This is a genomic window from Aliiroseovarius marinus (assembly GCF_050881025.1).
In the GTDB taxonomy this organism is placed as follows: domain Bacteria; phylum Pseudomonadota; class Alphaproteobacteria; order Rhodobacterales; family Rhodobacteraceae; genus Aliiroseovarius; species Aliiroseovarius marinus_A.
Window position 1 is genome coordinate 1,017,384 of the sequence record NZ_JBNNXQ010000001.1, and the last position, 54,414, is coordinate 1,071,797.

A 54,414-nucleotide genomic window follows, 5' to 3' on the forward strand; every position below is an offset into this window, starting at 1 on the left:
GCTGAATGCGGCTGGATTTTACGTCGCTGATCTGGCCATTTTTGCGGATAAGATAGCCGCGAAAGATGTGCGCCTTATCCGTGATGGCAACAAATTTACGCCCGCCCGCGTCCAGCTCCAAACCCGATATGCCGCCAAATTGCGGGTCGCTGCCGCGCCAACGATATGTGGACACAAGCTCGGCCTCGGATGCGGTTTGCGCTCCAAGATCGACGGTCAGAAGAGCGCAAAGCGCCCCTAACGCGATGAGAGCACGGGTCCGCATTGGTTGGGCAGGTCCTTCAGGGTGAGCGGGCCGCGCGGCTTACGTGGCTTGCTTGGTTTTGCGGGTTTTGGGGCGGGTTTCGGATGCAAAATATCCTGCACCCATTTCTCGGCATCTTTGCAGCCATCACCCGGTGGCGGCGGGGCCTGATTCACGCATCCCTTGACGCCTTTGGGACAGGAAAGGCGCACGTGGAAATGATAGTGATGTCCCCACCACGGGCGAATTTTCCTGAGCCACCGGCGATCTCCTTTGGCAGCTTTGCACATGGCCACCTTTGCACCGGGGAAGACAAAAATGCGCGCGACGCGCTTGTCTTTTGCAGCAGCCTTGAGAATCTCATGGTGCGCGCGGGTCCAGTTTTTGTTCACATAGGCGCCCTTGGCGCGGCGGGTGGAAATGGACGAAATGTTTTCGCGTTCATTCTTGCTGAGGTTCAGGCGTTGGGGCGGCAGCATCCAGATATCGGCGTCCAGTCCGATCTGATGTGACCGGTGACCGGTCAACATCGGCCCGCCACGTGGTTGGCTCAGGTCGCCGACGTAGAGCCCTTTCCAGCCAGGCTGCGCCGCCGCCTTGCGCGACAGTTTTTTCACGAAATCGATCAGTTCCGGATGCCCCCAGTTGCGGTTGCGCGACAGGCGCATTGCTTGCCAGGTCGGGCCGGTCTGAGGCAGTTGTTCGGCCCCGGACAGGCAGCCTTTTGCATAGGACCCGAAAGCGGCGGGTCGTGTGGCTGATCCTGTGCGTGCGGCGCCAAACAATTGCTTGGCAGCGGTTTCTGCCGTGGCCAAATCAGGGCTCATGCTGAAAGCGGCCGTGGCGACCGCAAGGCAGGTGATCCAGTTTCTAACAATTCTCATGACCAATAGACCTCTTAATGCTCACCATCAGGTTTAACCCAGATCAACAGAATAAGTCCCAGCAAAAAGAGCCCGATAAGCGGGGACACGCCGAGCCGCGCACTGCCCGTCATCGTTGTAAACCACGCGATCAAAGCAGGTGCCATAAAGGCGGTGGCACGTCCCGACAGGCCGTAAAGACCGAAGCTTTCCGTTGGCGCGTTGGGGTCTGCATGACGTACCATCATGGATCGGCTGGCGGCCTGCAAGGTGCCGCCCATGCCGCCAATCAGCATGCCGCACCCAAAGAAAATCGCATCGGGCAGGCTGGAATCGGGCGGCAGTGCGATGCCGAAAATGGCCTCGCGTGTCATGTTGATGATCAGAATGCAGACGGCAATCAAAACAAGGATCGCGCCGATAATCACTGGTTTCGGCCCGTGCTTTCCGTCAATCCGGCCGCCCAGCCAACTGAACAATGCCGCGGCCACCCCTGCAATGATCCCGAAGATGCCGATCGAGACGATGGACCAATCCAGAACAAGCCCTGCATAGACTCCACCAAAGCCATAAAGCCCGTTCAGCGCATCGCGATAAAACATTGAGCCGCCCAGATATGAAGCGAGGCTGCGTTTATTGCGAAGCCCGCGGATCGATCTGCCAAGGATGGAAAGTGCGGCAGAGAGGCTGTGTTTCTGGCCCGGGTTGGGAAGGTCTTTGACCCAGAGCGCATAGGGGATCATGAAGACCAGAAACCACAGCGCCACAAAGGGGCCAACCATGCGTGTGCCTTCGCGCATCGCGGGGTCAAGCAGGCCGAAGCCGGGGTCCAAGCCTACCAGAGTTTTCCCGTTGGGTTGCTCGGCGAAGAACACCAGCATGATGGCCAGTGCGATCAAACCGCCGACATAGCCGAAGGCAAAACCGGATCCCGAGATCTCTCCGACCTCGTCTTTGTCGGCCAGACTGGGCAGTTGGGAGTTGGTAAAGACCAGCGCAAATTCGGCCCCAATGAACCCCAGCGCGAACATCACGATCATTGCCCAAAGGTTCGAGCCATCGGGCTGCGTCCACCACAGGGACCCGGCGCCAACCACGTAAAGAAGCGCGAAAAAGGCAACCCATGGGCGCACGCGTCCGGCTGTATCCGCCAAGGCTCCCATGATCGGCGCGCCAAACCCAACGATCAGACCCGCCGCGGCCAAACCCCAGGACCAGACGCTTTGCGCCTTTGCGTCGGCCGCTTCCTCGGTCAAGCCCTGAGCCAGAAAATACTCGGCTCCAACAGCCGCGAAGAAAGGGCCAAAGACGAATGTCAAAAGCAATGTGTGATAAGGTTGGCTGGCCCAATCGAACCAATACCATCCCCAAATACGTTTGCGCGCTGATATGTCTTTCATTTCTGCCCCCTGTTTGAAGTGATCAAACAGGGAAAGGACGACAGGGGCAAGGGGGTCAATGCGCGGGTGGCCAGGGTCGCGTGGCGTCAGCGTCGATCCAGGCTTGCACCCATGCAGGCAATGTTGGCGATGGGTCGGTGGCACCAAGTGCTGCACAGGCGCGATCCGTATCCACGATCCCATTTCGATCGGTCACCGCGGCACGATAGATGATCTGATTGGCGCACTCATCTCCCAGCCACATGCTCTGTTCCACATAAAAGAACCGTGCGTCCCATCCGACAAGTCGGCTGCGCATCTCGAACTTCGCAAATGTGCGAATCCGTTTGCGGTAGCGCACGCTGGCTCCGGCCATGGTCAGCCCCCATCGCTGTTTCAGAAGAACGCGCGATAGCCCCGTGCGCCCGGCCAATGGAATGCGCCCAAGGTCGTAAAGCGTCAGGGTGCGCCCGTTGTTCAGCTCTCGCCACAGGTCGATGTCCCAAGGCCAGCACCGATGATGACTGACATGCGTGCCGGTTATCGGCAAGGGTGTGGCGCGGGCCGTCAGAGCCAGCTCTTTGAACATGCGGACAAACGGATACATGAGAACTCCTATGGGTTGTGCTTCCCCTGCCGCGCCTTAACCACAACGTCAATATGAACCGCGCGTCACCCTTGCCCTTGGGGCACAGGCCGCCTAGATGGAGGAAACGCAGACCAAGGAGCCACCATGCAATCCCTGTTCCAAATCCTGATGCTGATCGTCGATATCGCCTGGTTCATCATGATCGCGCATATCGTCATGTCTTGGTTGATCAACTTTCAGGTGCTCAACCTGCGCCAGCCGATCGTGGCGCAGATCTGGTATGGTCTGAACCGTCTGCTAGAGCCGATTTACACGCGCATTCGCGCCTTCCTGCCTGATATGGGGGGGCTGGATCTGGCGCCGCTCGTGGCCCTGATTGCGCTCTATGCAATTCGGATCATTCTGATCAATAACATCACGGCTTTCTACTAAGCCCTTGTCCATCGCGCAGGGCCGTGGGAATGTGCTGCTCAAACACGAGCAGCACACATATGCCCCGCGATCTGGACCTATTGAAATCCGTTTTCGGCTTTGATGAATTTCGACCCGGTCAGGCCGAGATTGTCGAGGCCGTTTCGGCCGGTGAAAACACACTTGCCATCATGCCGACGGGTGGCGGTAAATCTCTTTGTTTTCAACTGCCTGCCTTGTTGCGCGATGGGGTGACAGTGGTCATTTCACCGCTGATTGCCCTGATGCGCGACCAGGTGCGCGGCTTGCAGGCCGCGGGTGTTCAGGCAGGCGCATTGACCTCGGGCAACACCCAAGAAGAAACCGATGCGGTTTTCCACGCGCTTGAACAAGGTAAATTAAAACTTCTCTACATGGCGCCCGAGCGGCTGGCGTCGGGTGGAACACTGAACCTGCTGCGTCGGATCGGCACCAGTTTGATCGCTGTGGACGAGGCGCATTGCGTTAGCCAGTGGGGTCATGATTTCCGTCCGGACTATTTGCGGATCGGAGAGTTGCGGCGTGCGCTGAATGTGCCTCTGGCTGCGTTCACCGCAACAGCCGATGAAGAAACCCGCGTCGAGATTGTCGAGAAACTGTTCGACGGGCAGGCTCCGTGTGCTTTCCTTCACGGGTTCGACCGTCCGAACATCCACCTCGCGTTTGCTGCGAAGATGAACCCGCGTCAGCAAATTCTATCCTTCTCAGCTGCCCGAAAGGGTCAATCCGGTATCGTTTATTCCGCCACACGTGCGCGCACCGAAACGCTCGCAAATGCCCTGCGGGAGGCTGGCCATGCGGCGGTGCATTACCACGGCGGGATGGAAGCCGAAGACCGTCGCGAAGTCGAGCGGAGGTTCCAGCAGGAAGATGGCCTGATTGTTGTGGCCACCGTGGCCTTCGGGATGGGGGTGGACAAGCCCGATATCCGATGGGTCGCCCATTCCGACCTGCCCAAATCCATCGAGGCCTACTATCAGGAAATCGGTCGAGCGGGGCGGGATGGTGCGCCAGCCGACACTTTGACGCTTTTCGGGTCCGATGATATCCGCCTTAGGCGTGCTCAGATCGACGAAGGGCTTGCTCCACCTGAACGGCGGGCGGCGGACCATGGGCGGTTGAACGCGCTATTGGGTTTGGCCGAAGCGCATGGTTGCCGTCGCCAGCAGCTTCTGGCCTATTTTGGTGAAAAAGCTGCGCCCTGCGGCAACTGCGACCTGTGCTCAACACCGCCCGATCTGTTTGACGGCACCGTTGACGTGATGAAGGCGCTTTCGGCGGCGCTACGCACTGATGAAAGCTTTGGCTCGGGCCATCTGATCGACATTTTGCGCGGGAATGTGACCGACCGGGTGCGCGACCGGGGCCATGACGGCCTGCCGACTTTCGGGGTGGGGAAAGACCACAGCAAACCCATGTGGCAGGCCATTTTCCGGCAGATGCTGGGGCTTGACCTTGTGCGCCCCGACCCCGATCGGCATGGCGCGTTGCGGATCACGGAAAAAGCGCATCCCGTATTGCGGGGCGAGCAACAGGTTACGCTTCGGCGCGACACGTTGAAACCAGCCCGTCGACCCGCCGCGAAAATGCTTGTTTCAGAAGAAGATGCGCCGCTTCTGTCTGCGCTGAAAGCCAAACGTCGGGCGCTTTCCGAGGCAGCACGCGTGCCGGCATATGTGGTGTTCACCGACAAAACCCTCATTGAAATGGCGGAAAAACGGCCGGCAAATCTGGACGAAATGGCGATGATCGGCGGGATCGGCGCGAAGAAACTGGAAAGCTATGGGCAGGCGTTTCTAGAGGTGATTGTCGGTGCGCGACAAGACATGCATCCGACCCGCCGCAAACTTGCAGGCCGGTCGGCAGGTGGACTTTACGATCGGCTCGAAGCGTCCGCCGCTGCGCTGATACGTGGGGAAGATGGCACAGGGAAATATCTGACTGTGCCGCCCCGTATTTTGCGTCTGATTGCAGAACGCCGTCCCACCAGCCTATCGGATATGGCGCGGATATCCGGCATGGGGGATGCAAAGGCCGAGCGGTTCGGCCCGGCCTTTCTTGATATTCTGAACGAAGGGGAATGAGATGCTTGTGATTGTCTCTCCGGCCAAACGGCTTGATGAAACACCGGCGCTGAATGGGGCGGGGACGTCACCGATTTTTCTGGACCAGGCTGAGATACTGGCTGAAACCGCACGCGGGGTCGGTGCCACAGGGCTTGAAAAACTCATGCATATTTCACCCAAACTGGGCGCGTTGAACGCAGAGCGGTTTGAAAGGTTTGGCAGCGGAGAAGGTGAAAAGCCGGCGATTGAAATGTTCGCGGGTGACACATATGCGGGTCTTGATGCCTCCAGTTTCGACGCGGATACACGCCGTTATGCGCAAGATCATCTGTGCCTTTTATCAGGGCTTTACGGGCTGTTGCGGCCTGGGGACCAGATCGCACCGCATCGGCTAGAGATGGGCACGCGAATGGCTAACCCGCGCGGCAAGAACCTGTACGAGTTTTGGGGCGACCGGATTGCCGAGGCGGTGAATGCGCGCGCGCGGGAGACTGAAAGTCAGGCTTTGGTCAACTGTGCCTCAAACGAATATTTCAGCGCGGTTTCCCCCACGGCCCTAGGGGTCAGGGTGATCACACCCCAGTTTCTGGATTTGAAGAATGGCACACCGAAGGTGGTGAGCTTTTTTGCCAAGAAAGCACGTGGTTCCATGGCGCGGTTTATTGTGCAAAACCGGCTGCGCGATGTTGAGGCCCTGAAAGATTTTGACTTGGGCGGCTACCAGTTTCAACCAGAGCGTAGTGAAGGTGACACGCTGGTGTTTCTGCGCGACGCGGCGTAATCACGATTCAGGCAACGGACAGCGGGCAGCTTTGGGGCAGTTGGTGAGGATCTCGTCAAAAATGGCGGGCTTCTTGAGCGGCTTTGTCAAATGCTCGTCCAAACCGTGCGACATGATTTCTTCGGCATCCCCAGTCATCGCATGGGCCGTCAGGGCGACAATGCGTGTTCGATCCAGACCGGTTTCCTTTTCATAAGCGCGGATTCTGCGGGTGGCTTCTTTCCCATCGACTTCGGGCATTGAGATGTCCATGAAGACAAGGTCGGGATCAAAGCTCTTGAACAGGTCGATCGCTTCCTGTCCGTTGTTGGCAAACTGCAATTCTATATCCAGTGTTTTGACCAGTTTTGAGAAGACCAACTGGTTGGTTTTATTGTCCTCTGCGGCCAGCACGCGCATGGCGCGCGCGTTGATTGACTGTTCTTCAGTTGGCTGGTCCGGAGCGCTCGGTTCGCCGGATGCGCAAATGGATTCCACTTGATCGCGGAACTGGTTGACGGCTTCAAAGAAGGCGCTGCGAAGAACCGGGGTGTGAAGGACGTGAATATCTGGTGCGCTGATTTCGTTGCTGATTGTCTGGGCAGAATGTGGCGGACAGAGGATGAACACCAGTGGGGTAACCGCGTCGGATTTTGAAGTGGCTTCAACTTGTTCCTGCTGAAGGCATCTCCAACCCTTTTCATCCGTGAAAATCGCAAGAGGTTTGGTCGCGGGCAGGGTATCAGATAGATCACTTAACTCTGTCTGGAAACCCAGTGAGGACAGGCGCTTCTCTAAGATCGTACGGTCAAGGCCGGGTTCCATGAACAGCTGAACGGGGCCGCGTTTTTCCGGCAGCGACGGTGGCGTGATATGCTCTTCCACAGGCAAGGTGATATGGAAGCCGAAGCTTGACCCAACGCCTTCCTGACTGTCCACCCAGATTTCGCCCTTCATCAGCTCGACGATCTGCTTGGTGATGGCCAGCCCCAGCCCGGTGCCTTCGAATTTACGATTGCGTTCGTCTTCGACCTGGTTGAACTCACCAAAGATGTGAGCCTGCATTTCATCTGGGATGCCAATCCCGGTATCTTCGACTGTGATGTGAACGCGTTGTTGATCATCTTCGCCTACCGGCAGCCCAATGGCACGAATGATGACGTGACCCTCGTGGGTGAACTTGAGGGCATTCCCAATCAGGTTGGTGAGCACCTGCCGAATGCGCGCGGCATCTCCCATGAATTTTGACGGCATAAGGATGTCGAGGTCGACGCAGAGTTTAACGCCTTTTTCCTGCGCCGAAGGTTGAAGCAGCGTCACAACTTCAAGAAGGATCGCTTCAAGGTCGAACGGTTCAGGATGAAGCGAAAGCTTGGCGGCTTCGATCTTTGAATAGTCCAGAACATCATTGATGATCGACAAAAGCGCCTCTCCGGAGGTGCGGATCGTGTCTACGTAAAGCCGTTGCTCGTCATCCAGATCGCCTTCGGCCATCAGTTCGGCCATCGAGACCACACCGTTCATCGGTGTACGAATCTCGTGGCTCATATTGGCAAGGAAAGCGGATTTGGCGCGACTGGCGGCCTCTGCCCGGAACCGGGCGTCTTTCAATTCTGTCTGATAGTTGATGGTTTCGGTGATGTTCAGCCCAAGGCTAACCATGTCGCCATCACGCGAGCGGCGGTCGACAAGTTTGATATAGGTGCCATCCCAAAGGCGAATGACATGAGGGTCACGCCGAGGTGCACGCCAGCGCGAAAGCATCATGTCGCGCCAGGCAAGAGGACGCAGGTCGCCAATATCCACGATACCTTCTTCGGTCGCGATATTCAGGATTTCCGTATAGTGGATGCCGGGCGCCACACATTGAAGCCCGTCAAACGGTTCCAGATACGCCGTGTTGGCGGCGATCATCCTGTCGGTCTGATCGAAGACCGCAAACCCATCTTCTATGGTTTCCAGCGAATCCCACAGGCGCCGCTTGGCGATCACGACCTCTTTGTTGGCCTTTTCCAGGTCGGCGCGAACCTGGGTGTTCTCACCCTTGATTTCCTCGACCACTTCGCGGGTCTCGATGATCTCGTCCGAAAGCGAGAGAGCATGTTTGGACAGCACGCGGTTCGCGTCCGACAGCTCGGCCTGTTTTTGGGCCAAAAGCCGTTCGGCGGCCATTCTGGCGCGCCTTTCCTGGGCAAGAATATCTTCGATTTTCATCCCTGGTTCTCCAGTGCATGTGCTGTCGGAAACAGCATCGCGCAACAGGGTGAACAGGAACTTAACGGGAACGAGAAAATTTGAGGCAGATGTGAAAAACCCCAGCGCTGGGCCGGGGTTTCATCAAATCAATCTTCGTCGTCGCCATTGTCTGGCAGGTTGAAGAAACTGTCCGCATCGGGCAGCGCTTCTTCTTTCTCTTCCGGAGCATCCGACAGGGTGAAGGTTTCCAGCCCCTCGATGGCCGAAGGCATCTTTGGCTCGGTGTCCATGACGAGGCTTTGTTCGGTCGATACCAGCTTGCGACGCTCGTCATCCGACATGACGCCGCCTTCTTTGGCCTTCTTGGCCGCCGCCTTCTGAACCGCCTGGTCCAGCTCGCTTTGTTTGCAAAGACCAAGAGCGACCGGGTCAATCGGTTCCATATTCTGGATATTCCAGTGGGTGCGTTCACGGATCGACTGGATCGTGGGTTTTGTGGTGCCGACAAGTTTCGAGATCTGGCTGTCGGCCAGTTCCGGGTGGAACTTGACCAGCCAGAGGATCGAGTTTGGACGGTCCTGACGTTTGGACAGCGGTGTGTAACGCGGTCCGCGGCGTTTCTCTTCACCGGTGGCAGCCGCATAGAACTTTTGCTTCAGCTTGTGCAGCGGGTTGTTTTCGGCTTTCTCGATTTCTTCCGCATCAAGCTGGTTGTTGGCGACAGGATCAAAACCCTTCACCCCCGTGGCCACATCACCATCAGCGATGCCCTGAACCTCCAGTTCGTGCAGGCCACAGAAATCTGCGATCTGCTTGAAGCTCATCGTTGTGTTGTCCACCAGCCAGACAGCCGTGGCTTTCGACATGATCAGTTTGCTCATCTGAACACTCCTTACGAATTTGGCCCGGATACAACTTTCCCGCGCCCTGGCTGGGCTGTCTGGCGTCTTTGGGACTTTCCAGACCGGTTTCCGTTGTCGGGGAACTTGAGGCCTATATAAGGGAGAGGTGTCAAATTGGGAAGGGCAAATGCGTAAACTGGTATTGGGTGGCATGATGTGGCTGCTGGCGGCAACCGGCCTGTGGGCTGATGGCGAGGCTGCGGGTGATTTTGACTACTATGTTTTGGCGCTGAGCTGGTCGCCCAATTGGTGCGCGATCGAAGGTGATGCACGGGGATCAGAACAATGCGGTGCAGAGCGTGATCTGGGCTGGGTCGTTCACGGGTTGTGGCCGCAATACGAAGACGGCTGGCCCAGCTATTGCCGCAACTCGGCGCGCCCGCCGTCGCGCGGAATGACCAATGCACAGGCGGATATTTTCGGCGCTGGCGGGGCTGCGTGGTATCAATGGAAGAAACACGGCACCTGCGCGGGGCTGGAGGCCGAAGACTACTTTGCGTTGGCCCGCCTAGCCTATGAGCGCGTGAACCGCCCCGAAGTGCTGCGCAAGCTGAAAGACCCGGTGCGCCTGCCCGCCAAGCTGATCGAAGAAGCCTTCCTGCAGGCCAATCCCGAGTGGGAGCCGGATATGCTGACCATCACCTGTCGCGGAGACCGCATTCAGGAAGCGCGCCTGTGCCTGACTCGCGACCTTGAGCCGCGCATCTGCGCACGCGACGTGCGCCGGGATTGCTCGGCCACAAAGGCGCTTCTTGATCCTGTGAGGTAACCATGTCCCTGTTGAAACGCTTCTTTTCAGCCCTCTCCCCCGACCCGAAAGAGGTCGAGGCCGAAACTCGAAAATGGTGGGTGACCTGCAAAACCTGCGGCCACAGCAAGAACCTGTGGGAGGTCGGCGGTGTGCGTTACAAGGCGACAGGCACCAAAGCCAGCCGGGGGTTTTGTTCAAAATGCGGGCAGAAACGTTGGCTGAAGATTCACAAGAGGGACGAGGTCTGAGAAACAAGCTGCTACAGCCTTATACGGCTGCCACTATGAGAAGTGCTATAGGCTTCACCGCAAACATCCTGAGTAGTCAGGATCGTCGGCAGATATTGGCACCCTAAGAACTTTGATTGCGCGATCGTTCAGATATACCATGTGCGGGTGCCGGACAGCATCATGCAGGTCTGTTTCGTTCGCGGATACAGACAATCGTACCGTGTTGTTGTCCAGCCAAGTGATGCCGATCCCATTTGATGATCCAGCATTTGCGCTGTGAAGATTGCCGCCACCGGAGCCTCCACCCGATATGCGACATTGAAAAAGGGCTTGCGTTGTCGGAGTTTCCCCCGGGAAAAGACTGGTGGTGTAGAAAGCATAGCATACACCATCTGGAGATAGGTGTTTTGGGCCATCACAATGGCTTCCTACCGTTGGGTGGGCGAGCATTTGCCAGACGGCGAAAGCTGCGGTGGCTAGCAGAAACAGAATCGACCACTTGCCATTCATTTTTTCTCAAACCTCCAACACGATCTTCCCAATATGCGTGCTGGTTTCCATGCGGGCGTGCGCCTTGGCGGCGTCTTCCAGCGCGAAGGTCTGGTCCATCACCGGGGAAATGCGGCCGGCATCCAGCAAGGGCCAGACCTTCGCGGCCAGTTCCTCGGCGATGCGGGCTTTGGCAAGGTCGGATTGCGGGCGCAGGGTGGATCCGGTGACGGTCAGGCGTTTGGCCATGATCATCGCGAAGTTGATCTCGGCCTTGGGACCGGACAGGAAGGCGATGTGGACCATGCGGCCATCGGGGGCCAGTGACTTGATGTTGCGCGCGATATAGTCGCCGCCCACCATGTCGAGCACCAGGTTCGGGCCGCCTTCGGACCTCATCACCTCGACGAAATCCTCGGTCTTGTAGTTGATCGCCCGTTCTGCGCCCAAGTCGCGACAAACCGCGCATTTCTCGTCAGACCCGGCGGTGGTGAAGACCCGCGCGCCAAAGGCACTGGCCAGTTGGATCGCCGTGGTGCCGATGCCGGAACTGCCGCCGTGCACCAAGAACCGCTCGCCTGCTTGCAGCCCGCCGCGCATGAACACGTTGGACCAGACGGTGAAGAAGGTTTCGGGCAGGCAGGCGGCTTCTTTCATGCCCATGCCATTGGGCACGCGCAGCGCGTGGGCCGCCGGGGTTGTGACATATTCCGCATAGCCACCGCCGGGCAGAAGCGCGCAGACCTTGTCGCCCACGGCCCACTGCGTGACACCATCGCCCACGGCCACAACCTCGCCCGAGGCTTCAAGACCGGGCAGGGGGCTGGCGCTGGGGGGCGGGGCATAGCTGCCGGCGCGTTGCAGCGCATCGGGGCGGTTCACACCGGCAAAGGCCACCTTGATCAGGATGTCACCGGGGCCGGGGGTCGGCACGGGCTGTTCGCTCAGCTCAAGAACCTCGGGACCACCGGGTTGGGTGATCTCGATCGCGCGCATGGTTTTGGTCATTCACTGTCTCCTGACGGGTCTTCGGGCGTCCAGCGCCCCGGATATTGAGGGTTCGGCGCGCCCGGCGCGCGGATCGTATCAAGGATCTTGCCCGGCCCGGACATGAACGCCTTGTAAAGCGCCGATCCGCGCGCCTGCCCCTTGATCTTTTCGATCTGCATCACGTCGTCGATGCGGCGGTCCAGAAAGGCCCATGTGGCCTCGTTGCCTTCGCTATCGTCACCCAGCCAAAAGAGCACAACCGAGGAATAGACCGCCGAAAGCGTGGCGCGTTTCGTATACCAGTTCAGATCGGTCGAGCTGTCGCCCAGCGTCTCCCAGATCAGCCCGCAGGTGGTCCACAGCGCCGCGGCCCCGTCGCCCGCATTTTGCGGCAGCGCAAAGAACGCCATGCCCTTGCGCACCAGTTCCTTATCCGCAACCTCCAGCCGGTAACGCACGCCCGCCGCGATCCGATCGCGAAAGCGCATCTCGTCCAGATCAGCCGCGTTCAGGCGGTCCACCATCTGTCCGTCGCCCCAGCGGTGATAGGCCAACGCCAAATCCAATGCGCCACGGGGAAAAATCGCGCGGGCCTGGGCTTCGGTCATGTCGCAATCCTGAGCGGCGGCAGTGAGCGTGGCCTCGCTCCAGCCGTCAAAGGGGACATGGCTGATCGCGGCGTCGAGTAATCTGTCTTTATCTGTCATGGGGCATTACCTCGCATCTGAGGGCGAACTGGACAAGAGCGCATGCGCCTGCTACATGGGCGCTTCCTGCAATTCTGCAAACTCTAACTTAGAAAGGTGGTGACAACCACATGCAGGTTTCGGTTCGCGATAACAACGTAGACCAGGCGCTTCGTGCGCTGAAGAAGAAACTTCAGCGTGAAGGTGTCTTCCGCGAGATGAAGCTTCGGCAACATTTCGAGAAGCCCTCCGAGAAGAAAGCGCGCGAGAAGGCTGAAGCGATTCGCCGTCAGCGCAAGCTGGCTCGGAAAAAAGCGCAACGTGAAGGTCTTTTGTAAGATCTGATCATTGTTCGGTGGGTGGGTTGTCAACCGCCCGCCAAAACGACCCCCGTAGGCTTCCGCTTCCGGGGGTTTGTTTTTTCTGGGGTGTCGCTATGGTCATCTTATGACGTATCGAGTGACCGTAATCGCCAGTTATCCCCGCAATGCAGATACCGTCTTTGCCGAGGCCTGCGAGTTTTCCGAGCTGGTCGAGGCGATGAAAGGCATTGCATCATATGACGGGCTGCCCGATGGCCCGGCCCAAGAGGGTCAGACCTATATTGTCGACGTGACATTGTTCGGCGTGATCAAAAACCCCGGTCACAAGATGATGGTCGAACGTTTGGACCGACAGGCCCGCATTCTTCAAAGCCGCGAAAGCAACCCATCCGTTCGTCGTTGGGATCACGAATTGTCGGTGCAACCCGATGGGGCAGAGGGGCAGGGCGCTCTCTGGACTGATACGGTTGAGATCGATGCCCCCCGCAATGCATGGTTCACCGCCCAGTTTGCACGGTTCGTTTATACACGACGCCACAAGAAACGGGGTGCCGCGCATCTGACGTCCAAGGTTGAGCGGATCTGACGATCAGCGTGCGCGCCATGCGTCCAGAATATAGCGGCTGGTCATCAGGTCCAGATGCGCACCACCGCCGTTCTTATAAAGCGTGATGTCGTCAGGCTGGCGGGTAAAAACTCCCGTGGCATGATCATAAAGATCGCCCGCCACATCATCGCGGTTGATCACGCCGCGTGCCAGCGGGTCTTTGAATTCACCGATGTGATCCAGAACCGTATCGCGGCTGTCCATGAACAGCCGCGCACGGGTCAGGGCCACGTCATCAACCTCGCGCATGTCGGGGCGATAGGCGCCGATCAGGTCCAGATGCTGGCCGGGTTTCAGCCACTCACCCTTGATGATCGGGTCCGTCGTCATGGTGGCCGATGTGATGATATCGGCTTGCGCCACGCCCTCTTCCAACGAGGTGATGGCAGTGGTCTTGTCGCAATCGTCGGCAAAGCGCTGGGCGGCCTCAGGGCTTCGGTTCCAGATCAGGTACCGCGCGGCAGGGAAGAGCGCGCTATAGGCTTCGCGCAGGTTGCGCCCGACAGTGCCCGCGCCGACGATCAGGATCAGTTTGCTGTCGGGTCGCGCCAACAGCCGCGCGCCCAGCACGCTGTCACCGGCCGTCTTCCACTTGGTCACCAGATGGAAATCCACGATGGCCTCAAGCCCCCCGGTGGTGTCATCGTAAAGGTTCACCGCGCCATGGATCATAGGCTCGCCCCGCCCCGGATTGCCGGGCATGATATTGGCTGTCTTGACCGCACTGCCCAGCCCGTCAATCCAGGCAGAGCGGGTCAGCATCGTGTCCTCACCGCGATACAGGAATGTATCGCCAATTTCGGCTTTGGGTTTCAGATGTCCGTCCAGAAGTGCATCGGTCAGGGCGCGCCAATCAAGCCTATCATTGGCGTCAAACGGGATCATGTCCGGGGTCACAGGTCGGTCTCCTTGATCAATCCGCGCGCGATCAGATCATCGGCCCAATGGCGCGGGTCTGTAAAGTGATGGGTTTGCCAGCCACGGGCGCTGGCGGTGTTGATATTGTCGATACGGTCATCTGCAAAAAGCAGCCTTTTGGGGGAAATCCCACAATCTGCCTCGACCATGGCATAGATATCTGGGCTTGGCTTGGTCACCCCCATATGGCCGGAAATATAAAGCCGGTCAAACTCGTCAAAGAACGCATGGGCATCGCGGGTGATCGCAAAACTGCCGCGCCCGATATTGGACAGCACAAAAACCGAAATGCCGTGGGCTTTGAGTGCGCGCATGGTGGCAACAGACAGGTCGATTACCGGGCTGGCCAGATCCAGCCAGCGATCATGCCACCAACGGATTTCCGTGCGAAACTCGGGGTATTTTTCGGCAGTGTCGTAGACGATATCGCGAAAATCCCCGCCACGGTCCACAAGCTCGTTCATGAAGTGCAGGTCAACCGCGTCAAACATCGCCCGCCGCCGTTCTTCGCCGATCCAGCGGTCGTAGTGCTCTTCCGGTTGCCAGCGTAAAAGCACATTGCCAATGTCAAAGATGATGGCTTCAGGGCGGGGCGCAATTGTGTTCATGTGGGGGACGTTAGATCAAAGCTACCCCGATGCAAGCACCCAATTCAGCCCATCGCCGCGCGACCATGATACTCTACCAAAGAGGCAAGATCTTCAGGGGCTGTCGAGGCGGGGATGCAGGCATGTGCATTCGGACTGAGCGCGAAAAGGGATCCATCCGAAAAGAAGCTTGAAGAGGTCACGAACACAACGCGGGCATCAGGGCAGCGAAAGCGCAGAAAATCCGCGAGTGCGACGGATTTGCCATCCAGTTCCGCATTCATCACCACCACGTCAAAACAAGCATCATTCATGATCTGATGCGCACCCTCTGCGGTCAGGGCACAAGACACTTCTGCCCCTTGCCGTGACAAGTGACCCTCCCAGACCTTGGCCAGGTCCGGATTGGCTTCGATGATCAACACCCGCATAAGCGCTCTCCTGCGCAAGTATCGCCCTGAACGTACAACTTGCCTATTCATTTATCTGTGAGCGGTTAAGGGGAAAGGTCGCAAAATATGGTCATTCGTGACGCAGGCGGGCCCTGTCACGCCGGAAAACACGTTGTGTTTCGAAGGGAAATCCGGTTGAACCAGAGCAGATAACGGAGAATGCGATGACCACCTGGATTACGGTGTGCGACACCTGCAAACACGATGATTGGGCTGCGCGTGGGATGGAAAAGACCGACGGTGAAGCCTTGGCGGAACTGATCGAGGCCAATGCGGAAGGCACCGGAATTCGCACCCGCCGTGTGTCCTGCCTGATGGGTTGTGACAACAGCTGCAATGTGGCCATTCAGGCCCCTGGCAAGCTGGCCTATACGTTGGGGCGGTTCGAGGTAAGCGCAGAGGCGGCTCAGGGTATCGTAGACTATGCCAGTGAACATGCCGAAAGCGAGACCGGTCAGGTGCCCTATCGCCAGTGGCCCCAAGCTGTGAAAGGTCATTTTGTCACGCGCCACCCCCCCTTGCCTGACGCCGAATGACCATGCCAAAGCGAGATCACGGAGGCGGTCTGGACGCCGCCATCGCCCGGTTCGGCGGCACCCGTGAGGGCTGGCTGGACCTGTCCACCGGGATCAATCCCGTGCCCTACCCCGTCGGAGATTTCGCATCCGATGCGTGGAGCGCCCTTCCGGATCAAGGGGCGTTTGACCGGCTGGAGGATGCTGCGTGCAAGTTATGGTCTGTGCCCGAAGGGGCTGGCATATTGGCAGCACCAGGTGCATCGGCATTGATTGCGCGTATCCCTTCTCTGCTGCCTGCAGCAGAGGTACAGATCGCGGGGCCAACCTATAACGAACATGCGGCAGGATTTCGGGCGCAGGGTTGGAACGTGGTGGACCACGCGGCCCCCGCCCGTGTTGTGGTGCATCCAAACAACCCCGATGGCCGGACATGGGCTGGTCTGGATGTTGACCGCCCGCTGACCGTCATTGACGAAAGTTTTTGTGACGTGATGCCCGGTGACAGTTTGATTGAATTGGCCACAAAACCCGGCGTGCTGATCTTGAAGAGTTTTGGGAAATTCTGGGGGCTGGCGGGGCTGCGACTTGGGTTTGTGATTGGCGATCCCGAGCTGATTAACCGGCTGCGCGAAGCGATTGGCCCGTGGCAGGTCTCGGGCCCGGCATTGGAGCTGGGCGCGCGGGCGCTGGGCGATCTCGCCTGGGCAGAGGCCACGCGCGCACGGTTGACGCAAGATGCTGCGCGGCTGGATCAGCTGGTGGGCGCTCCGCTGGTGGGCGGCACCTCTCTGTTTCGCCTATATGATGTGAAGGATGCGCGCGCGATGCAGGACAAGCTTGCCCAAGCCCATGTCTGGTCGCGCGTCTTTCCGTATTCAGATGGCTGGCTGCGCCTTGGCCTGCCTCATCCAGACCGCTGGGGTCAGTTGGAGGCCGCGCTATGAGCTGTGTTGGTGTACTGGCGCTGGCGCTGCTTCTGGATGCGCTGTTCGGAGAGCCGGATTGGTTGTGGAAACGCCTGCCCCATCCGGCAGTCCTGATGGGGCGGGCCATTGGTTGGCTGGAGCGTGGTTTTAACGAAGGTGATGGCCGTTTCATGGCAGGTGCCATTGGGGTGACAGTTTTGTCTGCACTTGCAGGGCTGATCGGCTGGATCATCCCGCATTTACCTTTCGGGGGGCTTTGGGAAATCCTCATGGTTGCGGTGCTTCTGGCGCAGAAATCGCTTGCGCAACATGTTCAGGCGGTGGCCGATGCGCTGCGTCAATCCACCGATGAGGGACGGCAGGCTGTTGCGATGATCGTCGGGCGCGATACGGATGGCATGGAAGATGACGCGATTGCTCGCAGTGCAATCGAAAGCGCGGCTGAGAACTTCTCGGATGGGGTGATTGCACCCGCCTTCTGGTTCCTCGTCGCCGGATTGCCCGGCATGATGGTGTACAAGATGATCAACACGGCCGACAGCATGATTGGCTATCGCAACAAGCGTTACGAGCAGTTTGGAAAATTCGCCGCGCGGGTGGATGACGTCATGAACTGGGTGCCCGCGCGGTTGACGGCGGTGATCATGTTGGGGGCAAGCCGGCGGTGGGACGCATGGCGCCTGATCCGCCGTGATGCCCCACTGCACCGATCCCCCAATGCAGGCTGGCCCGAAGCGGCAATGGCCGCCACGTTGAACGTCGCCCTGTCAGGCCCGCGCGCCTATGATGGAGAGATGCGTGAATTTCCCTGGGTGAACGGCGAAGGCGCGCGCAATATTGGCGCCAAAGAGGTCGATCAGGCGGTGGATATGCTGTGGTCTGCCTGGCTTGTCGGGCTTGGCGTTTTGATCCTCTGCGCTATTGTGACCTGACCGCGCCCCAACTCGTTTCGCATGACACGTAAAGGTAAACCTATGAAGTCCTTCTTGCTGCCCGCTTTTGTTGCACTATCGCTGTCCTCGCCCGCTATGGCCGGGCTGGTCCCCTGCGGGGGCAGCTTTGCAAGCTTTACCAAGGCGATGAAGGCCGAGGCCGTGGCCCGTGGACATGACAAAGCGACGTTGGACCGGTTCTTCGCCAGTGCTCGGCAAGACAGCGCCACGCTGAAGGCTGACCGTTCTCAAGGTATATTCCAGCGGCCCTTCGTTGATTTTTCGCGTCGCTTGATCAGCGCGGACCGGATGAACCGCGGCAAATCCAACTTGCAGAAATTCGACAGTGTGTTTGATCGGATGGAAACAGAATACGGTGTCAGTCGCGGCGTTCTGACCGCGTTCTGGGCCTTTGAAACCGACTATGGCGCGTTTCAGGGGGACTTCAACACGCTGAACTCGCTGATGACCCTGTCGCATGATTGTCGTCGCCCGGAGCTGTTTCAGCCGCAGGTTTTCGCCGCACTTGAGCTGTTCGAGAAAGGGGATTTTAACCCTGCAACATCAACGGGTGCCTGGGCCGGAGAGATTGGCATGGTTCAGATGCTGCCCGGTGACATCATCGAGGCTGGCGTGGACGGCAATGGTGATGGCAAGGTGGACCTGCGCCGCACGCCGGCAGACGCGCTTTTGTCCGGGGCAAATATGCTCAAACAACTCGGCTGGCGCGCGGGGGAACCATGGCTGCAAGAGGTGACCGTTCCAAGTGACCTCAATTGGTCACAGACGGGTCTGTCCCATAAGAAATCGGTGGCCGACTGGGTCGCGCTGGGCGTGACGCCGCGCCAGGGTGCGTTTGCGGATGCCGGGCTGGAGGCATCGATTATCCTGCCGCAAGGGCGCAAGGGACCTGCCTTTATCGCCTATCCGAATTTCAAAGTGTATTTCGAATGGAATCAAAGCTTCGTCTACGTCATGACCGCAGCCTATTTTGCCACGCGGCTTGAAGGTGCCCCGGTCTACAACGTGGGCACGCTCGATCCGGCGTTGTCTGGTCAGCAGATGAAGGCGTTGCAGACGAAATTGCAAAAGCACGGACATGACGTAGGCAAGGTGGATGGCATCCTTGGGGCAAAGACCCGTGCCGCCGTTCAGGCGGAACAGGCCCGTCTTGGACTGCCCGCAGATGCATGGCCGACAGCGGCGCTTCTAAACGCGCTGTAACCCGGTAGATACGCTCAGGACAAGGCGCTTTCGAAGCTTTTCAGAACTTGCGTCCAGGCATCAAAAATCTCGTCGAAATCCGTCTGACTGACGCCATCCTGACCGGTGTAGATGTCGTATTCCAGCATCTTGCGGCCATCATCTGCAATATAGGCGCGGCCGTAGCGTTGCTTGGAATTCCAGGTGTTCACGCCCTCAAGCGTCAGCTCATGATCCGCTGTATAGCCCGAGAAGAACTGCAGCGAATTGCAGTTCTGCCCATCCTGACATCCATAGAAGAACAGAACCATCTTGGTGCCGTAATACTGGATTTCAATCTGAGGGTCCCCAACCTTGTCTTTGGACAGTTTCGCGGGGGCGCCCAGGTCCTCGAAATAGGCCAGAACGCTGTCAGGGTCAGAGGCGACTACCTGTTTGTCCGTGTCCTCGGCGAAGGCGTGCCCTGTGAAACCCGTCAATAGAAACGCGGCAGCAATAAATGTGTTTTTCATGGCAAATGTCCCGATTTCGTTTGTCGAACCCTAGGCGCGTTTGTTGGTGCAGTGCAAGCGGTCCGCCTGCGTCACGCCACCATCTGTTCGGCTTTTTTCAGATCAACACTGACCAGCTGGCTAACACCCTGTTCGGCCATCGTGACGCCAAACAGGCGGTCCATGCGCGACATGGTCACCGCGTGGTGGGTGATGATCAGGAACCGCGTGTTTGTGCGGCGTGTCATTTCGTCCAGAAGATCGCAGAACCGGGTGACATTGGCGTCATCCAGCGGCGCGTCGACCTCGTCCAACACACAGATCGGCGCGGGGTTCGCCAGGAAAACGGCAAAAATCAGCGCCAGCGCGGTCAGCGTCTGTTCGCCACCTGACAGAAGGCTGAGTGTCGAGAGCTTCTTGCCCGGCGGCTGGCACATGATTTCCAGACCGGCATCAAGCGGATCGTCACTTTCGACCAGAACCAGCTTGGCTTCACCGCCGCCGAACAGGTGCTTGAAGAGCGTGCCGAAGCTTTCATTGACCTGCTCGAACGCGGTCAGCAGGCGCTCGCGGCCCTCTTTGTTCAGCCCGGCAATGCCCGCGCGCAGCTTCTTGATTGCCTCTTCCAGATCGGTCTTTTCTTTGAGCAGATTGTCATGCTCTTCCTGAACTTCCTTGGCGTCCTCTTCGGCGCGCAGGTTCACGGCCCCAAGCGCATCACGCTGGCGTTTCAACCGGTTCACATCATGCTCGATCTGCTCGGACGACGGCATCTTGTCGGGGTCTGCCTCTAGGCTTTCCAGCAAAGCCTCGGGTGTGGTCTCCATCTCTTCGTTGATGCGTTCGGCGGCCAGCGCCACGGTCTCGCGGGCGGCATCTGCACGGGCTTCGGCGCGGGCGCGGGCCTCGCGGGCCTCGCCTGCGGCCCGTTCGGCATCCCGTTCGGCATTGGCGGCGTCACGTTCGGCGGTCTCGCCGATTGCAAGGCTGTCAGCGGCGGCTTTGCGCCGGGTCTCAGCCTCGGAAATGGCGTCGGCCAGTTCGTCGCGTTTGGCAGCCAGCTCGTCCGGGGCCGCCTGTGCCTCTTTCAGCTCCGCCTCGCTTTCTACCTTGCGCTCGTCCAATTCGGCGATCCGTTTGCCGGCGGTTTCCAAACGATGCTTCCAGCCCGACACTTCCTTGGTGATTTCCTGACTGCGTCGGGTGCGGGCCTCGCCTTCGCGGCGCAGCTCGTCATGGGCCGATCGTTTGGCCATCATCGTCATGCGCGCGGCTTCAACGGCCATCTTGACGTCATCGACCTGCGCACGGGCCGCGTCCAGATCACCCAGATCAGCCACACCCCGTTCGGCCTCGGCCAATCGCTGTCGTGCACCCAACGCTTCTTCCTCGTGGCGCTTCAGCGCAAGGCCAAGGTTTTCCAGCTTGCCCTCGGCAATATTGCGATCGGCTTCGGCACGCGACAGGGCGCGGTTGGCATCAGACACTGCGCGGTCTGCCTCCCGGCGCGCATCCCGCGCCTGTTTGTCCGCTTCGGTCGTTTCCACCAGTCGGGCCTTCAGCGTGTCATGGGCAGCGCGTGCGCCATCTGCGCGGGCCGAGGCCTCTTCCAGATCCTGCTTCAGTTCCTGCAGACGGTTGAGTTGCTCAAGCCGCAGGGCCGCGGTCGAGGGCGCATCTTCCGCACCCGCCCGGAACCCGTCCCAGCGCCACAGGTCCCCCTCAAGCGACACGAGCCGCTGACCGGGTTTCAGATCGGCCTGAAGGCGCGTTGCCTCTTCGGTAGAAACCAAACCGATCTGGCTCATCCGACGGGCCAGAACCGCGGGCACCGTCACGTAGTTGGACAGCGCAGTGACCCCATCGGGCAGCGGTTGCGGTTGTGTGTAGCCGGGCAGTGCCGCCCAACCCGAGGCGGCGTCGCCTTCGATTTCTGGCGCGCGCAGATCGTCGGCCAGTGCAGCCCCCAGCGCTTTTTCATAGCCGGGCTTGACGCGCAGGTTGTCCAGGACCTGCCCACCTTCGGACGCATCACGTTCGACCAGCCGGGCCAGCGCCTGAACCTCTGCGTGCAGTGCGTTCACCTCACCTTCGGCCGAGGAGCGGGCCGCGCGCGCATCAGCTTCGCGCGATTGCGCGTCAGAGCGTGCCTCGTCAGCAGCGATCAATGCGGTTTCGGCATCTTCCGAGGCTTTCGCGGCAGCCGTCTGCGCAGCACCGGCAGCGGTGAAATCTACCGAAGCCTTGTCGACCGCGCCTTTCGCGTCTTCCATGGCCGCGCGTGCGCGCCCAGCTTCGCCTTCGCTTTTCTCCAGCGTCTTGCGGCTGTCATCCAACAGGCGATGCGCGGATTGGTGGCGCGCGGCAAGCCGCGCGACGTCTTCCGTCAGCTGCGTCAGGTCCCCTTCGCGTTCCTGCAAAATCGCCGCACTATCGCGAGCATCCGCGTTGGATACCTCCAGCGCTTCATCGTGCCCCTCAGACGCTTTTGTCAGTTGATCCTGTTCCCAGTTCAGCCGTTCAATCGTCTCGCCCGCGTCCTTGTTCAACCCACTTTCGCGGTCGATGTCCTTGGACAATTGCGTGATGCGGGCGGTCAGCGTGTCGATGCGCGCGCGCGCCTGGTTTTCCTGATCCGACAGCTGGTCTCGCTGTACTTGCAGACGCTGCAGGATCGCGGCGGCAACGGCTTCTTCTTCGCGCAAAGGCGGCAGGCGATCTTCGGCCTCTTGCCGCGCTTTTGTGGCTTGGCGCGCGTCACCTTCCGCACTGGCCGCGGCTTTCACCCGTTCGGTCAGCTGCGCCTGTGCTTCGGCGCGGGCGGCGTCGGCTTCTTTCCAGCGACGATACAAAAGCAGCCCCTCGGCCCTGCGCAGATCATCACCAATGGTGCGATAGCGCGCGGCCTGACGGGCTTGCCGGGCCAGTTGGCCCAGTTGCGACGCCAGCTGTTCGATCACGTCATCGACACGGGCCAGATTGGTCTCGGTGCCCTTGAGCTTCAGCTCGGCCTCGTGGCGGCGTTGATAAAGCCCCGAAATCCCGGCGGCCTCTTCCAGAATGCGGCGGCGCGCCTTGGGCTTGGCATTGATCAGCTCGCTGATCTGGCCTTGCCGCACCAGCGCCGGTGAATGCGCCCCGGTCGAGGCATCGGCGAACAGCATGCTCACGTCACGTGCACGCACATCCTTGGTGTTGACCTTATATGCCGAGCCTGCGTCCCGCGTGATCCGCCGCACGATCTCGAGGTTGTCGCTGTCGTTAAAGCCCGAGGGAGCCAGCCGTTCGCTGTTGTCCAGAAGCAGAGACACTTCGGCGAAATTGCGGGCCGGGCGGGAGGCCGCACCGGCGAAGATCACATCCTCCATCCCGCCGCCGCGCATCGCTGTGGGGCGGTTTTCGCCCATCACCCAGCGAAGGGCTTCAAGCAGGTTTGACTTGCCGCAGCCATTGGGTCCGACCACGCCTGTCAGCCCGTCCGCGATCACCAGATCGGTCGGGTCCACGAAGCTTTTGAAGCCATTCAGTCGGAGTTTAGAAAACCGCAAGCGGTCTGCCCTTTTGTGATTCTTTCAATCTGGTGATTGTTCGGGGGCTTGGCGCGCGAGTCAACGGGCTGCCCCGATATGTGGATAAAACAGGCGGGTTATCCACAAGATATTGAAGCTTTGCTGTGATCAACCTGTGCCGCATGGCGTCATTCAACCCCGCCGGGTCGGTTTCGATCTTGACCCTTTGGGCCCTCACACGGCAAAGAAGTCCAGCATGGTTCCCAATGGGACATGAGGGAATGCAGCGGAGGCGACCCAATCCGGGGTCTGATGCTGCAGCCGCCCCCGCGACTGTAAGCGGAGAGCGCCCGCCTTACGCCACTGACCCAATGGGTCGGGAAGGCGGCGGTGCGCTTCGACCCGCAAAGCCAGGAGACCTGCCATGCACCAACGCAACCACCCGTCGGGGAGACGGGGAGAGGAGACCAAGATGCAAGCAAAGATCCCTGCCACCGTCGTGACCGGCTTTCTGGGTGCGGGCAAGACCACGCTGATCCGCCACATGCTGGACAATGCCAAGGGCAAGCGCATCGCGCTGATCATCAACGAATTTGGCGATCTGGGCGTGGATGGCGATATCCTGAAGGGCTGCGGGGACGAGACCTGCACCGAGGATGACATCATGGAGCTGTCGAACGGCTGCATCTGCTGCACCGTGGCCGAGGATTTCATCCCGACGCTCGAGAAGCTTTTGGACCGCGACACGCCGCCTGATCACATCGTGATTGAAACCTCGGGTCTGGCCTTGCCGCAACCCTTGGTGCGTGCATTCCAATGGCCCGAGATTTCGACCCGCGTGACCGTCGATGGTGTTGTGACCGTTGTGGACGGGAAAGCCGTGTTCGACGGGCAGTTCGCATCAAATCTGGATGCAGTCGAGGCGCAGCGCAAGCTGGACGAGAACCTGGACCACGAAACGCCTCTGTCCGAGCTGTTCAAGGATCAGGTGACCTGTGCGGATATGATCGTCGTGAACAAATCCGACCTGCTGGGTGATGCGCAGGCAGACGAACTTGTGGCGAAACTGACCGGGGATAGCCGCGACGGCGTGCAGGTTGTGCGCTCGACCATGGGCGCGCTGCCTGTTGAGGTTCTGTTGGGGCAGGGCGTGGGCGCCGAGGGTGACATGGACGCCCGTCTGTCGCTGCATGAGAAGGGGCATCATCATCACGATGATCACCACCATGACCATGATGACGATCATCACCATCATGACGACCACCATCATCACCACGATCACGACCATGAGGCGTTTGAAAGCTTTGTCGTCACTTTGGGCGAAGTGGCCGATGCAAAAGGCTTTGCTGAAAAGGTCGCAGACGTGATCCGCGCCAATAACATCCTGCGCCTGAAGGGTTTCGCAGCTGTTGAAGGCAAGCCCATGCGCCTGACACTGCAGGCGGTTGGTCCTCGCGTCGACACCTATTTTGACCAGCCCTTTGGTACCCAACCCCGCGAAACGCGTCTGGTGGTCATTGGACAGTCCGGCATGGACCGCGCCGCGATTGAACGGGCACTGACTGCATGACGATTTCGATTGCCGCAGAAAGCCCCCTGTCGGAGGATGCTCATGCGCTGATCGAAGGGTCTGAGGCGGCGCTCCGTGAGGTCTACTCGGTGGATGAATGTTTCACTTTCACGGCGGCCGAGTTGGATGAGCCATCTGTCACGTTTTTCGTGGCGCGGAGCGACGGGGTGGCGCTGGGCTGTGTGGCGCTGGTGGATTGCGGTGCATACGGTGAGGTAAAGCGACTGTTCGTGCGGACAGAAGCGCGCGGTAAAGCCTTGGCCGTTCGGCTGATGGCAGCGCTTGAGGCGCAGGCCCTCGCCAAAGGTATGCAGGAAATGAAGCTTGAGACAGGCGACAAGTTGGTCGCCGCCGTGTCGCTTTACCGCCGTTTGGGATACCGCGAATGTGGACCATTCGGCGCCTATGAACTACATCCCGCAAGCCTGTTCATGGAGAAAGAACTGTGAGCCGCGTTTACGCTTTCTTGCCCTTCGCGGCGGCAGCTTTCATCCGGGCCAGCAACGCGGCCTTGTCATCCTTGCGGTTCAGCGGGTTCTTCTCGGTTCCGCGTGCGTTGTGCTCGGAATGGCGTGGTTTGCCCTTGGCGGGTTTCGGCGCGCCGGCAGCTTTGTAATCCATGGGTCCACCCTGATCAGGTCATATTTGGCCGGTCCATAACACCTTAACGCAAGGGACGCGACATGCATCTTCTGGCAGCCACTCCGGGCAGCATTGATGACGGGAAAGAACCGGTGGATCTGGGGCAGACGCCCTCGGATCTGGTGTTCATTTCGGCCGCAGATACGGAATTGGCGGGCCTGTCACAGGCGCGCGCTGAAATGGCAGATGCGCCGGGATTGCGTCTGGCCAATATGATGCATCTGGCGCACCCGATGTCGGTCGATCTGCATATCGACAATTGCGCCGCCAAATCCCGGCTGGTGGTGGCCCGCGTTTTGGGCGGCGTCGGCTACTGGAAATACGGGGCCGAGCAATATGCGGCGCATTTGCGCGAGGCGGGTGTGCCCTTGGCGCTGTTGCCGGGGGACGACAAGCCGGATGCGGAACTGCGCGCGCTCTCGACCGTCTCGGACGAGGATTACGATGCGCTTTGGGCCTATCTGGTTGAAGGTGGGCCAGAGAACGCGGTTGGGTTCCTGAACTACACCAAGGCGATGATGGACGGCGGCGACAAGCCCGAAGCCGCGCGGCCTTTGCTGCGTGCGGGTGTCTATTGGCCGGGTGCTGGCGTCGCTGATCTGTCCGCCGCGCAAGAGGCATGGACCGAGGGCGCCCCCGTTGTGCCTGTCGTCTTTTATCGCGCGTTGGTGCAGGGCGCGGGGCTGAACCCGATCAACCGTCTGGTGAAAACGCTGCTCAGACAGGGGTTGAACCCGCTGCCCATCTTTGTGGCATCATTGAAAGACCCGGTATCCGTCGCGACGCTGGAAAGCCTGTTTGCCGAAGCCGCGCCCGATGTGATCCTGAACTGCACGTCTTTCGCGGTTGGATCACCATACGAAGGCGAGGCGTCCAAAGGGGCCTCGAACCCCTTTGAAGCGCCTTGGTGCAACGCCGCACCGGTCTTTCAGGTGGTTCTGGCCGGGTCGAGCGAGGAGGTTTGGGCCGAGGGCCTGACCGGCCTTTCTGCCCGAGATATCGCGATGAACGTGGCGCTGCCCGAGGTGGATGGGCGCATCCTGTCTCGTGCAATTTCCTTCAAAGGCGAGGCGTTTTTTGACGAAGCCACCGAATGCCCCATCGCCACCTATCAGGCGCGCGGTGATCGGGTGCAGTTTGTCGCGGAACTGGCTGCCAATTGGGCGGGTCTGCGTCGGGCTGAGACAGGCGATCGGAAGGTCGCACTGATCATGGCGAACTATCCCAACAAGGATGGCCGGCTTGCCAATGGGGTGGGCTTGGATACGCCAGCTGCCGTGGTGCATGCGCTGGGGCTGTTGGCGGGTCAGGGCTATGCAATTTCTGATGCGCCAGAGGACAGCGACGCCTTGATGCAGGCCGTCATGGCGGGGCCGACCAACTGGCTGACCGACCGGGCCGAGCGCGTGGGTGGCGAACGCCTGTCGCTCGATGTTTATCGCCGCCACTACGACATGCTGCCGTGGGAGATGCGCGAGGCGCTGGAGAGCCGCTGGGGTGCACCAGAGGATGATCCGTTCTTTGCTGATGGCTTCTTTTCGCTGTCGATCCTGACCTATGGCAATGCAGTTGTCGGCGTGCAGCCCGCGCGCGGCTACAACATCGACCCGACCGACACCTACCACTCGCCCGACCTTGTGCCACCACACAACTATCTGGCCTTCTACTTCTGGCTGCGTCACACGTTCGGCGCGCATGCGCTGGTGCATATGGGCAAACACGGAAACCTTGAATGGCTGCCGGGTAAGGCCGTCGCCCTGTCCGAAACCTGCTGGCCCGAGGCCGTGATGGGGCCGATGCCCCATGTCTATCCGTTCATTGTGAACGATCCCGGTGAAGGCACGCAGGCCAAGCGGCGCGCGCAGGCGGTGATCATTGATCACCTGACGCCGCCGCTGACACGGGCCGAGACCTATGGACCGTTGCGTGATCTCGAAGCTTTGGTTGACGAATACTACGAAGCGGCGGGCGTTGATCCACGCCGCATCGAACATCTGCGTCGTGAAATTCTGACACTGACCCAAGCCACAGGGCTGGACGCTGATGTCGGCATGAAGGGCGAGGATGAGGACAGCGATCTGGCCAAGCTCGACGCCTATTTGTGCGATCTGAAAGAAGCGCAGATCCGCGACGGGCTGCATGTGTTTGGGCAGTCGCCAACGGGCGATCTGGAGCGCGACCTTGGCATTGCACTGGTCCGCGTGCCGCGTGGGCAAGGGGAAGGGGGCGATGCGTCCCTGATCCGGGCTTTGGCCATGGATTGCGGCGTGGATATTGATCCGCTCGACTGCGATATGGCGCCTAAATACGAAGGCCCGCGCCACGAGGTGCTGGAAGCAATCGAGGCGGGCAACTGGCGCAGCAATGGCGACACGGTTGAACGGCTGGAGCTGCTGGCGCAAGCGGCGGTGGCGTGGGATGACGTGCCGGATGTGTTCGCTGCGACCAAGCCCGTTTTGGACGCCTATCACGCGAAGGTTTTGCCATCTGTCCGGGCCTGCGGACCGGATGAGGGGGAGGGGCTCCTCACCGCCCTGACCGGGCAGTTCGTCGCCCCTGCGCCATCCGGCGCCCCGACCCGAGGGCGGCTGGATGTGCTGCCGACCGGGCGCAATTTCTTCTCGGTCGACAGTCGCGCGGTGCCGACGCCAACGGCTTGGGCGCTGGGTTGGAAATCAGCCAGCCTCTTGATCGACAAGCATCTGCAAACCCATGGCGATTGGCCGCGCACGATGCTGGTCACGGCCTGGGGCACGGCAAACATGCGCACGGGTGGGGACGACATCGCGCAAGCTCTGGCGCTGATGGGGGTGAAGCCCAAATGGGACAGCGCCAACCGCCGCGTGACCGGGTTCGAGGTAATCCCGGCCAGCGCGCTGGGCCGTCCGCGCGTGGATGTCACATTGCGTATTTCGGGCTTTTTCCGCGACGCCTTCCCGCAGTTGATCGCCTTGGTCGATAGTGCGGCGCGGGCGGTTCAGGCACTGGATGAACCCGACGATGTGAACCCCGCTGCAGCGCGCGTGCGGGCGGGCGAGGGTGCATCACGGGTCTATGGATCGAAACCCGGTGCCTATGGCGCGGGACTTCAGGCGATGATCGACGAACGGCTCTGGGCCGACAAGGCTGATCTGGCTGAGGCCTATCTGGAATGGGGCGGCTATGCCTATGGCGCGGGCCATGAAGGCATGCGCGACCGAGCCGGGTTCGAGGCCCGTTTGGGACAGGTTGAGGCCATTGTGCAGAACCAGGACAACCGCGAACACGACCTTTTGGACAGTGATGACTATTACCAGTTCGAAGGTGGGGCAGCTGCGGCGGTGTCGACCCTTCAGGGCCGCGACCGGCCGATCTATCACAACGATCATTCGCGCCCGGAACGCCCGGTGATCCGTACGCTGGAAGACGAGATTGGGCGCGTCGTGCGCTCGCGCGTCGTGAACCCGAAATGGATCGAGGGTGTCAAGCGTCACGGCTATAAAGGCGCGTTCGAGATTGCCGCAACGGTCGACTATATGTTCGCCTTTGCCGCCACCACCGGCGCGGTGCGTAGCCATCATTTCGATCTGGTCTATGGGGCTTTCATCGAAGACGAAGCGACGCGAGATTTTATCGAAGAACACAACGACCCGGCGCTGAAAGAGATTGCCGAGCGTTTGCGCGAAGCGATTGAGCGTGGGCTATGGACGCCCCGGTCAAACTCTGCGCGGGCGATGTTGGAGCAGATGGTCTGACCCAGGCGGAGTATTTAGTTTAAGTGCCGCAGTCGATTTCGGCGCGCTGAATGGCTTGATCGCCAGATAGCGTGCCTTCGACCACCATGCAGCCTGTGGCTTGTTCAATGGCTTGATGCGCGCGCGCAAGAATCACTGACCCGCGTGGTGTGAGTTCGAAATTGGTGCGATACACTTCGACCCAGTTTTCGCGTTGATGCACAGAAAAAGTTGACCCGTCTACGGTGACCTGACGCGTCGCCGTGTCGGGATGCATGAATTGCGGGCTGGGGCTGTCACAGCCTGTCAGCATAAATATGCCAGACATTACAAGGAACTGGATGGGGCGCATTGCGTGATCTCCTACAATTCCACTGTGCCCTGCCTTGGTTAATGAAAGGTAAACCCACCCCTGCATGTCCTGCGACAACTTGGTCAGGCAGCACGGGTTGCCAACCGTTGCATTCACAACTATACATATTCAGGAAAATGAATATGAATGGAGAGATCCAATGCAAACCTCACGTCCTGCGGATAAGTATTCGCCGCTCTACTTTCTCGCCTCGGTTGGGGCTGGTGGCCTGTCGGTCACCTTCTTCATGTATCTGATGTTCTGGGTGAAACACCCGGGCCAGCCAGTGCCGGTCTTTGAAGACATCATGGCCGCCTTCACAGCCGGGTCATTCGGGCTGAAAGCTGCCATTGCCGTGGCCTGGGCCGGCATCGCGGCGATGGTGTTTCTGAACCTGAAATACCTGACATGGAACCTGAAGAGCTTCTCGGCCTTCCGGAAAACCGATGCCTACACCGCGCTGAAAAACTCCAATGCGGAAACGACAATCCTTGCGATGCCTCTGGCACTTGCCATGAGCGTAAACGGGCTTTTCGTTGCGGGTCTGGTTTTTGTGCCAGGGCTTTGGTCGATTGTTGAGTATCTCTTCCCCTTCGCCATGGCCGCCTTCCTGGCCATCGGTATCCTGGCGCTGAGCTTGATCGGTGATTTTCTGGGGCGCGTTCTGTCCAAAGGCGGCGTGTTCGACGTGACCGCTCACAACAGTTTCGCGCAAATGCTGCCGGCCTTTGCCCTGTCGATGGTTGCCGTTGGATTTGCTGCCCCCGCTGCGATGAGCAGCAATACCATCGTGGTTGGCATCTCGCTTGTTGGGTCGACTTTCTTCGGTATGGCCGCGATTGTTTATGCGGCGCTGGCGCTGTTCACGGCGTTCAACTCGATGTTGCACTACGGCACGGCCAAAGAAGCAGCCCCCACGCTGATGATCGTCATCCCACTGATGACCATTCTGGGCATCATGTTTATGCGTCAGAACCACGGGTTGCATGCGACCTTTGATGTGCACGGGTCCGCGGCTGAAACCATGGTGTTTCTGGCTCGCTTGATCGCCATTCAGGTCCTGTTCGGCCTCTTGGGCCTGACCGTCTTGTCGCGCATCGGCTATTGGAAGAGCTTTGTCTTTGGCAATGAAACATCGCCGGGGTCCTACGCACTGGTTTGCCCCGGAGTTGCCCTGTCGGTTCTCTTGCACTTTTTCCTGAATTCAGGACTGGTGAAAGCGGGTGTGGTCGACAAATTCTCGCTCATGTACTGGGTGATTTCCGCCATCGCGATTGCTTTCCAGTTTGCCATGATCGCCTTGGTTTTGCGCCTGAACAAACAGCACTTCTCGCGCTCACAGACGGCGGCTGTACCGGCTGAATAAACGAAGGTCCTTCGGAAAATAACAAGCGGGCGTTTCGGAAAACCGGGGCGCCCGCTCTTGCATCTGAGGTGCAGTGCTTTCACAGTGGAACGACATTTCAAAGTGAGGCAAGAATGACCGTAGATCCCGACCGCCACGCCACCAAGATGGCCAAGAAGAAAGCCGCCCGTGACAAGATCATGGCGACGAAGACCGATAAAAAGGGTCTGGTCATCGTGCACACGGGCAAGGGTAAGGGCAAAAGCTCGGCCGCCTTCGGGATGATCTTTCGCTGTATTGCCGCTGATATGAAATGCGCCGTGGTGCAGTTCATCAAAGGCGGTATGGATTGTGGCGAGCGTGATCTGATCAACGCCAAATTTTCAGATATCTGCGAGTTCTACACCATGGGCGAGGGTTTTACATGGGAAACCCAGGACCGCACGCGCGACATCGAAATGGCGCAGGCTGCATGGGAGAAATCAAAAGAGCTGATCCGTGATCCGTCCAACAAGATGGTGCTTTTGGATGAGATCAACATCGCCATTCGTTACGACTATGTCGATATCAACGAGGTGGTGAAGTTTCTGGTCGAAGAAAAGCCCGACATGACCCATGTGGTTCTGACCGGGCGCAACGCCTCGGATGACCTGATCGAGATTGCCGATCTGGTGACTGAGATGGAATTGGTGAAGCACCCGTTCCGGTCGGGCATCAAGGCGCAAATTGGGGTCGAATACTGATCCCGAAACGGGAGGAGAAACGATGCCGAAGTTTTACATGGCGTATCACGAGCCGACGGATGTGCCTGATGGCAAGAAGGCCGAGATGCAGGCCGCCTATAAGGCGTGGATCGCCAAATATGCGGATGTGTTCGAGATGCCCGAAACGCCCTTCAAGGCGCAATGGACCGTGGATGGCGATGGCCATCGCGAAGGCTTCAAACAGCCGATGATGGGGTTTTGCGTGATCAACGCACCCGACGCGGACACGGCGTTGGCGATTGCCAGTGAAAACAGCTTTATCCAGATGGGTACGATCCATCTGGCCGAGCTGATGGAGATGCCCAAGGGCTGAAGCTGCGTAGGGGGCGGGGATCAGCCCGCTTCCCCCTGCGCACGCAACTGATCCAGTGTCAGCCCCGGTGTGGCCACCTGTTCGTCAACGACCAGTTCGATCACCGCCAGTTTCCCCGAGGCTTTTGCGCGCTTGAACGCCGCGTTGAAGTCATCGGTCTTCGTGACTGTTTCCCCATGCCCGCCATAGGCGCGTGCGAGATCGGCAAAATCCGGGTTCACAAGGGCCGTGCCCGATACACGTGCGGGATAGGTCTTTTCCTGATGCATGCGGATCGTCCCGTAACGCCCGTTATTCACGATGATGGCGATGGGTTTGGCGCCGTGTTGAATGGCGGTCGACATCTCGTTCAGGGTCATCTGAAACTCGCCGTCCCCAAGCCATGCAATGACGGTGCGGTCGGGGTGCTGCAGGCTGGCAGCCACGGCTGCCGGGAAGCCATAACCCATCGAGCCTGAGGTCGGCGCCAGCTGTGTCCCATATTCCTTGAAGCGGAAATACCGGTGCAGCCATGTGGCGTAGTTCCCGGCGCCGTTGGTCATGATTGTATCGTCCGGCAGCGTTCCCGAAAGTTCGTGCATGATGCGTTCCAACTTGATCGGGCCGGGGGTTTCGACCGGAGTTTGAAACGCGTCATAGGCTGCGCGTCCCTGCTGCGTCCAATCGGCCCACGGTGTCGCGGTCAGCGGGGGCAGTTCACTGATCGCCGCAATCGCCGAGGGGCCGGTCGCCACCACGGTCTGATCCGCATGATAGACGCGCCCCAACTCTTCGGCGCAGGGATAGACATGCACGATCTGCTTGCCGGTGGTGGCCGGGTCCAGCATCTCGTAGCTGCCGGTTACAATGTCGCCCAGACGGCTGCCCAGAACCACCAAGGTGTCGGCCTCGTCAAATATGGTCTTCAGCGCCGGGTTAATGCCAAGACCGAGGTCTCCGATATAGTTCGGGTGGCGATTGTCCACATAGTCCTGACGGCGGAAGGCGGTGGCGACGGGAAGGGCATTGGTGACGGCGAAATCCATCAGCGCAGCGCCCGCTTCAGCCGTCCATCCCGGCCCGCCCGCGATCAAAAGCGGACGCGCTGAGGTCGTGATCGCGGCCATGATGGCATCTGCGTCCGCCCGGCCTACGTGGCCCTTTGTGGCGGGCAGGGCGGGGCGATCAGGCGCATCTGCCATGCTGCTCAGCATGTCTTCGGGCAGGGCGACCACAACGGGTCCCGGCCGCCCGGTGCGTGCCACATGGAAGGCGCGGGCAAGGTATTCCGGCAGGCGTTCGACCTGATCCACTTCACAGGCCCATTTTGCAAGTGGCCCGAAAAAGGCGCGGTAGTCGACTTCCTGAAACGCACCCCGGTCCCGGTGCGCCCGCGCGATCTGACCGACGAATACCACCATCGGCGTTGCATCTTGCATGGCCACGTGAATACCTGCCGACGCATTGGTCGCCCCCGGCCCACGCGTGACGAAACAAACGCCCGGTGTGCCTGTCAGTTTGCCATGTGCCTCGGCCATCATCGCGGCCCCACCTTCCTGGCGGCAAACGATGTTATCGATCCCGCTGTCGTAAAGCCCATCCAGCGCGGCCAGAAAGCTTTCCCCCGGCACGGAGAAGACGCGCGACACGCGCTCGGTCTTTAGGTGATCCACCAGAATTTGTCCGCCGTGGCGCATGGCTGCTCTCCGCTTTGTCTTGACCTCTGGCATGCGCTGCGCCCAAATCAGGCGAACGTGAACACGGAGGTCACTTTGTCCAAACACCAATTGCTTGGCATGTCCGGTTCCCTGCGTAAAGACGCAACGAACCGGTTTCTTTTGCGCAATGCCGCACGGCTTTATGGAGACGCTGATTTCACCGAGGCCGATCTGAACCTGCCGCTTTACGACGGTGATGTGGAGGCCGCTAAGGGCGTGCCAACCAAGGTCGCGCGTCTGGCGGAACAGATCGCCGCTGCAGATGCCGTGATCATATCGACGCCTGAGTACAACAAGATGCTGTCGGGCGTGTTGAAAAACGCTTTGGATTGGGTCAGTCGGGTGAAAGACAATCCATGGCCGGGCAAGCCCGTGGCCGTCATGTCAGCCGCTGCTGGCCGCGCGGGCGGGGATCGGGCGCAGGTGTCTCTGGTGTCGGCAATGACCCCGTTTCAGCCCAAGCTGATCATCGGGCCAGAGGTAGCCGTTGCCGGCAGTGCATCTGAGTTTGATGCGGATGGGGTGCTGGTCAATGATCGCTACGAGGCCAATCTTGCCAAGTTGATGGCGAAGTTGCGGGCGGAGGTCGCTTAAGGGCCACTTACAGGCTGGCTTCGACCCGGAAATCTTCCGGAATTTCGTCACACCCATCCAGCACCAGATCGGCCATCAACTCACCGACACGCGGAGCCATGCCAAAGCCGATTTTAAAGCCGCCATTGGCGATAAAGGCACCATTTCGGGTGGGATGTTGCCCCAACATCGGCGCACGGGATTTGGCGCGCGGGCGCACGCCGGCCCAGCGTTCAATCACCGGCGCATCTGCCAGTACGGGACAGGCGGCGCGGGCGCGGGTGATCACCTCTTCCAATGCTGCGTCACAGCTGGAGGGGTCTTCAAATTCGCGTTCGCTGGTGGACCCGATGGCCACTGTGCCATCCGCATGTGGGATGATGTGCACGGCGTCTGCGAAAAGCTGCGGCATGTGGCGCGCGTCGAAATCCAGCAGAGCACTTTGCCCTTTCACCCCGTTTCCAACGGGTTTGCCCAGTTGATCCGATAGGTCAATCAACCCGCGCCAGCCCGTGGCCCAGACTTCGGTCCCTTGGGGCGTGCCGTCTGTCACGATTTCACCGCCCTTGGCCTTGATGGCGGCAACCAGTGCGGCGCCCGCCCGACGAGGGCTCATCCGGGCAGTCAGCGTGTCGTGGATCAGAAAGTCTGTCGGGCTGGTGGGCGCCCAATCGGGGAAATCTGACGTAGGTCGCACCTGCCAGACTGCCTTGCCCTGCCACAGCGTGGCGGCTTCGGTCGCGCGTGCTCTGGCAAGATCAAGCAACCGGTCATCCGCGATGGGTTGCAAACGCCCGCTGCGGGCATAACCCGGCGATAGGCCTGACACGGCTTCCACATCGGCCCAATAGCTTTCCGCCATGATAAGACTGTCGAACTGAAAGGCTTTCTTGGTGTTCCAGCGTTCCGGCACATGCGGGGCCAGCGCGCCGACCAGCCCGCCGGATGACCCAGATCCCGGCCCGTTCGGATCAATAACCTGTACCTTGGCACCGCGTTTGGCGCAGCTCCATGCAACGGAAAGGCCGAAAACACCTGCGCCGTAGACTGTCACATCAGCGATTGCCATCGGGGCATTCCTTCTTCATGGTCGCGCGGGTTTCGACAAGCGTTCTAGGGCAGATCATGACAAAGCGCCAGACAGTGACGGCAACAGCCAGCATCACGTGGAAAGACAGCGGCGTGCCGGTGGCGGATCGGTTTGACGACCCGTATTTCTCGCTGGAAGACGGGTTGTCCGAGACGCGCCATGTTTTCATCGATGGCAATGACCTGCCAGCACGTTTCCTGCCCGATTTTCATATCGCCGAGCTTGGCTTTGGCACCGGGCTGAACATGCTGGCTGCGTTCCTTGCGTGGCGCGACGCGGGATCGCCTGCAGGTGTTCGTTTCACCTCGTTCGAGGCCTTTCCGATGGAGGCTTCGGACATCGAGCGCGCGTTGCAAGCCTTTCCAGAGGCGCATGCCGTTGCGGGTCCCTTCCTGACGGCATGGAACGAGGGCGCGCGACGGTTTGATCTGGACGGGTTCACGGTTGAGGTGGTCGAAGGCGATGCCCGCGAAACACTTGCCGTTTGGGACGGCAAAGCGGATGCGTGGTTCCTTGACGGCTTCTCGCCCGCCAAGAACCCCGAACTGTGGGGCGAGGCTTTGATGGGTGCGGTTGGCGCGCATACCGCGCCCGATGGCACGTTTGCGACATATACTGCTGCTGGTTTTGTCCGTCGTGCCCTAGACGCCGCCGGTTTCGACGTGGAACGTGTTCCTGGATACGGGCGCAAACGGCATATGAGCCGTGGTCAATTGCGACCCTAAAGCGTTTTGGTTTTGGCCTGAGACAGGACAAAGCCGAAACGCAGAGAGAGATATCAGTGTTGTGGGCGTTTCGCGACAAACTTGAAGTCAAGTTTTCACGAAACGCTTTGAAGGGACGCAATGGAGCGCAATAATCAGATCGGCATTTGGCTGATGGTGGCCACCACCTTCGTCTTTGCGATGCAGGACGGGATTTCGCGCCATCTGGGCGGGGAATACAACGTCTGGATGGTGGTGATGATCCGCTATTGGTTCTTTGCGGCGTTCGTCATCTGGATCACCCGTCGCAATGGTGGCCTGTCACAAGCGCTGCGTCCCGTGCGACTTTGGCTGCAAATCTCTCGAGGGGCGCTGCTTGCATTGGAAATCTGCGTGACCGTGATTTCCTTCACCCTGCTGGGGCTTGTTGAAAGCCACGCGATTTTTGCGGTCTACCCGCTGATGGTTGCCGCCCTGTCCGGGCCGGTGCTGGGCGAGCATGTAGGCTGGCGGCGCTGGGCGGCGATCGGAATCGGGTTCATCGGCATCCTGATCATCCTGCAGCCGGGATCCGGGGTGTTTTCCCCCTATGCCATCATTCCGCTCGTCGGGGCTGCGATGTTCGCGGTCTACGGGCTGATGACCCGGTTGGCGGCCAAAACGGACAGCACCCAGACCAGCTTCTTCTGGACCGGCGTGATAGGCGCCGTTGTCATGACAGCGATTGGGGTATGGTTCTGGCAGCCCATGTCTCAAGGCGATTGGGCGTGGATGGCGCTGCTGTGTTGCACAGGTGTGCTGGGGCATTGGCTCTTGATCAAATGCTACGAATTCGCCGAGGCCAGCACCGTGCAGCCCTTCGCCTATCTGCAGCTCGTCTTTGTCAGCTTCATCGGCGTCCTGGTCTTTGGCGAGACCTTGCACAGCAACGTGGTGATTGGGGCTGTCATCGTCGTGTCGGCGGGTATCTTCACCCTGATCCGCAGTCGCCGCGCTATTTCTTAAGCTCGTTTGACAGGCGCAATGGCTCCACTTTGCCTGTCAGTCGCGCGCGATAGACAGGCAGGCTTTCGGTGACGCGCATCACGTAGTTGCGGGTTTCGCGAAACGGGATGTGCTCGATCCAATCAATGATATCCGTCGACGGCGCACGCACGTCTCCAAATCGCTTGGTCCAGCTGCGCGACCGACCGGGGCCAGCATTGTACCCCACAGAGATCAGCACCGGGTTGCCATCGAAATCCTCGATCAGCTTGGCCAGATATTCTGACCCCAATCGCGTGTTATAGGCCGGGTCTTCGGTCAGGCGCGCCTTGGAGTATTCCATCTCCAACCGCTTTGCCATGTCAGAGGCGGTGCCCGGCATGAGCTGCATCAAACCGCGCGCGCCCACGCCCGAGACGACCGAGGGGTCAAATTCGCTTTCACGCCGGGCAATGGCAAGCTCCAGTGCGCGGGGCACAGTGCGGTTGCCCCGGCCAATGTCGGGCGTGGGGAAATAGGGCCGTGCGATCGTATGGCCCTGACGCGCCGCTTGCTTGGCGATCATGACCTGAAGATGTGGTTCATTCACGCTTTCGGCCCATGCGCCCAACTGCCCCAGTTCTTCACGCGTCAGGCGCTCGGCCAGATGCACGGCGAAGCGTTCGGCCCAATAGAGCTCTCCGGCGGCTTGCAAAAGACGCGCGGCTTCCATCACCGAGCCGCCCCAGAACGAGGCGCCTGTGACATCAGGAAAAGGTTCTGATCCGGTCAGGCGCGGGTCCATCGCAAGGCCTGCTTTTTCTGCCGCCAGAAGCCCATAGAAGCTGGTCTGGTATTCGGCCCCAAACGCGTAGGCGGCCTGGGCGGCAACCTGATCGCCCGCAGCCTCATGGGCGCGGCCCTGCCAATAGCCTGCGCGACCCAGACTGATCGGTGTGTCGACACCCAGTCGAAAGGTCTGGAAGTGCTCTTCGGCTGTGACCGGGTCTTTGAGTTTGCGCAGGGCAATATAGCCCGCCAGCCATTCCAGATCGTTGCGGTCGGCGCCTCCGTCCAGATGGTGAAACGCGGCAAGTCGATAAGCTTGTTCGGATTTGCCTTCGCGCATGGACCAACGTGCCAGAACCCGGCGCCAGCTTGCCCACCGATCGGGCTCGCCAAGGGTCTGCGCGTTTTCAGAGCGCGCCAAAAGCACATCAACCGCGTCCTGATTGCGCCCTTTCGAGGCGCGCCACAAGAACCGTTCGTAGGCAAGGCCGGGATCGTTCGAAAGACTCGACGGCACCGCGCTGATCAGGGCATCGACCCCGTTTTGCTTGCGGCGCAACGCAATGCGGGCAGTTGCCAGTTTTTGCTGATCAGCGCTGACCAATGGCAACAGTCGCGTCGCGCCACGGGTTGCGCCGCGCCACAAAAGCCCATCCAGCCGGTCCCAGTGATAGGGCTTTAGCGTCTCGCCATATCGCGACAGAAACGCCGCCTCTTCTTCGCTGTCCATTGTCATGGACAACCAAGCCAGAATGATCTGCGCGCGGGCCTCTTCTGCTTTGCCGGTGGCCGTCAATGCCTCTGCCAGACGCAGTGCGCCGGTGCCGGTCTGGGGCGGCTGGGTTTCGAAAAAGCCCAGCACCTCTGCCGGGGTATGGCTGTGCGGGATCGTATCTTCGGATCGTTTGCGCAGCAGCTTCAGGCCGGGCCAGTCCGGGCGGCGAGACAGGAACGCGCGCGTGTCGGAAAAGCTGCCTTTGGCTTCCCTTAGCCGGTGCCACTCAAGGATGTCCGAGGCAAGGTCGCCGCCTTTGGCCACCTCTGCCCGTGCGCCATCCCAGTCCCCCGCGCGGGCTTGTTCGATGGCCGATTTGAAGGCCGCAACAGCGCCGGCATCCTGCGCGACGGCCCCGGATATGGACGACACGGCAAGCGACAGCGCGACTGCAACGGCGCGCAAATGGCTCAATTTGATCCTGTTCATAGGCGAAACCTAACTTTGTGGCGCTAACACGCAACACACAAACTTGGCATTTGCGATGAACCCGGCTAGTTTCCGCCGCGTTTGCGGGGCGATTCAGCGCCTGTTCGCGGATGTATTGGAAACACAGACAAAATGGAGCGTGTCATGTTCAAAGGATCTCTTCCTGCCCTGGTTACGCCGTTCAAGGACGGTGCAGTGGATTTCGACGCGCTCAAACACCTTGTAGAGTGGCAGATCGAAGAAGGCTCTTCGGGTCTGGTGCCCGTGGGAACCACCGGCGAAAGCCCCACTTTGACTCATGAAGAGCATGAGGCGGTGATCGAAGCCGTGGTCGACGCCGCTGCTGGTCGCGTGCCAGTGATTGCAGGCGCCGGGTCAAATAACACCGCCGAATCGCTGCGCTTCATGGAGCATGCCAAGCGTGTTGGGGCCGCCGCCGGTCTGGTGGTCACGCCCTATTACAACAAGCCGACCCAGCGCGGGCTGATTGCGCATTATGAAGCGCTGGCCAACGCTGTTGACCTGCCCATCGTGATCTACAACATTCCGGGCCGTTCGGTCGTCGATATGACACCTGAAACCATGGGCGTGCTGGCCAAGCACAAGAATATCGTGGGCGTGAAAGACGCGACGGGCGATCTGGCGCGTGTCAGCTTTCAGCGTATGACCTGTGGCGCGGATTTCGTGCAGCTGTCAGGTGAAGACGCCACCGCGCACGGTTTCAACGCCCAAGGTGGCGTGGGCTGTATCTCGGTTACGGCCAACGTGGCCCCGCGCCTCTGTGCCCAGATGCAGGCGGCAACGCTGGCAGGTGATTTCGGCAAGGCGCTTCAGGTTGCCGATAAGCTGATGCCTTTGCATCAGGCGATCTTCATGGAGCCGGGTCTTTGCGGCGCTAAGTACGGCCTGTCCAAGCTGGGTCGTTGCGGCACCGAGGTGCGCAGCCCGTTGACCGAGATCACGGATGACACCAAGGCTGCAATCGACGCTGCCATGCGTCACGCAGGGCTGATCAACTGATGACAGAACGGCGCGAAGGCGAGCAAACTCTCGCCTTCGATCCTGCCGATAGCGATGGGCCATCTGTGGCATTCATCGGGCGTATCCGCACGCCGTGGCAACCGGGGGACGCGCCGGGAAATGTGGCAGGCGCGCGAAAACGGGTCGCCGAAGAGGGCGGGAGTTTTTTGATCGAGCTGGCGGATGGCTACCAGCCCGGCATCAAAGATTTCACAGTCGGTCAGCACATCATCGTGCTTTATTGGATGGATCAGGCGCGGCGCGATTTGATCGTGCAAACCCCGCGCCATGCAGATGCGCCACGCGGGGTGTTTTCGCTGCGCTCCCCCAATCGGCCCAATCCGATTGCGATGAGCACGGTCGAAATTTTGTCCCTGGAGTTAGAGGCGGGCGTCATAGGCATTGATGCTTTGGACTGTTTTGACGGGACCCCGGTGGTGGATCTGAAGCCATGGATTGCCACGATTGACGCACCGGTTGGCTGAGCAGTCTGGACAGTTCGCGGCGCAGGCCCTACATCCGGCTCATGGCCAAGGCAAAGTCAAAAGAAGAGACCAACTACAAGGTGATCGCTGACAATCGGCGCGCGCGCTATGATTATGCGATCGAGGAAGATATCGAATGTGGTGTCGTCCTGATGGGGTCCGAGGTGAAATCGCTGCGTCAGGGTGGATCGAATATTGCAGAAAGCTATGTCGCCGTGGAAGATGGCGAGCTTTACCTGACCAACGCCTATATCGCGCCGTATAAACAGGCGGTCACATGGGGCCATCTGGAACGGCGCAAACGCAAGTTGCTGGCCTCGAAACGTGAGATTTCCAAGATGTGGAATGCCACCAGCCGCAAGGGCATGACCCTTGTGCCGCTGGTCATGTATTTCAATCACAAGGGTCTGGTGAAGGTGAAAGTGGGCATCGCCAAGGGTAAGAAAGCCCATGACAAGCGTGCGACTGAAGCCAAGCGTGATTGGGGTCGCCAAAAGCAGCGTCTGCTGCGGCACGGCGATTGATCAGGTAATCCCGAAACCTTCATAAGGCAGGAACCGAACGGGCGTGCCCGGTGTGATGTCCATCGCCTCGTCTGGGAGCTCCACGAGCCCCGTGGCCCAGCTCAGACCAGAGATGCGACCGGAACCCTCGGATTTGAACACGTCCACCTGACCGTCTTCGTTTACACGTGCGCGCAGGTACTCGCGGCGGCCTGCTTTCTTTGATTTCTTGAACGCCGCGGGCAGGGTGAATGCCATGGGGGACAACCATGGTCCACCGGCGAGAACCGAAAAGGCCGGGCGTGCGAAGATCAGCGTGGTGACCAATGCGGCCACAGGGTTGCCGGGCAGGCCGAAAACCGGTGTGCCGTTCCATTGGGCCAAGGCCAGCGGGCGCCCCGGTTTGATCGCGATGCGCCAATGGTGCAGCGATCCGGTTTCTTCCAGCAAAGCAGACACGTGGTCTTCGTCGCCCGCCGAGGCGCCGCCAGAGGTCAGGATGACGTCGGCTTGGTTGGCGGCATCGTCAAAGGCGCGTCGCAGCGCGTCGCGGTTGTCAGCCACATGGCCAAGGTCAACGGGGTCGTAGCCCCAGCCTTGCACCAAAGACAGCAGCATTGGGCGGTTGGCGTCGTATGTGCGGGCAGTATCCAGCGTGCTACCCGGTTCCGTCAGCTCGTCACCCGTGGACAAAACGCCCACGCGCAGGCGATTGAAGACCTGCGCCCGTGCCAGACCAAGCGCCGAGAGGAGCGCAACATCAGGTGCGCGCATCTTGTGCCCCATGGGCAGTGCAAGTTTCCCGGCAGCCACATCCTCGCCCGCCGCGCGGGCATTGGCGCCGGGCTTCACACCTGCGGGAAACCGCAGCTGCGCGCCCTCGACCTGCACGTCCTCTTGCAAGACCACGGTATCAACACCCTGCGGCAGAAGCGCACCGGTCAGGATGCGGATCGCATGGCCCTTCGGCACGTTGCCGGTGAACGGGTCCCCAGCAGCTGCGCGCTCGGCAACAAGTGGCAGCGTGATCACGTCGCCCTTTGGCAGGTCCGCATAGGCAAAGGCATAGCCATCCACCGCCGAATTCGCGCCGGGTGGGTTCGACCTTGCGGCCATATGATCTGTGGCAAGGATACGGCCACGCGATTGCGCTGTTGGAATGGCTTCCGTTCCGACCACCGGGGCAAGGCGGGATTTCAGCGTCTCCAGTGCCTCGTCGACCGGCGTCCAGTGCACGCCCGGTGGCAGCGCGAAACAATCGTTTTTCAGGCCGTTGGACTTGCGTGGGGCAAGGCCCGTGGTTTCTGCAATGAACGTGGCAATGGCTTGCGTGTCATCCAGATTGAATACGGGCAGGTTCAGATCGGGCAGAGCCTCGTCACTGGCCACGGCGCGAATGGTGTCGTTCGTGGTGGCGAGCAAAGCCTCGCCGGTGGCGGCGCGATGGGCTTCGATTTTCGGGTGGGGCGCGGATTTGAAACCTTCGACAAGCACGAGGTCGCAGGGTTCAAGCCCCTCAATCAGTGCGGCCAGCTGTGGTTCAGGGTCGTTTCGAAGTTCGTGCAGCGTGGCGATGCGGGACGAAGAGACCAGCACCACTTCTTTCGCGCCAGCAACGCGGTGTCGGTGCGTATCTGTACCCGGTTGTTCCAGATCGACCCCGTGATGGGTGTGTTTCAGCGTCGAAACCCGTAGTCCCTGCGCTGTGAAATGCGCGATCAGGCGCTCCATCAAACCGGTTTTCCCGTTATTTTTCCATCCGGTGACACCAAAAACCTTCATGAAGCCGCCTCCAACAGGGTCTCGGCGCGGGTCAGGTCATCTGGTGTGTTCACATTGAAAAACGGATCATGGGGTGTGGCCGGGAAACTGGCCAGCGCCGCGCCGTGTTTGTCTGTCCATAGCACCACTTTGCGCAGCCCGTCGTTCAGGGCGGCGCGCAGGTCGTCGCGCAGCGCAACGGGCCAGAGGCCAAAGGTGGGTTGGCGCAATGCCCCGCGCTGTGGGTCAAGCGTGGCGGCCAGCGCAATCGGCGTGCCTTCGCGTTGGGCCGCGATCATCAGCCGGTCAACAAGGTCATGTGGAAAAAACGGTGTGTCGGCGGCGGCGGAAACGACATGTGTCGCCCCTGTTTGCGCGGCCCAGTCCATGCCTGCCAATACCCCTGCAAGCGGGCCAGCATAGCCGTCAATACTGTCGGGCAAAACGGGCAGCCCAGTGTCTGCAAATCGAGCGGGGTCGCCATTGGCGTTCAGTGCGATGGCGGCGACTTGTGGGGCAAGGCGCTGGGTCACATGAGACAGAAGCGTGCCGTCACCCAGAGGCAGGCGCCCCTTATCCCCACCGCCCATACGCGTGGCGAGACCTCCGGCCAGAATGATGCCTGCCGGGCGCGTCATTTGCCTGCCTTGCGTTGGTGCTTGCCGCTTTCACGGGCCACATGGGCGGGGTCCATATCGCGGATCAGGCGGTTTTCGCCGGACAGACAGGTAAACCGCTGCCCGCGCATGCGCCCGATCAAGGTCAGGCCCACCTCTTGCGCGATTTCGACGCCCCAAGCCGTAAAGCCAGAGCGCGACACCAACGCGGGAATGCCCATCTGCGCGGTCTTGATCACCATTTCCGAGGTCAGCCGCCCCGTGGTGTACAGGATTTTATCCGTGCCGGACACATTTTCAGACAGCATCCAGCCGGCCACTTTGTCGACCGCATTGTGGCGCCCGACATCCTCCATATAGACCAGAGGGCGGTCTTGGTGACACAGGACGGTGCCGTGAATTGCGCCGGCTTCCAGGTAGAGCGACGGGGTGCGGTTTATCTTGTTGGATAGCGCATAGAGCCATGATGTTTTGACGGTTGTTGATGGCAGTTGCAGCCCGTCCAGACCTTCCATCATGTCCCCGAACACGGTGCCAACGGCACAGCCGGATGTGCGCGTCTTGCGCGCCAGCTTGTCTTCGAAATCCGTTTCCGTGGCGGTGCGCACCACCACTGTGTCGATGTCGTCTTCATACTCGACGCCCGTGATCGTGTCTGCGGCGGACAGCATGCCCTGATTGCGCAAGAAACCCAACGCCAGATACTCGGGATAGTCGCCGATGGTCATGGCGGTGACGATCTCGCGCCGGTTCAGGAAAATGGTCAGGGGGCGTTCTTCGACCACGTTTATCGTGACGGGTTGACCGGTTTCGTCATGGCCTGTCACAGCACGTGTCAACCGCGCCGCGCTGGGGTCGGGCGCGATCAGGTATTTGGAAAGATCAGGGGCGGTGGACAATTGCAACTCCTGCGTCGACGCCGTAAGCGTTGAGGGTAATTTAGGATTTCGACATGACCACGTCCAACCCGAAACGACATTTCCTGCGCGGAACACGCGATGCATTGCCGTTTATTCTGGTGATTATTCCCTTTGCCGCACTTTTCGGCGTGGTTGCGACCGAAGCCGGGCTGAATGTGGCCGAGGTGATGGGCTTTTCCGTTCTGGTCATTGCAGGCGCGGCACAGTTTACGGCCGTGCAGTTGATGACTGAAAATGCACCGACATTGATTGTGATCCTGACGGCACTGGCGGTGAATCTGCGCATGGCGATGTATAGCGCGTCGCTGACCCCCTATCTGGGCAGCGCGCCGATCTGGAAACGCGCCGTGGTGGCCTATCTCATGGTGGATCAGGCCTATGCCTTGTCGCAAATCAAGTTCGAGATGGAGCGCGATCTGACTGTGTCTGAGCGCTTTGCCTACTATGTCGGCACCGTCGCGCCGCTCGCACCTCTCTGGTACGGGGCCAGCTATGTGGGGGCGGTGGCAGGCGCGCAGGTGCCGCCGGAGTTCGCGCTGGATTTCGCCCTGCCGATCACCTTCCTGGCGATGATTGCGCCCGCGTTGCGCACCTTGGCGCATGTGGCCGCGGCGGTGACCTCGGTTCTTGTCGCCTTGCTGATGGCCTGGATGCCCTATGGGTCGGGCCTTCTGGTGGCAGCGATCAGTGCGATGATCGTGGGGGCTCAGGTTGAACTTTACATGGAACGGAGGGCCGTGTGATGGCAGAGGTCAATCACAGCACCGTCTGGCTGGTCATCTTCGCGCTGGCCGTTGGCAGTTTCCTGATCCGCTTCAGCTTTCTGGGCCTGATCGGAGACCGCCCGATGCCAGAATGGGTGCTCAGGCACCTGCGCTATACACCCGTTGCAGTCCTGCCGGGGCTTGTTGCCCCATTGGTGCTGTGGCCGGCTGCAACTGGGGGAATGACGGACCCGGCGCGCCTTGCGGCGGCGCTTGTCACGTTGGCTGTGGGATATTTCAGCCGCAATGTCCTGGCGGCGATCCTGTCAGGCGCCGTCACGCTTTATGCGCTCTTGTATCTGCTGAGTTGATCCGGCGAGGCGTCAGATACCCTTGGTCAGGATCTGCCCATTGTCTTCGGGATCATTGTCACGGAAGGTTTCCGACCGAACACCCGGAAGTTCGCCGAAGCTTTCCATGATTTTCTTGGGGAAATAGGTCTGCGGAATAGACTGGAAGCCGGGCAGGCTGCGCAGAATGGCGCTGACCGACTGGCCACAATGCGCCTTGGGCACAGCGCCATATTGTTTTGCCGCGCGGATGGCCATTTCGGCGACTTGCGGGCTGACCACCAGATCTTGTTTCACCACGTCATACGTCACGCGGGCGTGGTAATCGATGTAGAAATCCACCGCCTTGTCGGTCATGCCATAGTGCAGGTCATGCCGTTCAGGCAGGTTGGGGTGGTGCCATGTGCCGGCGGGATCAAAGATCACCCGCTGCGACCCGTTGATCATCAGGGCCGCATGGGCACCAGACCCCGAGGCCCGCGAAATCACGGTGATCAGGGTCAGGGTCGGGGGACCATCATGCCGGTAAGCCGCTTTTGAAACGGCTTCGTCGCTGGCCCAGACATTGTCTGCTCCGCCACAGGCTGCAAGGCTCAGAACAAGAGCCAGTGCTGCAAACAAGCGCACCATGGTCACCCCTTACGTTTCAGTTGATCGGCTTAAGCGCCCAAAAGCGCCATGATGATCAGAACGACGATGATCGCCACCACTGAACGGACCGAAGCCTTGATAAAGCCTTCATAGGTTTTTTCCTGGGCGCTTGTGTCCATCGTGCCGTGTACGTGATCAGCCATAATGTTCATTCCTGTTCGTTGTCAGCGTTTGGGATCAATTAGCGGATTTTCAGACCGCTGTCACCTTGGTGAGTTGTTGATTTTACCTAAGCGGGTCAATCTTCTTCCAGCTGTGCGGCCAGACGAAAGCCGATCCGGTTGGGTTCGACGTGGTCGGCCTGTTTCGGCAAGGCGCGCAACATGACTGAAAGCTGGCTGACATGCTGGATCAACTGCGTTTTTGATCCCTCGCCATCCGAGCCGTAGAAGGTCAGAACATCCGGATCGAAAAAGCCGATGCCTTCGATGCGCAAGACGCCTGCATCGCCGCCGACAAAGCCCATTGCGATCTCGTGCTCATTGTCGAGCTGTTCCTCAAAATTCTTGATGTAGAGAATCAGTCGCTCATAGGCCCATTGCGCCGGGCTTTTCTGTTCGACGGGTGTTTGGGCCACTTTTTCAGGCAAGGTATGGTCTTCGACCACAACGGGGCCACCCTCGCCGCAGTTTACGGTCTTTCCGCGGGGTTTTCGGGCGGGCTTTTGTTCAGGTTTGTTTGTCATTGGACCACAGTTTTTGACATCAGTTCGCAAGAGTTTGGCACAGGTGGGCAGGGTCGTCACGTCGCGTTCTCGTGAGCGGTGCCAAAAAACAGGGGAATGTCGTTTTTGAGACAGAGCGCCCTGGGGGATGCGGTGACGCTGGAAAAAACAAGGAGCGCACCATGAAAGTTGGATTTGTCGGGTTGGGAAATGTCGGTGGGAAACTGGCCGGCAGCCTGTTGCGAAACGGAATTGACTTGACGGTTCTGGATTTGGACCCGGATTTGATGGCGGAGTTTGTGGCGCGCGGGGCTGCGAAAAGCTCGGGACCGGGCGCGTTGATGCGCGATAGCGATGTTGTGATCACCTGCCTGCCGTCCCCGGCGGCCTGCAATGCAGTGGTCAGCGAAATGTTGGACGAGGTGCGCGACGGCAAGATCTGGCTGGAGATGTCCACCACGGATGAGGCCGAGGTGAAGCGTCTTGGCGCCGAGGTGATTGCGCGTGGTGGGGCGGCGGTGGATTGCCCGGTATCTGGCGGATGCCACCGGGCGGACACGGGCAATATCTCGATCTTTGCCGGCTGTGACCGGGCGACGTTCGAGCGGGTTCTGCCGATCCTGACCGTATTGGGGCGCCGAGTTTTGCATACCGGAGAGCTGGGCAGCGCATCCGTTTTGAAGGTGATGACGAATTATCTGGCGACCGCAAACCTGTTGACGGTGTGCGAGGCGCTGGTGACGATGAAGGCTGCGGGGCTGGACCTGGCCACCACCTATGAGGCGATTAAAATCTCGTCGGGGACGTCTTTTGTGCATGAGACCGAAAGCCAGGTGATCCTGAACGGGTCGCGTGATATTTCCTTCACGATGGACCTTGTGAAAAAGGATATTGGGCTGTTTCAGGACATCGCTGACCGTAGCGGCGTGCCGTTGGAAATCTCGCCTTTGATGATCGAGATTTTCAAAGACGGGATTGAGCGTTTCGGCGAGCGGGCACAGTCAGATGACATCATTCGCCGGCTGGAGGAAGCCACGGGTCTGGACATCACCGCGCCCGGTTTCCCGGCTGAAATGGTGGACGACGAACCCGAAGAGCCGGGATACGAAGTGGTGCCTGCGCGGGCATAGGCAATGGTTTTCATGGTGCTCCCGCCCGTTCGGTCCCTGACGGGTCTCTCGGTTGGGGGTGGCTCATCCTGTGGATGAGCCTTTGGGCGCTCTAGACTGCGCGCCACAGCCATGCGCCGTCGTCGCGACGGGTCCGCGTGGCGCGGCCTTCGTGCAGAAGGTGGTTCAGATGGCCCACCGCTTCGACCAGCGCCAGCCCGTATTCTCCGCCCTTGATCTCGCGTTTGAAGAGCGGAGGGAAACACTCGCCAGCGGTGCGGGGTTCGGACAGAAATGCTTCCAGGCGTTTGAGCGCGCTGTGGTGATTGTCGATCAGCTGGCGCATGCGTGTGGGCAGCCCGGTGAAAGGTAGTTTGTGGCCGGGCAGGACCAGCTGGTCTGGCGTGGCGAATTGTTTGAGCCGTTCGTTGGCCTCGATCCAATCACCCACCGGGTCTGCATCCGGTTCTGTCGCATAGACGCCCAGATTCGGGCTGATCGTGGCAAGAAGCTGATCGCCACCGATCACCAATTCGCCATCCGTGGACCAGAGCGTGGCATGTTCCGGCGCGTGGCCATTGCCGATGTGCACATCCCAATCGCGCCCGCCGAATTGAATGCGGCTGCCTTCCTTGATGCGTTTGAAGCCCAGCGGCATGTCGGCAACGATGTCAGCATAGTTGAAAGGCCGTTCGGTCAGACGTTTTGCAAAGACGTCGCGATCCATGCCCGCCGCGCGCCAATAGGCCAGTGTTTCGTCCACGGGCGCCATCTGTTCGTCCAGCAAAAGCATGCGGGCGAAAAGCCATGCCGTGCGCGTGGTGACCAGTTCGGCGCCGTGATCGCGTTGGAACCACCCGGCCAGTCCCACATGATCGGGGTGGTGGTGCGTGACGATGACGCGCACCACCGGCTTGCCGCCCAAGGGGCCTGCCAGCAGACGCTCCCAGATACGCCGTGTCTTGCCGGTATCAAACCCGGTGTCGACGATGGTCCAGCCACCACCATCTTCGGGGGGGTCTTCGAAGGCAAACACATTCACATGATCCAAAGCCATGGGCAGCGGCAGGCGTGCCCAAAGCACACCCTCGGCCACCTGGATGACCTCGCCCTCGGCCGGGGCGTCGGGAAAGGGAAAGGCGAGTTTCCCGGTTGTCTCGCTGCTCACGATGCCAGGTCTTCTGGGCTGAGTGCATAAAGACCGGCCGCCCCTGCACGCGCTTGCGCAAACTGCGCCACGTGTTCGGGAAGCAGACGGTTGATGTGGAAACGGGCCAGCTCTGTGCGCGGGCCTTTTCCGCCTTCGGCAATGGCGGCTCTCAGGTGCAAATGCGCGCCCAACACGCGGGCAAATCCCATCAGGAAGGGTACGGCGCCAGCGAAGCGGTCTTGCATGTCATCCTGTTCGACCATCCATTCAATGGTTTCACGCAGGTCTTCGGCGGCGGACCAGACGGCTTCGGACATTGTGGGGAACTGTGCGCGGGCCCCTTCGGCCTGCGTTTCGATCTCTTCGAGCAGGCGGAAGGCGGCCTCGCCCCCATCCATCATCTTGCGGCCCACAAGGTCCATCGCCTGAATGCCGTTGGTGCCTTCGTAGATCGCGGTCACGCGCACGTCGCGGCAGTATTGCGCCGCCCCTGTTTCTTCGATGAACCCCATGCCGCCATGGACCTGTACGCCAAGGTGGCTGACCAGAATGCCGGTCTCAGTCCCATAGGCTTTGACGATCGGGGTCAGCAGGGCGGCGCGGGCCTTCCAGCTGTCGTCCCCCGTTGCGGTGGCCATGTCGATCGCTTTTGCCAGCGAAAGTGCCATGGCGCGGGCGGCAAACAATTCGCAGCGCATCTGGGTCAACATGCGGCGCACATCCGCGAAATCGACAATCATGCCGGTGCCGTTCTCGCCCAATGGCGTACGGCCCTGCTTGCGGTCCAGCGCATATTCGAGCGCTTTTTGATAGGCGCCTTCGCCAGCACCCAGACCCTGCACGCCGACACCCAGACGGGCGTTGTTCATCATGGTGAACATGGCGGCCATACCTTTGTGAGGCTCGCCGATCATCCAGCCTTTCGCACCTTCGAAGGACATCACGGCGGTCGGGCTGCCATGCAGGCCCATTTTATGCTCAAGGCTCACCACGCGCAGATCGTTTTTCTCACCCGGATTGCCATCGGCGTCGGGGATCAGCTTGGGCACAAGGAAAAGCGAGATGCCCTTGGTGCCCGGCGCGCCATCGGGCAGGCGTGCCAGCACAAGGTGGCAGACGTTTTCGGTAATGTCGTTGTCACCCCAGCTGATGAAAATCTTCTGGCCGGTCACCGCATAGGTGCCATCACCATTGTCCACAGCCTTGGACGTCAATGCGCCAACATCCGATCCTGCCTGCGCCTCGGTCAGGTTCATCGTGCCAGCCCATTCTCCTGAAATGAGTTTCGGCAGATAGAGGTCTTTGATCTCGTCCGAGGCATGATGCTCCAGCGCTTCGATCTGACCCTGTGTCATCAGGGGGCACAGCTGAAGCGACAGGTTGGCGGCCGACATCATGTCGTTCACGGCGGTTTGAAGGGTAAGGGGCAAGCCCATGCCGCCAAATTCCGGGTCCGCAGCCATACCAATCCAGCCACCTTCAGCAATCGCGGCATAGCTGTCGGCGAAACCCGGCGAGGTACGCACAATGCCGTTTTCCAGAACCGCAGGCGTCAGGTCTCCGTCACGATGCGATGGGGCAAGCTTGTCTTCACACATCTTGCCAGCCTCGGTCAGCACCGCCAAAGCGACGTCATCTGTAGCCTCGGCAAAACGATCCGTTTTCGGCAGGTCGTTGTAGCCAATGACGTGCTCGAACAGGAACTGGAAGTCTTCGGTTGTGGCGCGGTAGGTCATGTTCGATCCTTGGCTTCTGGGCTTTGGCCGGTTAACTGGTCTTTGATGATCCCTTACCGAAGGTCAGGGGAGTGGCAAAGGAAAACGCAGCGTCATGGTCGAGCGCGAGTTGAAAACCGAGCACCTAAAAGCGGATGCGGACGGCATCGCGCGCGCGGCGCAACTGCTGCGTGACGGAGTGCTTGTGTCCTTCCCGACCGAGACGGTTTACGGGCTGGGTGCGGATGCCACGAATGACACCGCTGTGGCGCGGATTTTTGAGGCCAAGGGGCGGCCCCATTTCAATCCGTTGATTGTGCATCTGCCATCGCTTGATGCGGTGGCGCACTATGCCGATCTGACAGGTGTGGCGCGCGATCTTGCCCATGCGTTTTGGCCCGGCCCATTGACCCTTGTGCTGCCCTTGAAGTCGAACGGACCGCTTTCGGCGCTGGTGTCGGCGGGCTTGCCGACCGTGGCCATCCGCGTGCCCGCGCACCCGTTGGCGCAGGCGCTTTTGACCCAGGCAGGCGTACCTGTCGCCGCGCCTTCGGCCAACCCGTCGGGGCGGATCAGCCCGTCAACCGCGCAGCATGTGCTGGATGGGTTATCGGGTCGGATCGAGGCGGTTCTGGATGGTGGCCCATGTGACGTAGGGGTGGAAAGCACGATCCTGGGCATCGAGCCCAGCCCCGTGCTGCTGCGCCCCGGCGGCTTGCCGGTTGAGGCGCTTGAGGCGGCTTTGGGTGGCCCGCTTGCCATCCGCGACGATGGCGCAGCGATCAGCGCGCCGGGTCAGTTGACCTCGCATTACGCCCCCGCGGCACGCGTACGGCTGAACGCAGAAGCCGCACGCCCAGATGAACGGTTGCTTGGCTTTGGGGATGTTGATGCGGATTTGAACCTGTCGCCATCCGGTGATCTGGTCGAGGCGGCGGCAAATCTGTTTGGGTATTTGCACCGGTTGGATGCGGACGGAGAAGCCCCGATTGCCGTGTCTCCAGTACCGGATCACGGGTTGGGGCGGGCGATCAACGACCGTTTGCAGCGCGCCGCCGCGCCGCGTGACTAAAGCGTTTCGAAATCAATAGGTTCCGCGCGTTTTAGACGTTACGCGTTCCCACCTTCAGAGGACAGCAAGAGCGGGTCGATGCCAAGTTTTGCCAATGCAGCCGACCATTTCCCCTCATTGTCCGGGGAAAACACGATGGCCTCTTCAGCGTCGCAGGTGAGCCACGCGTTTTGCAGGATCTCGTCCTCGATCTGACCCGGTGACCATCCCGCGTAACCCAATGCGGCAAGCGCCTCTTTCGGGCCTTCGCCATGGGCCATGGCCTCCAGAATATCGCGTGTCGCGGTCATCGAAAATGCGTCATCCACTTTCAGCGTCGAGGCGTCATTGTCGTATTCACCAGAATGCAGAACAAACCCGCGACCCCCTTCAACGGGACCCCCGAAGAACACCTTTCCGGCCTTGGTGATAGAGCTTGCGTCGATCTCAAGCTGTTTCAGCACGTCGCCCAGCGAAAGATCCGGGGCGGGTTTGTTCACGATCAGACCCATGGCACCTTCAGGTGAATGGGCGCATAGGAAAACCACCGATTTTTCAAAACGAGGGTCGCCCATTCCGGGCATGGCGATCAGGAGCTTACCGCTCAGATCCATCTGCGTGTCGTCTGTGCTGCTCATAGGTTCAGCAAAGCCTTCAATGGACAGAAAGGCAAGGGTGCGTTTCAGAGAAATCCCTGAATTGTGATTTCACATTGATCACGCTGTGCGTATGTATCAGGGCATGAAGATAGCGAAACTCATTCTGTCCGGCTGGATCGGTCTGGCCGCCTGTTTGTCGCCTGCACAGGCGCAAAGCGGCTATCCGCCCGCAATAGAAGATGTCGTGTCCGTAGATGTCCTGCCGGGGTGGCGCACTGAAAACGGCACACATATGGCCGCGATCCGTATCCGGCTGGCCGAGGGGTGGAAAACCTATTGGCGTGCGCCGGGCGAGGCGGGCATCCCCCCCAGCCTGAACTTGCAGGGGTCGCGAAATCTGGCGTCAGTCGCGTTGCACTGGCCGGTGCCCGAGGTGTTCGACACCGCCGGGATGCAAACCATTGGCTATACCGAAGATCTGGTCTTGCCAATGTCGTTGACGCCGCGACAGATGGGTCGGGATATGCAGTTGAAGGGCAAGGTGCATCTTGGTGTCTGCAAAGACGTCTGCATGCCCACCGAGGCAGAGATATCCGTTACCCTGCCGATGGAGGGTGCCGCCGCCAAAAGCCCGATCAAACGGGCTTTGCGGGCACGGCCGGATACCGCAAAAGAAGCGGGTTTGAAAAGCGCTATCTGCACCATTGACCCCATCCGTGATGGGCTGCGCGTGACCGCACGGCTGCGTTTGCCGCGTGTGGGGCGTGCAGAGGTGGTGGTGATCGAGACCGCAAACCGCTCGGTCTGGGTCGAGCCTGTGTCGACCACTCGTCAGGGGGATGTACTGGAAACCGTGGCTGATCTGGTGCCGGCATCCGGGAAACCGTTTATCCTGAACCGCTCAGATTTGCGTCTGACCGTGCTGGCGGCCGGACGCGGTGTCGATATTCGCGGCTGTACCGGCAGCTGATCCGGCTGACGAAAACACTTCGGACTAGATATGTGCCGCAGGTTTGTCCCGAAACGCTTTAGGGTCGCCAATCAAACATTCTTTGCCGCCTTTCCCGTTGCGGGGGGGTGATTCCACGCCTATACGGTATGCGACGAAGCCCATTGGGCCAGAGAGGTTGGCTGTCGAGGATCGACCCAGATAGGGGATCAGACACAGCGTCGTTGATGAAAAGAGGCAGCCTCTTTGCGCCCGCATTTTGCGTGAAAGGATGTCGCATGACCCGTCTTGCCCTTGTTCTTCTTGGCCTTCTGGCCGGTCCTGCCATCGCCCATCCGGGCCATATCGGCGAGATCGCCGGGCATGGGCATCTGGGGGGTATTATTTTGATCGGTCTGGCCGCCGCCATCGGTCTTTGGGCAGCGCTCAAGGGTCGCAAGGATGCCGAAGCCAAGGCAGATGATGCGGACGAGGCAGATGACGAAGAGCTGCAGGAGGCCTGAGGCATGTCGAAAATTGGTGTGATGATCTGCGGGCATGGCTCGCGCAGCCAGGACGCTGTGGATCAGTTCGCAGTCCTAGCTGAAAAACTCCCGGCTTACTTCCCCGACGACTGGATGACCGATTATGGCTATCTGGAGTTCGCCAACCCGGTGATCCGCGACGGCTTGGACCGTCTGCGCGAAGCGGGCTGTGACCGCATTCTGGCCGTGCCGGGCATGCTGTTTGCCGCAATGCACACCAAGAACGACATTCCGACGGTTCTGAACTCCTACGCTGAAAAGCACGGGATCGACGTGACCTATGGCCGCGAATTGGGCGTGGACCCCAAGATGATCGCCGCCGCTGGCGCACGCATTCAGGAAGCCGTCGACGCTGCCAATGCTGACAAAGGCGACGTGCCGCTGGAAGAAACCTGCCTTGTGGTCATCGGCCGTGGTGCCTCGGACCCCGACGCCAACGGCAACGTCGCCAAAGTGGCGCGTCTGCTGCAGGAAGGTATGGGCTTTGGGTGGTTGGAAGTGGGCTATTCCGGCGTGACCTTCCCGCTGGTTGAGCCTTGCCTGAACCACGTGACCAAGCTGGGCTACAAGCGCGTCATCGTCTTCCCGTATTTCCTGTTCTCTGGCATCCTGATCGACCGGATCTATGGCTTCACCGACAAGGTGGCCGCTGAAAACCCGGATATCCATTTCGTCAAAGCCGGATATCTGAACGATCACCCGAAAGTTCTGGAAACCTTCGCTGAGCGTGTGACCGAGCAGCTGGGCGAAATGCGTCCGCCGAACTGCGGCACCTGTGGCTATCGCACGCAGGTTTTGGCGATGGATGGCGGCGAGGCCAAGACAATCCCGGTGGAAACCCGCGAAAAGCACCCCGCCTTCG

58 protein-coding genes and 1 riboswitch (2 of these 59 running past the window's edge) are annotated in these 54,414 nt (G+C 60.0%); of the genes, 30 read left to right on the plus strand and 28 right to left on the minus strand.

Annotated features, from left to right (window positions below):
* From ACRY08_RS04810 to ACRY08_RS04825, 4 genes are all read right to left on the minus strand, one after another.
* Positions 1–265: the start of an esterase-like activity of phytase family protein gene (locus ACRY08_RS04810; RefSeq protein ID WP_432448708.1), read on the minus strand. The gene continues 644 nt to the left of window position 1, outside the view; only the first 265 of its 909 coding nucleotides appear in the window; its start codon is at positions 263–265; its stop codon lies beyond the left edge, outside the window.
* Positions 238–1,071, minus strand: a complete 834-nt coding sequence (gene mepA, locus ACRY08_RS04815) for a penicillin-insensitive murein endopeptidase (protein WP_432448857.1) — start codon at positions 1,069–1,071, stop codon at positions 238–240. The genes ACRY08_RS04810 and mepA overlap by 28 nt, the downstream gene beginning before the upstream one ends.
* 71 nt (positions 1,072–1,142) lie before the next feature.
* Entirely contained in the window at positions 1,143–2,507 is a 1,365-nt protein-coding gene (locus ACRY08_RS04820) for an MFS transporter (protein ID WP_432448709.1), read from the minus strand.
* 55 nt (positions 2,508–2,562) lie between these two features.
* A complete protein-coding gene (locus ACRY08_RS04825; protein WP_432448710.1) occupies positions 2,563–3,093 on the minus strand; it encodes an acyl-CoA thioesterase in 531 nt (176 codons plus the stop codon).
* A gap of 126 nt (positions 3,094–3,219) precedes the next feature.
* Here ACRY08_RS04825 and ACRY08_RS04830 point away from each other — a divergent pair, with 126 nt between their 5' ends.
* From ACRY08_RS04830 to yaaA, 3 genes are read left to right on the plus strand one after another with little or no spacing between them, the layout of a single operon-like run.
* Positions 3,220–3,507, plus strand: a complete 288-nt coding sequence (locus ACRY08_RS04830; RefSeq protein ID WP_432448711.1) for a YggT family protein — start codon at positions 3,220–3,222, stop codon at positions 3,505–3,507.
* 59 nt (positions 3,508–3,566) lie between these two features.
* Positions 3,567–5,609: a DNA helicase RecQ gene (recQ, locus tag ACRY08_RS04835; protein WP_432448712.1), complete on the plus strand. Its 2,043-nt coding sequence runs from the start codon at positions 3,567–3,569 to the stop codon at positions 5,607–5,609.
* A gap of 1 nt (position 5,610) precedes the next feature.
* Complete coding sequence (yaaA, locus tag ACRY08_RS04840) at positions 5,611–6,372, plus strand: peroxide stress protein YaaA (RefSeq protein WP_432448713.1); 762 nt, start codon at positions 5,611–5,613, stop codon at positions 6,370–6,372.
* Here the strand turns inward: yaaA and ACRY08_RS04845 are convergent, their stop codons facing one another.
* Complete coding sequence (locus ACRY08_RS04845; protein WP_432448714.1) at positions 6,373–8,565, minus strand: ATP-binding protein; 2,193 nt, start codon at positions 8,563–8,565, stop codon at positions 6,373–6,375.
* Positions 8,566–8,693: 128 nt separating this feature from the next.
* Complete coding sequence (locus ACRY08_RS04850) at positions 8,694–9,428, minus strand: DUF1013 domain-containing protein (protein ID WP_432448715.1); 735 nt, start codon at positions 9,426–9,428, stop codon at positions 8,694–8,696.
* Between the two features lie 148 nt (positions 9,429–9,576).
* Here ACRY08_RS04850 and ACRY08_RS04855 point away from each other — a divergent pair, with 148 nt between their 5' ends.
* On the plus strand, positions 9,577–10,218 hold the full coding sequence (locus tag ACRY08_RS04855) for a ribonuclease T2 family protein (protein ID WP_432448716.1): 642 nt from the start codon (positions 9,577–9,579) through the stop codon (positions 10,216–10,218).
* A gap of 2 nt (positions 10,219–10,220) precedes the next feature.
* The gene (locus ACRY08_RS04860) at positions 10,221–10,448 is read left to right on the plus strand and encodes a hypothetical protein (protein WP_432448717.1); all 228 of its coding nucleotides are present in this window, start codon (positions 10,221–10,223) and stop codon (positions 10,446–10,448) included.
* A gap of 128 nt (positions 10,449–10,576) precedes the next feature.
* Here ACRY08_RS04860 and ACRY08_RS04865 read toward each other — a convergent pair whose 3' ends face one another.
* The 3 genes from ACRY08_RS04865 to ACRY08_RS04875 form a co-directional block, all read right to left on the minus strand.
* On the minus strand, positions 10,577–10,846 hold the full coding sequence (locus ACRY08_RS04865) for a hypothetical protein (protein WP_432448718.1): 270 nt from the start codon (positions 10,844–10,846) through the stop codon (positions 10,577–10,579).
* A gap of 100 nt (positions 10,847–10,946) precedes the next feature.
* Positions 10,947–11,927, minus strand: coding sequence for an NAD(P)H-quinone oxidoreductase (locus ACRY08_RS04870; protein ID WP_432448719.1), 981 nt, complete (start codon positions 11,925–11,927; stop codon positions 10,947–10,949).
* Entirely contained in the window at positions 11,924–12,616 is a 693-nt protein-coding gene (locus ACRY08_RS04875; RefSeq protein WP_432448720.1) for a COQ9 family protein, read from the minus strand. Before ACRY08_RS04875 ends, ACRY08_RS04870 begins: the two co-directional genes overlap by 4 nt.
* 110 nt (positions 12,617–12,726) lie before the next feature.
* On the opposite strand from ACRY08_RS04875, the gene rpsU reads away from it, so the two are divergent.
* The gene (rpsU, locus tag ACRY08_RS04880) at positions 12,727–12,933 is read left to right on the plus strand and encodes a 30S ribosomal protein S21 (protein WP_018302784.1); all 207 of its coding nucleotides are present in this window, start codon (positions 12,727–12,729) and stop codon (positions 12,931–12,933) included.
* A gap of 109 nt (positions 12,934–13,042) precedes the next feature.
* Positions 13,043–13,504, plus strand: a complete 462-nt coding sequence (locus ACRY08_RS04885; protein ID WP_432448721.1) for a hypothetical protein — start codon at positions 13,043–13,045, stop codon at positions 13,502–13,504.
* A 3-nt stretch (positions 13,505–13,507) separates the two neighbouring features.
* On the opposite strand, the gene ACRY08_RS04890 is transcribed toward ACRY08_RS04885, so the two are convergent.
* From ACRY08_RS04890 to ACRY08_RS04900, 3 genes are read right to left on the minus strand one after another with little or no spacing between them, the layout of a single operon-like run.
* On the minus strand, positions 13,508–14,422 hold the full coding sequence (locus ACRY08_RS04890; protein WP_432448722.1) for an ornithine cyclodeaminase family protein: 915 nt from the start codon (positions 14,420–14,422) through the stop codon (positions 13,508–13,510).
* Complete coding sequence (locus ACRY08_RS04895; protein ID WP_432448723.1) at positions 14,419–15,051, minus strand: HAD family hydrolase; 633 nt, start codon at positions 15,049–15,051, stop codon at positions 14,419–14,421. Before ACRY08_RS04895 ends, ACRY08_RS04890 begins: the two co-directional genes overlap by 4 nt.
* A gap of 44 nt (positions 15,052–15,095) precedes the next feature.
* Positions 15,096–15,461, minus strand: coding sequence for a hypothetical protein (locus ACRY08_RS04900; RefSeq protein ID WP_432448724.1), 366 nt, complete (start codon positions 15,459–15,461; stop codon positions 15,096–15,098).
* Positions 15,462–15,646: 185 nt separating this feature from the next.
* Here ACRY08_RS04900 and ACRY08_RS04905 point away from each other — a divergent pair, with 185 nt between their 5' ends.
* Genes ACRY08_RS04905 through ACRY08_RS04920 form a run of 4 tightly spaced genes read left to right on the plus strand, consistent with a single transcriptional unit; the run spans position 15,647 to position 19,082 of the window.
* Positions 15,647–16,018, plus strand: a complete 372-nt coding sequence (locus ACRY08_RS04905; protein ID WP_432448725.1) for a DUF1636 family protein — start codon at positions 15,647–15,649, stop codon at positions 16,016–16,018.
* Entirely contained in the window at positions 16,015–16,944 is a 930-nt protein-coding gene (locus ACRY08_RS04910; RefSeq protein ID WP_432448726.1) for a threonine-phosphate decarboxylase, read from the plus strand. The genes ACRY08_RS04905 and ACRY08_RS04910 overlap by 4 nt, the downstream gene beginning before the upstream one ends.
* Complete coding sequence (gene cbiB, locus ACRY08_RS04915) at positions 16,941–17,858, plus strand: adenosylcobinamide-phosphate synthase CbiB (protein ID WP_432448727.1); 918 nt, start codon at positions 16,941–16,943, stop codon at positions 17,856–17,858. The genes ACRY08_RS04910 and cbiB overlap by 4 nt, the downstream gene beginning before the upstream one ends.
* A gap of 42 nt (positions 17,859–17,900) precedes the next feature.
* The gene (locus tag ACRY08_RS04920) at positions 17,901–19,082 is read left to right on the plus strand and encodes a lytic murein transglycosylase (RefSeq protein ID WP_432448729.1); all 1,182 of its coding nucleotides are present in this window, start codon (positions 17,901–17,903) and stop codon (positions 19,080–19,082) included.
* A 14-nt stretch (positions 19,083–19,096) separates the two neighbouring features.
* Here ACRY08_RS04920 and ACRY08_RS04925 read toward each other — a convergent pair whose 3' ends face one another.
* Positions 19,097–19,573: a YbjN domain-containing protein gene (locus tag ACRY08_RS04925; protein ID WP_432448730.1), complete on the minus strand. Its 477-nt coding sequence runs from the start codon at positions 19,571–19,573 to the stop codon at positions 19,097–19,099.
* 71 nt (positions 19,574–19,644) lie between these two features.
* On the minus strand, positions 19,645–23,100 hold the full coding sequence (gene smc, locus ACRY08_RS04930; protein ID WP_432448731.1) for a chromosome segregation protein SMC: 3,456 nt from the start codon (positions 23,098–23,100) through the stop codon (positions 19,645–19,647).
* Positions 23,101–23,301: 201 nt separating this feature from the next.
* Positions 23,302–23,502: riboswitch (cobalamin riboswitch) on the plus strand.
* 31 nt (positions 23,503–23,533) lie between these two features.
* On the opposite strand from smc, the gene cobW reads away from it, so the two are divergent.
* Positions 23,534–24,631, plus strand: coding sequence for a cobalamin biosynthesis protein CobW (gene cobW, locus ACRY08_RS04935; RefSeq protein WP_432448732.1), 1,098 nt, complete (start codon positions 23,534–23,536; stop codon positions 24,629–24,631).
* Entirely contained in the window at positions 24,628–25,080 is a 453-nt protein-coding gene (locus ACRY08_RS04940; RefSeq protein ID WP_432448733.1) for a GNAT family N-acetyltransferase, read from the plus strand. The genes cobW and ACRY08_RS04940 overlap by 4 nt, the downstream gene beginning before the upstream one ends.
* A gap of 7 nt (positions 25,081–25,087) precedes the next feature.
* Here the strand turns inward: ACRY08_RS04940 and ACRY08_RS04945 are convergent, their stop codons facing one another.
* Positions 25,088–25,252, minus strand: a complete 165-nt coding sequence (locus ACRY08_RS04945) for a hypothetical protein (RefSeq protein ID WP_432448734.1) — start codon at positions 25,250–25,252, stop codon at positions 25,088–25,090.
* 62 nt (positions 25,253–25,314) lie between these two features.
* Here ACRY08_RS04945 and cobN point away from each other — a divergent pair, with 62 nt between their 5' ends.
* Positions 25,315–29,007: a cobaltochelatase subunit CobN gene (gene cobN, locus ACRY08_RS04950; RefSeq protein ID WP_432448735.1), complete on the plus strand. Its 3,693-nt coding sequence runs from the start codon at positions 25,315–25,317 to the stop codon at positions 29,005–29,007.
* A 19-nt stretch (positions 29,008–29,026) separates the two neighbouring features.
* Here cobN and ACRY08_RS04955 read toward each other — a convergent pair whose 3' ends face one another.
* Positions 29,027–29,338 carry a hypothetical protein gene (locus ACRY08_RS04955; protein ID WP_432448736.1) on the minus strand — a complete coding sequence of 104 codons (312 nt, stop codon included), beginning with the start codon at positions 29,336–29,338 and terminating at the stop codon, positions 29,027–29,029.
* Positions 29,339–29,498: 160 nt separating this feature from the next.
* On the opposite strand from ACRY08_RS04955, the gene ACRY08_RS04960 reads away from it, so the two are divergent.
* From ACRY08_RS04960 to ACRY08_RS04970, 3 genes are all read left to right on the plus strand, one after another.
* Positions 29,499–30,704 (plus strand): TsoY family (seleno)protein, encoded by a 1,206-nt coding sequence (locus ACRY08_RS04960; protein ID WP_432448737.1) that lies wholly within the window; start codon positions 29,499–29,501, stop codon positions 30,702–30,704.
* Between the two features lie 113 nt (positions 30,705–30,817).
* Positions 30,818–31,426, plus strand: coding sequence for a cob(I)yrinic acid a,c-diamide adenosyltransferase (gene cobO, locus ACRY08_RS04965; RefSeq protein ID WP_432448738.1), 609 nt, complete (start codon positions 30,818–30,820; stop codon positions 31,424–31,426).
* Between the two features lie 22 nt (positions 31,427–31,448).
* Positions 31,449–31,760 (plus strand): hypothetical protein, encoded by a 312-nt coding sequence (locus ACRY08_RS04970; RefSeq protein ID WP_432448739.1) that lies wholly within the window; start codon positions 31,449–31,451, stop codon positions 31,758–31,760.
* A 20-nt stretch (positions 31,761–31,780) separates the two neighbouring features.
* On the opposite strand, the gene ACRY08_RS04975 is transcribed toward ACRY08_RS04970, so the two are convergent.
* Complete coding sequence (locus tag ACRY08_RS04975; protein ID WP_432448740.1) at positions 31,781–33,436, minus strand: thiamine pyrophosphate-binding protein; 1,656 nt, start codon at positions 33,434–33,436, stop codon at positions 31,781–31,783.
* Positions 33,437–33,511: 75 nt separating this feature from the next.
* Here ACRY08_RS04975 and ACRY08_RS04980 point away from each other — a divergent pair, with 75 nt between their 5' ends.
* Positions 33,512–34,051 (plus strand): NADPH-dependent FMN reductase, encoded by a 540-nt coding sequence (locus ACRY08_RS04980; protein ID WP_432448741.1) that lies wholly within the window; start codon positions 33,512–33,514, stop codon positions 34,049–34,051.
* A gap of 7 nt (positions 34,052–34,058) precedes the next feature.
* On the opposite strand, the gene ACRY08_RS04985 is transcribed toward ACRY08_RS04980, so the two are convergent.
* On the minus strand, positions 34,059–35,099 hold the full coding sequence (locus ACRY08_RS04985) for an NAD(P)/FAD-dependent oxidoreductase (protein WP_432448742.1): 1,041 nt from the start codon (positions 35,097–35,099) through the stop codon (positions 34,059–34,061).
* A gap of 56 nt (positions 35,100–35,155) precedes the next feature.
* Here ACRY08_RS04985 and mnmD point away from each other — a divergent pair, with 56 nt between their 5' ends.
* Positions 35,156–35,845 carry a tRNA (5-methylaminomethyl-2-thiouridine)(34)-methyltransferase MnmD gene (mnmD, locus tag ACRY08_RS04990; RefSeq protein WP_432448743.1) on the plus strand — a complete coding sequence of 230 codons (690 nt, stop codon included), beginning with the start codon at positions 35,156–35,158 and terminating at the stop codon, positions 35,843–35,845.
* Positions 35,846–35,965: 120 nt separating this feature from the next.
* Entirely contained in the window at positions 35,966–36,829 is an 864-nt protein-coding gene (locus ACRY08_RS04995; RefSeq protein ID WP_432448744.1) for a DMT family transporter, read from the plus strand.
* On the opposite strand, the gene ACRY08_RS05000 is transcribed toward ACRY08_RS04995, so the two are convergent.
* Entirely contained in the window at positions 36,819–38,780 is a 1,962-nt protein-coding gene (locus ACRY08_RS05000) for a lytic transglycosylase domain-containing protein (protein WP_432448745.1), read from the minus strand. The genes ACRY08_RS04995 and ACRY08_RS05000 overlap by 11 nt on opposite strands.
* Positions 38,781–38,924: 144 nt before the next feature.
* On the opposite strand from ACRY08_RS05000, the gene dapA reads away from it, so the two are divergent.
* Genes dapA through smpB form a run of 3 tightly spaced genes read left to right on the plus strand, consistent with a single transcriptional unit; the run spans position 38,925 to position 40,809 of the window.
* Entirely contained in the window at positions 38,925–39,800 is an 876-nt protein-coding gene (dapA, locus tag ACRY08_RS05005) for a 4-hydroxy-tetrahydrodipicolinate synthase (protein WP_432448746.1), read from the plus strand.
* The gene (gene tsaA / locus ACRY08_RS05010) at positions 39,800–40,285 is read left to right on the plus strand and encodes a tRNA (N6-threonylcarbamoyladenosine(37)-N6)-methyltransferase TrmO (RefSeq protein ID WP_432448747.1); all 486 of its coding nucleotides are present in this window, start codon (positions 39,800–39,802) and stop codon (positions 40,283–40,285) included. Before dapA ends, tsaA begins: the two co-directional genes overlap by 1 nt.
* 41 nt (positions 40,286–40,326) lie before the next feature.
* The gene (smpB, locus tag ACRY08_RS05015) at positions 40,327–40,809 is read left to right on the plus strand and encodes an SsrA-binding protein SmpB (protein WP_432448748.1); all 483 of its coding nucleotides are present in this window, start codon (positions 40,327–40,329) and stop codon (positions 40,807–40,809) included.
* Here the strand turns inward: smpB and ACRY08_RS05020 are convergent, their stop codons facing one another.
* From ACRY08_RS05020 to ACRY08_RS05030, 3 genes are read right to left on the minus strand one after another with little or no spacing between them, the layout of a single operon-like run.
* Positions 40,810–42,570: a bifunctional molybdopterin-guanine dinucleotide biosynthesis adaptor protein MobB/molybdopterin molybdotransferase MoeA gene (locus ACRY08_RS05020; protein WP_432448749.1), complete on the minus strand. Its 1,761-nt coding sequence runs from the start codon at positions 42,568–42,570 to the stop codon at positions 40,810–40,812.
* Entirely contained in the window at positions 42,567–43,187 is a 621-nt protein-coding gene (gene mobA, locus ACRY08_RS05025) for a molybdenum cofactor guanylyltransferase MobA (protein ID WP_432448750.1), read from the minus strand. Before mobA ends, ACRY08_RS05020 begins: the two co-directional genes overlap by 4 nt.
* Positions 43,184–44,071 carry a formate dehydrogenase accessory sulfurtransferase FdhD gene (locus ACRY08_RS05030; RefSeq protein WP_432448751.1) on the minus strand — a complete coding sequence of 296 codons (888 nt, stop codon included), beginning with the start codon at positions 44,069–44,071 and terminating at the stop codon, positions 43,184–43,186. The genes mobA and ACRY08_RS05030 overlap by 4 nt, the downstream gene beginning before the upstream one ends.
* Before the next feature lie 47 nt (positions 44,072–44,118).
* Between ACRY08_RS05030 and ACRY08_RS05035 the strand changes: the two genes are divergently transcribed.
* Positions 44,119–44,829 (plus strand): AzlC family ABC transporter permease, encoded by a 711-nt coding sequence (locus ACRY08_RS05035; protein ID WP_432448752.1) that lies wholly within the window; start codon positions 44,119–44,121, stop codon positions 44,827–44,829.
* Entirely contained in the window at positions 44,829–45,161 is a 333-nt protein-coding gene (locus tag ACRY08_RS05040; RefSeq protein WP_432448753.1) for an AzlD domain-containing protein, read from the plus strand. The genes ACRY08_RS05035 and ACRY08_RS05040 overlap by 1 nt, the downstream gene beginning before the upstream one ends.
* A 12-nt stretch (positions 45,162–45,173) precedes the next feature.
* Here ACRY08_RS05040 and ACRY08_RS05045 read toward each other — a convergent pair whose 3' ends face one another.
* The 3 genes from ACRY08_RS05045 to ACRY08_RS05055 form a co-directional block, all read right to left on the minus strand.
* Complete coding sequence (locus ACRY08_RS05045; RefSeq protein WP_432448754.1) at positions 45,174–45,770, minus strand: hypothetical protein; 597 nt, start codon at positions 45,768–45,770, stop codon at positions 45,174–45,176.
* 29 nt (positions 45,771–45,799) lie between these two features.
* Complete coding sequence (locus ACRY08_RS05050) at positions 45,800–45,934, minus strand: aa3-type cytochrome c oxidase subunit IV (RefSeq protein WP_432448755.1); 135 nt, start codon at positions 45,932–45,934, stop codon at positions 45,800–45,802.
* Between the two features lie 95 nt (positions 45,935–46,029).
* Entirely contained in the window at positions 46,030–46,476 is a 447-nt protein-coding gene (locus ACRY08_RS05055) for a DUF6173 family protein (RefSeq protein ID WP_432448756.1), read from the minus strand.
* Between the two features lie 161 nt (positions 46,477–46,637).
* Between ACRY08_RS05055 and ACRY08_RS05060 the strand changes: the two genes are divergently transcribed.
* Positions 46,638–47,585: an NAD(P)-dependent oxidoreductase gene (locus ACRY08_RS05060; protein WP_432448757.1), complete on the plus strand. Its 948-nt coding sequence runs from the start codon at positions 46,638–46,640 to the stop codon at positions 47,583–47,585.
* Between the two features lie 91 nt (positions 47,586–47,676).
* On the opposite strand, the gene ACRY08_RS05065 is transcribed toward ACRY08_RS05060, so the two are convergent.
* The gene (locus ACRY08_RS05065; RefSeq protein ID WP_432448758.1) at positions 47,677–48,732 is read right to left on the minus strand and encodes an MBL fold metallo-hydrolase; all 1,056 of its coding nucleotides are present in this window, start codon (positions 48,730–48,732) and stop codon (positions 47,677–47,679) included.
* Positions 48,729–50,450 (minus strand): acyl-CoA dehydrogenase, encoded by a 1,722-nt coding sequence (locus ACRY08_RS05070; RefSeq protein WP_432448759.1) that lies wholly within the window; start codon positions 50,448–50,450, stop codon positions 48,729–48,731. The genes ACRY08_RS05065 and ACRY08_RS05070 overlap by 4 nt, the downstream gene beginning before the upstream one ends.
* 94 nt (positions 50,451–50,544) lie before the next feature.
* Here ACRY08_RS05070 and ACRY08_RS05075 point away from each other — a divergent pair, with 94 nt between their 5' ends.
* Entirely contained in the window at positions 50,545–51,501 is a 957-nt protein-coding gene (locus tag ACRY08_RS05075) for an L-threonylcarbamoyladenylate synthase (protein ID WP_432448760.1), read from the plus strand.
* Between the two features lie 38 nt (positions 51,502–51,539).
* Here ACRY08_RS05075 and ACRY08_RS05080 read toward each other — a convergent pair whose 3' ends face one another.
* Complete coding sequence (locus ACRY08_RS05080; RefSeq protein WP_432448761.1) at positions 51,540–52,118, minus strand: YqgE/AlgH family protein; 579 nt, start codon at positions 52,116–52,118, stop codon at positions 51,540–51,542.
* A gap of 103 nt (positions 52,119–52,221) precedes the next feature.
* On the opposite strand from ACRY08_RS05080, the gene ACRY08_RS05085 reads away from it, so the two are divergent.
* The 3 genes from ACRY08_RS05085 to ACRY08_RS05095 form a co-directional block, all read left to right on the plus strand.
* Positions 52,222–53,049, plus strand: coding sequence for a protein-disulfide reductase DsbD domain-containing protein (locus tag ACRY08_RS05085; protein ID WP_432448762.1), 828 nt, complete (start codon positions 52,222–52,224; stop codon positions 53,047–53,049).
* 257 nt (positions 53,050–53,306) lie between these two features.
* Positions 53,307–53,531, plus strand: a complete 225-nt coding sequence (locus ACRY08_RS05090) for a DUF6732 family protein (protein WP_432448763.1) — start codon at positions 53,307–53,309, stop codon at positions 53,529–53,531.
* A 3-nt stretch (positions 53,532–53,534) separates the two neighbouring features.
* A protein-coding gene (locus ACRY08_RS05095; RefSeq protein ID WP_432448764.1) for a sirohydrochlorin chelatase crosses the window boundary here: on the plus strand, positions 53,535–54,414 show its 5' portion. The gene runs 365 nt beyond the window's last position; 880 of the gene's 1,245 nt are visible here — the first part of the coding sequence; the start codon lies at positions 53,535–53,537; the stop codon falls past the right edge of the window.

Bases quoted from the DNA above. Each gene is read 5' to 3' on its own strand.
- mepA (WP_432448857.1), bottom strand. From the start codon at position 1,071: ATGAGCCCTGATTTGGCCACGGCAGAAACCGCTGCCAAGCAATTGTTT.
- ACRY08_RS04820 (WP_432448709.1), bottom strand. From the start codon at position 2,507: ATGAAAGACATATCAGCGCGCAAACGTATTTGGGGATGGTATTGGTTC.
- ACRY08_RS04825 (WP_432448710.1), bottom strand. From the start codon at position 3,093: ATGTATCCGTTTGTCCGCATGTTCAAAGAGCTGGCTCTGACGGCCCGC.
- ACRY08_RS04830 (WP_432448711.1), top strand. From the start codon at position 3,220: ATGCAATCCCTGTTCCAAATCCTGATGCTGATCGTCGATATCGCCTGG.
- recQ (WP_432448712.1), top strand. From the start codon at position 3,567: ATGCCCCGCGATCTGGACCTATTGAAATCCGTTTTCGGCTTTGATGAA.
- yaaA (WP_432448713.1), top strand. From the start codon at position 5,611: ATGCTTGTGATTGTCTCTCCGGCCAAACGGCTTGATGAAACACCGGCG.
- ACRY08_RS04845 (WP_432448714.1), bottom strand. From the start codon at position 8,565: ATGAAAATCGAAGATATTCTTGCCCAGGAAAGGCGCGCCAGAATGGCC.
- ACRY08_RS04850 (WP_432448715.1), bottom strand. From the start codon at position 9,428: ATGAGCAAACTGATCATGTCGAAAGCCACGGCTGTCTGGCTGGTGGAC.
- ACRY08_RS04855 (WP_432448716.1), top strand. From the start codon at position 9,577: ATGCGTAAACTGGTATTGGGTGGCATGATGTGGCTGCTGGCGGCAACC.
- ACRY08_RS04860 (WP_432448717.1), top strand. From the start codon at position 10,221: ATGTCCCTGTTGAAACGCTTCTTTTCAGCCCTCTCCCCCGACCCGAAA.
- ACRY08_RS04865 (WP_432448718.1), bottom strand. From the start codon at position 10,846: ATGGCCCAAAACACCTATCTCCAGATGGTGTATGCTATGCTTTCTACA.
- ACRY08_RS04870 (WP_432448719.1), bottom strand. From the start codon at position 11,927: ATGACCAAAACCATGCGCGCGATCGAGATCACCCAACCCGGTGGTCCC.
- ACRY08_RS04875 (WP_432448720.1), bottom strand. From the start codon at position 12,616: ATGACAGATAAAGACAGATTACTCGACGCCGCGATCAGCCATGTCCCC.
- rpsU (WP_018302784.1), top strand. From the start codon at position 12,727: ATGCAGGTTTCGGTTCGCGATAACAACGTAGACCAGGCGCTTCGTGCG.
- ACRY08_RS04885 (WP_432448721.1), top strand. From the start codon at position 13,043: ATGACGTATCGAGTGACCGTAATCGCCAGTTATCCCCGCAATGCAGAT.
- ACRY08_RS04895 (WP_432448723.1), bottom strand. From the start codon at position 15,051: ATGAACACAATTGCGCCCCGCCCTGAAGCCATCATCTTTGACATTGGC.
- ACRY08_RS04900 (WP_432448724.1), bottom strand. From the start codon at position 15,461: ATGCGGGTGTTGATCATCGAAGCCAATCCGGACCTGGCCAAGGTCTGG.
- ACRY08_RS04905 (WP_432448725.1), top strand. From the start codon at position 15,647: ATGACCACCTGGATTACGGTGTGCGACACCTGCAAACACGATGATTGG.
- ACRY08_RS04910 (WP_432448726.1), top strand. From the start codon at position 16,015: ATGACCATGCCAAAGCGAGATCACGGAGGCGGTCTGGACGCCGCCATC.
- cbiB (WP_432448727.1), top strand. From the start codon at position 16,941: ATGAGCTGTGTTGGTGTACTGGCGCTGGCGCTGCTTCTGGATGCGCTG.
- ACRY08_RS04920 (WP_432448729.1), top strand. From the start codon at position 17,901: ATGAAGTCCTTCTTGCTGCCCGCTTTTGTTGCACTATCGCTGTCCTCG.
- ACRY08_RS04925 (WP_432448730.1), bottom strand. From the start codon at position 19,573: ATGAAAAACACATTTATTGCTGCCGCGTTTCTATTGACGGGTTTCACA.
- cobW (WP_432448732.1), top strand. From the start codon at position 23,534: ATGCAAGCAAAGATCCCTGCCACCGTCGTGACCGGCTTTCTGGGTGCG.
- ACRY08_RS04940 (WP_432448733.1), top strand. From the start codon at position 24,628: ATGACGATTTCGATTGCCGCAGAAAGCCCCCTGTCGGAGGATGCTCAT.
- ACRY08_RS04945 (WP_432448734.1), bottom strand. From the start codon at position 25,252: ATGGATTACAAAGCTGCCGGCGCGCCGAAACCCGCCAAGGGCAAACCA.
- cobN (WP_432448735.1), top strand. From the start codon at position 25,315: ATGCATCTTCTGGCAGCCACTCCGGGCAGCATTGATGACGGGAAAGAA.
- ACRY08_RS04955 (WP_432448736.1), bottom strand. From the start codon at position 29,338: ATGCGCCCCATCCAGTTCCTTGTAATGTCTGGCATATTTATGCTGACA.
- ACRY08_RS04960 (WP_432448737.1), top strand. From the start codon at position 29,499: ATGCAAACCTCACGTCCTGCGGATAAGTATTCGCCGCTCTACTTTCTC.
- cobO (WP_432448738.1), top strand. From the start codon at position 30,818: ATGACCGTAGATCCCGACCGCCACGCCACCAAGATGGCCAAGAAGAAA.
- ACRY08_RS04970 (WP_432448739.1), top strand. From the start codon at position 31,449: ATGCCGAAGTTTTACATGGCGTATCACGAGCCGACGGATGTGCCTGAT.
- ACRY08_RS04975 (WP_432448740.1), bottom strand. From the start codon at position 33,436: ATGCGCCACGGCGGACAAATTCTGGTGGATCACCTAAAGACCGAGCGC.
- ACRY08_RS04985 (WP_432448742.1), bottom strand. From the start codon at position 35,099: ATGGCAATCGCTGATGTGACAGTCTACGGCGCAGGTGTTTTCGGCCTT.
- mnmD (WP_432448743.1), top strand. From the start codon at position 35,156: ATGACAAAGCGCCAGACAGTGACGGCAACAGCCAGCATCACGTGGAAA.
- ACRY08_RS04995 (WP_432448744.1), top strand. From the start codon at position 35,966: ATGGAGCGCAATAATCAGATCGGCATTTGGCTGATGGTGGCCACCACC.
- ACRY08_RS05000 (WP_432448745.1), bottom strand. From the start codon at position 38,780: ATGAACAGGATCAAATTGAGCCATTTGCGCGCCGTTGCAGTCGCGCTG.
- dapA (WP_432448746.1), top strand. From the start codon at position 38,925: ATGTTCAAAGGATCTCTTCCTGCCCTGGTTACGCCGTTCAAGGACGGT.
- tsaA (WP_432448747.1), top strand. From the start codon at position 39,800: ATGACAGAACGGCGCGAAGGCGAGCAAACTCTCGCCTTCGATCCTGCC.
- smpB (WP_432448748.1), top strand. From the start codon at position 40,327: ATGGCCAAGGCAAAGTCAAAAGAAGAGACCAACTACAAGGTGATCGCT.
- ACRY08_RS05020 (WP_432448749.1), bottom strand. From the start codon at position 42,570: ATGAAGGTTTTTGGTGTCACCGGATGGAAAAATAACGGGAAAACCGGT.
- mobA (WP_432448750.1), bottom strand. From the start codon at position 43,187: ATGACGCGCCCGGCAGGCATCATTCTGGCCGGAGGTCTCGCCACGCGT.
- ACRY08_RS05035 (WP_432448752.1), top strand. From the start codon at position 44,119: ATGACCACGTCCAACCCGAAACGACATTTCCTGCGCGGAACACGCGAT.
- ACRY08_RS05040 (WP_432448753.1), top strand. From the start codon at position 44,829: ATGGCAGAGGTCAATCACAGCACCGTCTGGCTGGTCATCTTCGCGCTG.
- ACRY08_RS05045 (WP_432448754.1), bottom strand. From the start codon at position 45,770: ATGGTGCGCTTGTTTGCAGCACTGGCTCTTGTTCTGAGCCTTGCAGCC.
- ACRY08_RS05050 (WP_432448755.1), bottom strand. From the start codon at position 45,934: ATGGCTGATCACGTACACGGCACGATGGACACAAGCGCCCAGGAAAAA.
- ACRY08_RS05055 (WP_432448756.1), bottom strand. From the start codon at position 46,476: ATGACAAACAAACCTGAACAAAAGCCCGCCCGAAAACCCCGCGGAAAG.
- ACRY08_RS05060 (WP_432448757.1), top strand. From the start codon at position 46,638: ATGAAAGTTGGATTTGTCGGGTTGGGAAATGTCGGTGGGAAACTGGCC.
- ACRY08_RS05070 (WP_432448759.1), bottom strand. From the start codon at position 50,450: ATGACCTACCGCGCCACAACCGAAGACTTCCAGTTCCTGTTCGAGCAC.
- ACRY08_RS05075 (WP_432448760.1), top strand. From the start codon at position 50,545: ATGGTCGAGCGCGAGTTGAAAACCGAGCACCTAAAAGCGGATGCGGAC.
- ACRY08_RS05080 (WP_432448761.1), bottom strand. From the start codon at position 52,118: ATGAGCAGCACAGACGACACGCAGATGGATCTGAGCGGTAAGCTCCTG.
- ACRY08_RS05085 (WP_432448762.1), top strand. From the start codon at position 52,222: ATGAAGATAGCGAAACTCATTCTGTCCGGCTGGATCGGTCTGGCCGCC.
- ACRY08_RS05090 (WP_432448763.1), top strand. From the start codon at position 53,307: ATGACCCGTCTTGCCCTTGTTCTTCTTGGCCTTCTGGCCGGTCCTGCC.